Raw genomic sequence first — 55,457 nt, 5'->3', positions numbered from 1 at the left:
GAAGGTAAAGCTATTCAGCTGCACCCGCTGGTCTGTGCTGCGTACAACGCCGACTTCGACGGTGACCAGATGGCCGTTCACGTGCCTCTGACGCTGGAAGCTCAGCTCGAAGCGCGCGCGCTGATGATGTCGACCAACAACATTCTGTCGCCAGCCAACGGTGAGCCAATCATCGTTCCTTCGCAGGACGTTGTACTGGGTCTGTACTACATGACTCGCGAAGCGATCAACGCCAAGGGCGAAGGTCGTGTATTTGCGGATCTGCAGGAAGTCGACCGCGTATTCCGCGCCGGCGAAGCGGCCCTGCACGCCAAGGTCAAGGTTCGTATCCACGAAACGGTCAACGACCGTGATGGTGGCAGCGTCAAGAACACCCGTATCGTCGACACCACTGTCGGCCGTGCGCTGCTGTTCCAGGTGGTTCCGGCCGGCCTGTCATACGACGTCGTCAACCAGCCGATGAAGAAGAAGGCGATCTCCAAGCTGATCAACCAGTGCTATCGCGTGGTTGGCCTGAAAGAGACCGTTATCTTCGCTGACCAGTTGATGTACACCGGTTTTGCCTACTCGACCATTTCGGGTGTTTCCATCGGCGTTAACGACTTCGTTATCCCTGATGAAAAAGCTCGCATCATCGACGCGGCCACCGAAGAAGTTAAAGAGATCGAAAGTCAGTACGCCTCCGGCCTGGTAACCCAGGGCGAGAAGTACAACAAGGTAATCGACCTTTGGTCCAAGGCGAACGACGAAGTCTCGAAAGCGATGATGTCGAACCTGTCCAAAGAGCGCGTTATCGACCGTCACGGCGTCGAAGTTGATCAGGAATCCTTCAACTCGATGTACATGATGGCTGACTCCGGGGCGCGTGGTTCTGCTGCCCAGATTCGTCAGTTGGCCGGTATGCGTGGTCTGATGGCCAAGCCTGACGGCTCCATCATCGAAACGCCGATCACTGCGAACTTCCGTGAAGGTTTGAGCGTACTTCAGTACTTCATCTCTACTCACGGTGCTCGTAAGGGTCTTGCGGATACCGCGTTGAAAACCGCTAACTCCGGTTATCTGACTCGTCGTCTGGTAGACGTCGCGCAGGATCTGGTGGTTACCGAGGTTGATTGCGGTACCGAGCACGGTCTGCTGATGACTCCGCACATTGAAGGCGGTGACGTTGTAGAGCCGCTGGGTGAGCGCGTACTGGGTCGAGTCATTGCCCGTGACGTGTTCAAGCCGGGTACAGAAGAGGTCATCGTGCCTGCTGGCACGCTGGTAGACGAGAAGTGGGTCGAGTTCATCGAGCTGAACAGCATCGACGAAGTCATCGTGCGTTCGCCAATCAGCTGTGAAACCCGCTACGGCATCTGCGCCAAGTGCTACGGTCGCGACCTGGCACGCGGTCACCAGGTCAACATCGGTGAAGCTGTCGGCGTAATCGCTGCACAGTCGATCGGTGAGCCGGGTACCCAGCTGACAATGCGTACGTTCCACATCGGTGGCGCGGCAAGCCGGACCTCGGCAGCCGACAGCGTTCAGGTGAAAAATGGCGGTACTGTCCGTCTGCACAACCTGAAGCACGTCGAGCGTGTTGACGGTCACCTGGTTGCGGTATCCCGCTCCGGTGAGCTGGCAATCGCAGATGACTTCGGTCGCGAGCGTGAGCGTTACAAGCTGCCATACGGTGCAGTGATTTCGGTGAAGGAAGGCGACAAGGTCGACGCTGGCTCTATCGTGGCCAAGTGGGATCCGCACACTCACCCAATCGTCACCGAGATGAAAGGTACTGTTACCTACGTAGGCATGGAAGAAGGCATCACGATCAAGCGTCAGACAGACGAATTGACCGGTATGACCAACATTGAAGTGCTCGACGCCAAAGACCGCCCGGCTGCCGGCAAGGACATCCGTCCTGCTGTGAAGATGGTCGGTCTGGATGGCAAGGATCTGCTGCTGCCAGGTACTGACGTACCGGCTCAGTACTTCCTGCCGGCCAACGCACTTGTTGGTGTTGCTGACGGTGCGCAGATCGCGATCGGTGATGTTATCGCTCGTATTCCGCAGGAAACTTCGAAGACTCGTGACATCACCGGTGGTCTGCCGCGTGTTGCTGACCTGTTCGAAGCGCGTCGTCCGAAAGAGGCGTCGATCCTTGCAGAAGTCAGCGGTACCATCGCATTCGGTAAAGAGACCAAAGGCAAGCGCCGTCTGGTCATTACCCCGAACGACGGTAGCGATCCGTACGAGGAGCTGATTCCGAAGTGGCGTCACCTGAACGTCTTCGAAGGCGAGCAAGTGAACCGCGGCGAAGTTATCTCCGACGGCCCGAGCGATCCACACGACATCCTGCGTCTGCTGGGTGTGAGTGCGCTGGCCAAGTACATCGTCAACGAGATTCAGGACGTATACCGTCTGCAAGGCGTGAAGATCAACGACAAGCACATCGAGACGATTCTGCGTCAGATGCTGCGTAAGGTTGAGATTGCCGAGTCTGGCGATTCCAGTTTCATCAAGGGCGACCAGATGGAATTGACTCACGTACTGGTAGAAAACGAGCGCTTGAGCACGGAAGACAAGTTTGTTTCCAAGTTCACTCGCGTGTTGCTGGGTATCACCAAGGCATCGCTGTCCACCGAGTCGTTCATCTCCGCTGCCTCCTTCCAGGAGACAACCCGCGTACTGACCGAAGCGGCTGTGACCGGCAAGCGCGATTACCTGCGCGGCCTGAAGGAAAACGTGGTTGTGGGTCGTCTGATCCCGGCCGGTACCGGTCTGGCTTATCACAGCGAGCGCAAGCGTCGTCGTGAAATGGACAAACCGACCCGTGTCAGCGCGAGCGAAGTAGAAGCAGCTCTGACGGAAGCGTTGAACTCCAGCGGTAATTGAGACCAGAGCCTCGGCATTTTTCACCTGGCAGACAGCACGTTTTCGTGTTGTTTGCCCGGTGAGGACGTCGGGGCTTTGTCTTGACTGGGGGCGGGATCCTCTTTAGACTCTTGTACCCCTAAATTTGGCGGGGCCTGTGCCCTGTCATTTGCTTTTCTTGTAAGACAATAGCGTCGCAAGACAACAGTGGAGCTAGTAGATGGCAACTATCAACCAGCTGGTACGTCAGCCGCGTAAGCGTATCGTCGAGAAATCCGACGTACCTGCGCTGCAGAACTGCCCGCAACGTCGCGGTGTGTGCACTCGTGTGTATACCACCACGCCGAAAAAACCTAACTCGGCATTGCGTAAAGTCTGCCGTGTGCGCCTGACCAACGGTTTCGAGGTTTCCTCGTACATCGGTGGTGAAGGTCACAACCTGCAAGAACACAGCGTGGTACTGATCCGTGGCGGTCGTGTAAAAGACTTGCCAGGTGTTCGTTATCACACCGTTCGTGGTTCTTTGGATACTTCCGGCGTTAAAGGTCGTAACCAGGGTCGCTCGAAATACGGTACCAAGAAGCCTAAGTAGTTTTTGGCTTCTGTTTGAAATTGCAGATTTCTATTTTTCTGAGTCGATAAGAGTAAGGTCGGGCGCATCCCTTGCAGGATGGTGGTCCCGAGCTAACCTGAAGACCGTTTGAGGGCTTATCCATGCCAAGAAGACGCGTAGCAGCCAAGCGCGAAGTGCTTGACGATCCAAAATACGGCAGCCAGATTCTGGCCAAGTTCATGAACCACGTAATGGAAAGCGGCAAGAAAGCCGTTGCCGAGCGTATCGTTTATGGCGCGCTGGAAAAGGTTAAAGAACGTAAGAACAGCGACCCCCTGGAAATCTTCGAGAAAGCTCTCGACGCCATCGCTCCGCTGGTCGAAGTAAAGTCGCGCCGTGTAGGCGGTGCTACTTACCAGGTTCCTGTCGAAGTTCGTCCGTCCCGTCGTAATGCTCTGGCAATGCGTTGGCTGGTAGACTTCGCGCGCAAGCGCGGTGAGAAGTCAATGGCACTGCGTTTGGCTGGCGAACTGCTGGACGCCGCCGAAGGTAAAGGTGCTGCGGTCAAGAAGCGTGAAGACGTGCACCGTATGGCTGAGGCCAACAAGGCTTTCTCGCACTACCGCTTCTAATTTCAGCGTCACTAATTTTGCGAGGGCTTTATGGCTCGTACTACTCCGATTGGCCGCTACCGTAACATTGGTATCGTCGCTCACGTGGATGCTGGTAAAACCACCACCACCGAGCGCGTCCTTTTTTACACCGGCAAAAGCCACAAAATGGGCGAGGTGCATGACGGCGCCGCGACCACGGACTGGATGGTTCAGGAGCAGGAGCGTGGTATTACCATTACTTCTGCTGCTATTACTGCCTTCTGGCAGGGTTCCGAGAAGCAACACAAAGATCAATACCGTTTCAACGTTATTGACACCCCGGGCCACGTTGACTTCACCATTGAAGTTGAGCGTTCCCTGCGTGTACTCGACGGCGCGGTCGTTGTGTTCTGTGGTACTTCTGGCGTAGAGCCGCAGTCCGAAACCGTATGGCGTCAAGCCAACAAGTACGGTGTTCCGCGTATCGTTTACGTGAACAAGATGGACCGTGCTGGTGCGAACTTTCTGCGCGTAATCGCTCAGATCAAGCAGCGTCTGGGTCACACCCCGGTGCCGATCCAGCTGGCCATTGGTGCCGAAGACAACTTCCAGGGTCAGATCGATCTGATGTCCATGGAAGCTGTTTACTGGAACGATGCCGACAAGGGTATGGTTCCACGTCGTGAGCCTATACCTGCTGAGCTGCAGGAACTGGCTGACGAGTGGCGCAGCAACATGGTCGAGGCTGCGGCCGAAGCCAGCGAAGAGCTGATGAACAAGTACCTTGAGGGTGAAGAACTCACCAACGAGGAAATCAAGGCTGCTCTGCGTCAGCGTACTATCGCTGGTGAGATCGTTCTTGCTGTTTGCGGTTCTTCCTTCAAGAACAAGGGTGTTCCCCTGGTTCTCGACGCCGTGATCGACTACCTGCCGGCTCCAATCGATATTCCAGCTATCAAGGGTTCCGATCCTGATAACGAAGAAATCCTGATGGAGCGTCATGCAGACGACAACGAGCCGTTCTCGGCTCTGGCGTTCAAGATCGCTACCGACCCATTCGTGGGTACCTTGACTTTCGTCCGCGTTTACTCGGGCGTGTTGGCATCCGGCGACGGCGTGATCAACTCGGTCAAGGGCAAGAAAGAGCGTGTGGGTCGTATGGTGCAGATGCACGCAAACGCCCGCGAAGAGATCAAGGAAGTGCGCGCTGGTGACATCGCGGCCTTGATCGGCATGAAGGACGTCACCACTGGTGAGACCTTGTGCAACGCTGACAAGCCAATCATCCTGGTTCGTATGGACTTCCCGGAGCCGGTTATTTCGGTTGCCGTTGAGCCTAAAACCAAGGATGACCAGGAAAAAATGGGTATCGCACTGGGCAAACTTGCTCAGGAAGACCCGTCTTTCCGCGTCAAGACTGATGAAGAGACTGGTCAAACGATCATCTCTGGCATGGGCGAGCTGCACCTGGACATCCTGGTTGACCGGATGCGCCGTGAGTTCAACGTCGAAGCCAACATCGGCAAGCCTCAGGTTTCCTATCGTGAGCGCATCACGAAGAACTGTGAAATCGAAGGCAAGTTCGTTCGTCAATCCGGCGGTCGTGGCCAGTTCGGTCACTGCTGGATCCGTTTTGCACCTGCTGACGAAGGTCAGGAAGGTCTGCAATTCGTAAACGAAGTGGTAGGTGGTGTTGTTCCCAAGGAATACATCCCGGCTATCCAGAAGGGTATCGAAGAGCAGATGAAGAACGGCGTTGTTGCCGGTTATCCGCTGATCGGCCTGAAGGCTACCGTGTTTGATGGTTCCTACCATGACGTCGACTCGAACGAGATGGCGTTTAAGGTGGCTGCTTCCATGGCGACCAAGCAACTGGCCCAGAAGGGCGGTGGTGAGCTGCTTGAGCCGATCATGGCGGTAGAGGTTGTTACGCCTGAAGACTATATGGGTGACGTGATGGGCGACCTTAACCGCCGTCGCGGCATGATTCTGGGTATGGAAGATACGGTTTCCGGCAAAGTAATTCGTGCCGAGGTTCCGTTGGGTGAGATGTTCGGTTATGCGACCGACGTTCGCTCCATGTCTCAGGGTCGCGCAAGCTACTCTATGGAATTCAAAAAATACAATACAGCTCCGTCGCACATCGTCGAAACTGTAACCAAAAAACAAGGCTGATTCAGCGCCTTTAGGCTAGGAGTTATTTGTCGTGGCTAAAGAAAAATTTGATCGTTCCCTCCCGCACGTCAACGTTGGCACCATTGGTCACGTTGACCACGGTAAAACCACGCTGACCGCTGCTCTGACTCGCGTCTGCTCCGAAGTTTTCGGTTCGGCTGCTGTTGAATTCGACAAGATCGACAGCGCACCGGAAGAAAAAGCTCGTGGTATTACCATCAATACCGCGCACGTCGAATACAAATCGTTGATCCGTCACTACGCTCACGTTGACTGCCCAGGTCACGCTGACTACGTGAAGAACATGATCACTGGTGCTGCCCAGATGGACGGCGCGATTCTGGTTTGTTCGGCCGCTGATGGTCCGATGCCACAAACCCGTGAGCACATCCTGCTGTCCCGTCAGGTTGGCGTTCCGTACATCGTGGTCTTCCTGAACAAGGCTGACCTGGTAGACGACGCTGAGCTGCTGGAACTGGTTGAGATGGAAGTGCGCGATCTGCTGAGCACTTACGACTTCCCAGGCGACGACACTCCGATCATCATCGGTTCTGCTCGTATGGCTCTGGAAGGTAAAGACGACAACGAAATGGGCACCACTGCCGTTCGTAAACTGGTTGAAACACTGGACTCGTACATTCCAGAACCAGTTCGTGTTACCGACAAGCCGTTCCTGATGCCAATCGAAGACGTGTTCTCGATCTCCGGTCGCGGTACTGTTGTGACTGGTCGTATTGAGCGCGGTATCGTCAAGGTTCAGGATCCACTGGAAATCGTTGGTCTGCGTGACACTACCGTCACCACCTGCACCGGTGTTGAAATGTTCCGCAAACTGCTCGACGAAGGTCGTGCTGGCGAGAACTGCGGCGTGCTGCTGCGCGGCACCAAGCGTGACGACGTTGAGCGTGGCCAGGTTCTGGTCAAGCCAGGCAGCGTCAAGCCGCACACTCAGTTCGAAGCTGAAATCTACGTTCTGAGCAAGGAAGAAGGCGGTCGTCACACTCCGTTCTTCAAAGGCTACCGTCCACAGTTCTACTTCCGTACTACCGACGTAACTGGTAGCTGCGAACTGCCGGAAGGCGTAGAAATGGTTATGCCAGGTGATAACGTTAAAGTTTCCGTTACCCTGATCAAGCCAATCGCAATGGAAGATGGTCTGCGTTTCGCAATCCGTGAAGGCGGTCGTACCGTCGGCGCTGGCGTCGTAGCCAAAATCATCGCTTAAGCGTTGAGTCCCAAAAAGAGCCCCCGCACTGCGGGGGCTTTTTTATTGGGTTGACACCTTGTTAGGTCGTCTATAGAATTGCGCCTCCTTTTAACGGGCGTATTGCGCTCGGTGGGAACAGCAATCTGGAGTCTGAATCCAATGCAAAACCAGCAAATCCGTATCAGGTTGAAGGCTTTTGACCATCGCCTGATCGACCAATCAACCCAGGAAATCGTGGAAACCGCGAAACGTACTGGTGCACAGGTGCGTGGTCCGATTCCACTGCCGACTCGTAAAGAGCGGTTCACCGTTCTGGTTTCTCCGCACGTCAACAAAGACGCGCGCGACCAGTATGAGATCCGTACTCACAAGCGTGTTCTGGACATTGTCCAGCCAACGGAAAAAACCGTTGATGCGCTTATGAAGCTTGATCTTGCGGCCGGTGTGGAAGTTCAGATCAGCCTCGGCTAAGACTTGGGTCTTAGTCGTGTAACGCTCTGAAATGGGCGGCCATAGCGGGTGAAAGCCCCGTACACTCATGAGGTTTACAACATGACTATTGGTGTAGTCGGTCGTAAATGCGGTATGACCCGTATTTTCACCGAAGAAGGTGTCTCCATTCCGGTCACGGTCATTGAGATCGAGCCGAATCGCGTCACTCAGTTCAAAACCGAAGAAACCGATGGCTATCGTGCAGTGCAAGTCACTGTCGGCGAGCGTCGCGCTTCGCGTGTCACAGCCGCTCAGGCTGGCCACTTCGCTAAGGCGAACGTTGCCGCCGGTCGTACCGTCATGGAATTCCGTCTTGAAGAAGGCGACTACCAGGCTGGCGATCAGATCAACGCTGAAATCTTCGCCGCTGGTCAACTGGTTGATGTAACCGGTCAGTCCAAGGGTAAAGGCTTCCAGGGTACGATCAAGCGTTGGAATTTCCGTGGTCAAGACAATACCCACGGTAACTCCGTCTCCCACCGCGTCCCAGGCTCTATCGGCCAGTGCCAGACTCCTGGTCGTGTATTCAAGGGCAAAAAAATGTCCGGTCATATGGGCGCTGAGCGCGTGACCGTGCAGTCCCTGGAAGTAGTGCGCGTGGACGCTGAACGCAATCTGTTGTTGGTCAAGGGTGCTGTTCCTGGCGCTACTGGCGGCAACCTGGTTGTACGTCCGGCAGCCAAGGCTCGCGGTTAAGGGGAAGCTGACATGCAATTAAATGTAAATGACGCTCAGGCAATCGAAGTTTCCGAACTGACATTTGGCGGCGAATTCAACGAGACGCTGGTTCACCAGGCAGTCGTGGCCTACATGGCTGGCGGTCGTCAGGGTAGCAAGCAGCAAAAGACCCGTTCCGACGTTCGTGGTGGCGGTAAGCGCCCTTGGCGTCAGAAAGGTACTGGCCGTGCTCGTGCCGGTACTATCCGTAGCCCAATCTGGCGTGGCGGCGGTACCACTTTCGCAGCTCGTCCTCAGGATCACACTCAGAAGCTCAACAAGAAGATGTATCGCGCTGCTCTGCGCTCCATCCTTGCTGAACTGGTTCGTACTGATCGTTTGGTCGTGGTTCAGGACTTCGCTGTTGAAGCACCGAAAACCAAAGATTTGCTGAACAAGCTGACTGGCATGGGCCTGACTGACGTCCTGATCGTGTCTGACGCTGTTGACCAGAATCTGTACCTGGCTGCTCGTAACCTGCCGCACGTTGATGTACGTGACGTTCAAGGTTCCGATCCAGTTAGTCTGATCGCATACGACAAAGTGTTGATCACTGTGTCGGCCGTGAAGAAATTCGAGGAGCTGCTGGGATGAACCAGGAACGCGTATTTAAAGTTCTGCTTGGCCCGCACGTTTCCGAGAAGGCTACGGTTCTTGCAGACAAAAAAGGTCAGTTCGTTTTCAAGGTTGCTACTGACGCAACCAAGCTGGAAATCAAGAAGGCCGTCGAAAGCCTGTTCAGCGTGAAAGTAGAGCGTGTTACTACCCTGAATGTTCTGGGTAAGAGCAAGCGCACTGCTCGCGGTCTGGGCAAGCGTAATGACTGGAAGAAGGCAGTTATCTCCCTTCAGCCAGGCCAAGATCTCGATTTCAGCAGCAGTGCTGAGTAAGGAAGGGGTGCATCATGGCAATCGTTAAATGCAAACCGACTTCCCCTGGCCGCCGTTTTGTGGTCAAGGTGGTCAACCAGGAGCTGCATAAAGGCGCTCCTCACGCACCGCTGCTCGAGAAAAAATCGAAGTCTGGTGGTCGTAACAACAATGGTCGTATTACTACCCGTCATATCGGTGGTGGCCATAAACAGCATTATCGTCTGGTCGACTTCCGTCGCAACGACAAGGATGGCATCGCTGCCACCGTCGAGCGTATCGAATACGATCCAAACCGTACTGCTCACATTGCTCTGCTGCTTTACGCAGACGGCGAGCGCCGCTACATCATTGCCCCTAAAGGCGTGAGTGCTGGCGACCAGCTGATTGCAGGTGCTCTGGCACCAATCAAGCCGGGCAACGCTCTTCAACTGCGCAACATTCCAGTTGGTAGCACCGTACACGGCATCGAACTGAAGCCAGGTAAAGGCGCACAGATCGCTCGTTCCGCTGGTGCCTCGGCACAGCTGATCGCTCGTGAAGGTGTGTACGTGACCCTGCGTCTTCGCTCCGGTGAAATGCGTAAAGTACTGTCTGAGTGCCGTGCAACGCTGGGCGAAGTCTCGAACTCCGAGCACAGCCTACGTTCGCTGGGTAAAGCGGGTGCCAAACGCTGGCGTGGCGTTCGCCCAACCGTTCGTGGTGTTGCCATGAACCCGGTTGACCACCCACATGGTGGTGGTGAAGGTCGTACCTCTGGTGGTCGTCATCCGGTATCGCCGTGGGGCTTCCCGACTAAGGGCGCGAAGACTCGTGGTAATAAGCGTACCGACAAAATGATCGTCCGTCGTCGCAAGTAAATAGAGGGATACGACAGTGCCACGTTCTCTGAAAAAAGGTCCTTTTATTGATCTTCACCTACTGAAGAAGATCGAAGTGGCGGCGGAAAAGAACGATCGCAAACCAGTTAAGACCTGGTCGCGTCGTTCGATGATCCTGCCACAAATGGTCGGTTTGACCATTGCAGTGCATAACGGTCGCCAGCATGTTCCAGTTCTCGTGAACGAAGACATGGTCGGCCATAAACTAGGCGAGTTTGCCGGTACCCGCACATATCGTGGGCACGTGGCAGACAAGAAAGCCAAGCGTTAAGGGGTAAGGAACGATGGAAGTAGCCGCTAAGTTGTCGGGCGCTCGAATCTCCGCCCAGAAAGCCCGCTTGGTCGCCGACCAGATCCGCGGGAAGAAGGTGGGCGAAGCGCTCAACCTGTTGGCTTTCAGCAGTAAGAAAGCCGCCGAGATCCTGAAGAAAGTGCTGGAGTCGGCTGTAGCCAACGCCGAGCATAACGAAGGCGCAGACGTTGATGACCTCAAGGTCTCCACCGTTTTCGTCAACGAAGGGCGTTCGCTGAAGCGCATCATGCCACGTGCTAAAGGCCGTGCTGATCGCATCGTCAAGCGGTCTTGCCATATCACTGTCAAGGTTGCTGACAAGTAACGGAGTCGAAGAGATGGGTCAGAAAGTACATCCCATTGGCATTCGCCTGGGAATCGTCAAGGAGCACACCTCCGTCTGGTACGCAGACGGTCGGACTTATGCGGACTATTTGTTCGCTGATCTGAAAGTGCGTGAGTACCTCCAAGACAAATTAAAAAGCGCGTCCGTCAGCCGTATCGATATCCATCGTCCGGCTCAGACAGCACGTATCACCATCCACACCGCTCGTCCAGGTATCGTTATCGGGAAGAAAGGTGAAGATGTTGAGAAACTGCGTCAGGACCTGACCAAGCAAATGGGTGTGCCTGTGCACATCAATATCGAAGAGATCCGTAAGCCGGAGCTCGACGGTATGCTGGTTGCGCAGAGCGTAGCTCAGCAGCTGGAGCGTCGCGTAATGTTCCGTCGCGCTATGAAGCGCGCTGTTCAGAACGCCATGCGCATTGGTGCCAAAGGCATCAAAATCCAAGTGAGCGGTCGTCTCGGCGGTGCTGAAATCGCACGTACTGAATGGTATCGCGAAGGTCGTGTGCCACTGCACACCCTGCGTGCCGACATCGACTATGCCAACTACGAAGCTCACACCACTTACGGTGTGATCGGTGTAAAGGTTTGGATCTTCAAAGGCGAAGTAATTGGTGGTCGCCAAGAAGAACTGAAACCACAAGCACCAGCGCCTCGTAAAAAAGCTGCTAAGTAAGGGGTACGCCAAATGTTGCAACCAAAGCGTACGAAGTTCCGCAAGCAGATGACCGGCCACAACCGTGGTCTGGCACTGCGCGGTAGCAAAGTCAGCTTCGGCGAGTTCGCGCTGAAGTCTGTTGCTCGTGGTCGTCTCACCGCTCGTCAGATCGAGTCAGCGCGTCGTGCTCTGACCCGTCACGTTAAACGTGGCGGCAAGATCTGGATCCGTGTGTTCCCGGACAAGCCTGTAACCAAAAAGCCACTCGAAGTTCGGATGGGTAAAGGTAAGGGTAACGTGGAGTACTGGGTTGCCCAGATTCAGCCAGGCAAAGTCCTGTATGAAATCGAGGGTGTTACTGAAGAGCTGGCGCGTGAGGCTTTCGCCCTGGCTGCTGCAAAGCTGCCGCTCGCCACCTCCTTTGTTAAGCGGACGGTGATGTGATGAAAGCGAATGAACTTCGTGAAAAATCAGCACAGCAGCTGAACGAGCAACTGCTCGGCCTGCTGCGCGACCAGTTCAATCTGCGTATGCAGAAAGCAACTGGCCAGTTGGGGCAGTCTCATCTGCTCTCGCAAGTTAAGCGTGACATCGCTCGCGTGAAAACTGTGCTCAACCAGCAGGCAGGTAAGTAATCATGGCTGAAGCCGAAAAAACTGTCCGTACGCTGACTGGCCGTGTTGTCAGCGACAAGATGGACAAGACCATCACCGTTCTGATCGAGCGTCGCGTAAAGCACCCGATCTACGGTAAATACGTTAAGCGTTCGACTAAGCTGCACGCACACGACGAAACCAATCAATGCCATATCGGCGACAAGGTCACTATTCGTGAAACTCGTCCGGTAGCCAAGACCAAGTCTTGGGCGTTGGTTGATATCCTCGAACGCGCTGTGGAAGTCTAAGGGCTAGGGGTCGGAGAAATTATATGATTCAGACTCAATCCATGCTCGATGTGGCCGATAACAGCGGCGCACGCCGCGTTATGTGCATCAAGGTGCTGGGTGGCTCCCATCGTCGTTACGCTGGTATCGGTGACATCATCAAAGTAACCGTCAAGGAAGCAATTCCTCGCGGCAAGGTGAAGAAAGGCCAGGTGATGACTGCAGTTGTAGTCCGCACTCGCCACGGTGTTCGTCGTGCAGACGGCTCCATCATCCGCTTCGATGGCAACGCTGCTGTTCTGTTGAACAACAAGCAAGAGCCGATCGGTACCCGTATCTTTGGGCCAGTGACCCGTGAACTTCGTACTGAGAAGTTCATGAAGATCGTCTCGCTCGCCCCAGAAGTGCTCTAAGGAGATCCGACATGCAAAAGATTCGTCGTGACGACGAGATCATCGTGATCGCCGGCAAAGACAAAGGTAAGCGCGGTAAGGTGCTCAAGGTTCTCGCTGACGACCGTTTGGTCGTTGGTGGGATCAACCTGGTAAAGCGTCATACCAAGCCAAACCCGATGTCGGGCGTACAGGGCGGTATCGTCGAGAAAGAAGCGCCAATGCACGCTTCTAACGTCGCCATTTTCAACGGCGCAACCAACAAGGCTGACCGCGTTGGTTTCAAAGTTGAAGACGGCAAGAAAATTCGTGTCTTCAAGTCGACCCAAAAAGCGGTTGATGCTTGAACACTGCTAGGTAGAAGACCATGGCACGACTAAAAGAGATTTACCGGAAGGAAATCGCTCCGAAACTTAAGGAAGAACTTAAGCTTTCGAACGTGATGGAAGTTCCGCGCGTTACCAAAATCACCCTGAACATGGGTCTGGGCGAAGCGATCGGCGACAAAAAAGTCATCGAGCACGCTGTTGCTGACCTGGAAAAGATCACCGGTCAAAAAGTCGTTGTGACTTACGCTCGGAAATCCATCGCTGGCTTTAAAGTCCGTGAAGGTTGGCCGATCGGCGTCAAAGTGACTCTGCGCCGCGATCGTATGTACGAATTCCTGGATCGTCTGCTGTCGATCTCCCTGCCTCGGGTTCGCGACTTCCGCGGCCTGAATGCCAAGTCCTTCGATGGTCGTGGTAACTACAGCATGGGCGTAAAAGAGCAGATCATCTTCCCGGAAATCGACTACGACAAGATCGATGCTCTCCGCGGTCTGGACATTACCCTGACCACCACTGCCAAGAACGATGATGAAGGTCGCGCATTGCTGCGTGCTTTCAAATTCCCGTTCCGCAACTGATTGGAGTAGGAAAATGGCCAAGAAGAGCATGAAAAACCGTGAGCTGAAGCGTCAGCTCACCGTTGCCAAGTACGCCAAGAAGCGTGCAGAGCTGAAAGCAATCATCGTTGATCTGAACGCAAGTCCAGAAGCACGTTGGGAAGCTACCGTAGCCCTGCAGAAGCAACCACGTGACGCAAGCGCTGCGCGCATGCGTAACCGTTGCCGCATCACTGGTCGTCCACACGGCGTTTACCGCAAGTTCGGCCTTGGCCGTAACAAGCTGCGTGAAGCAGCTATGCGTGGCGACGTTCCAGGTCTGGTCAAAGCCAGCTGGTAAGGCGACACCTCTCGCGCCTTCCCGCCGGCTACGCAAGTCACCGGTCGGGATGGCGCCTGAATTTGAATCAAGCCCCTTTTGGGGCTTGATTCATTTCCGGCGTAGGACTAGAATTGCCGGCTCGCCTGAGCCCGTGTTTTTACTTGCCCGGAAGTTCTCGGCGATCAAGCTGTAGCCGCAAGGCTAATTATTTTGTTTTAGGAGCGTCTAGCCCATGAGTATGCAGGACCCGTTAGCGGACATGCTAACTCGTATCCGTAATGCCCAGATGGCTGAAAAGCCCGTCGTAAGCATGCCATCTTCCACGTTGAAGGTTGCTGTAGCAAAAGTCCTGAAGGACGAAGGCTACATTGCGGGTTATCAGATCAGCAGCGAAGTTAAATCCTCGCTGTCCATCGAGCTTAAGTACTTCGAAGGCCGTCCGGTCATCGAAGAGGTTAAGCGCGTCAGCCGCCCAGGCTTGCGTCAGTACAAGTCCTCCGATGATCTGCCGAAAGTTCGTGGCGGTCTTGGTGTGTCTATCGTCTCCACCAGTAAAGGTGTGATGACGGATCGTGCTGCGCGCGCTGCCGGTGTCGGTGGCGAAGTGCTTTGCACTGTGTTCTAAGGGGGGATAAGCATGTCACGCGTCGCTAAGAACCCCGTTAAGCTGCCATCCGGCGTCGAAGTCAAACTCGTCGGCCAGCTGCTTTCGGTGAAGGGTGCCAAGGGCACTCTAGAACTGAACATCCATTCGTCCGTTGAGATTGTTGAAGAAGCTGGTGAGCTGCGTTTCGCTGCTCGCAATGGCGATCAACAAACCCGCGCAATGGCAGGCACCACTCGTGCACTGGTAAACAACATGGTCCAAGGCGTAAGCCAAGGCTTCGAGCGCAAGCTCCAGCTGGTCGGTGTTGGTTACAAGGCGCAAGCAAAAGGCACGGTACTCAACCTTGCACTTGGCTTCTCGCACCCAGTGGATTACGAATTGCCGAATGGCATCACCGCTGAGACCCCCAGCCAGACCGATATCCTGATTCGCGGTATCGATAAGCAGTTGGTTGGTCAAGTGGCCGCTGAGATCCGCGACTTCCGCCGTCCTGAGCCTTACAAAGGCAAAGGTGTGCGTTACGCAGACGAAGTCGTCCGCCGTAAAGAAGCCAAGAAGAAGTAGGGCATAGCAAATGACCGTCAAAAAAGTTACCCGACTGCGTCGCGCTCGCAAAGCACGCCTGAAAATGCACGAGCTAGAAGTCGTGCGTCTCTGCGTGCACCGCTCTTCGCAGCACATTTATGCCCAGGTCATCTCGGCCGACGGCAGCAAAGTCCTGGCAAGCGCCTCGACTTTGGACAAAGAACTGCGTGATGGCGCCACTGGCAACATCGACGCGGCCACTAAGGTTGGCAAGCTGGTCGCCGAGCGCGCGAAAGCCGCGGGTGTATCGCAAGTCGCTTTCGACCGTTCTGGCTTCAAGTACCACGGCCGTGTCAAAGCGCTGGCTGATGCTGCTCGTGAAGGCGGGCTGGAGTTCTAAGTTATGTCAAATCACGACCAAAAACGCGACGAAGGCTACATCGAGAAGCTGGTTCAAGTTAACCGCGTGGCCAAAACCGTAAAAGGCGGCCGTATCTTCACTTTCACTGCGTTGACCGTAGTGGGTGATGGTAAAGGGCGCGTTGGCTTCGGCCGTGGCAAGTCACGTGAAGTGCCTGCTGCGATCCAGAAAGCGATGGAAGCTGCTCGCCGCAACATGATTCAGGTTGATCTGAACGGCACTACCCTGCAGTACGCAATGAAGTCTGCTCATGGCGCCTCCAAGGTGTACATGCAGCCTGCTTCTGAAGGTACCGGTATCATCGCTGGCGGCGCAATGCGCGCAGTGCTGGAAGTTGCTGGTGTCCAGAACGTATTGGCCAAGTGCTACGGTTCTACTAATCCGGTAAACGTGGTTCACGCTACGTTCAAGGGTTTGAAGGGCATGCAGTCTCCTGAGTCGATCGCTGCCAAACGTGGCAAGCGTGTTGAGGAGATCATCTGATCATGGCTACCGTTAAAGTAACGCTGATCAAAAGCATGACCGGCCGCATCCCTAATCACAGATTGTGCATTAAGGGTTTGGGTCTGCGTCGCATCGGTCACACTGTAGAAGTCCTGGATACTCCCGAAAATCGCGGGATGATCAACAAGGCTTACTACATGCTGCGAGTCGAGGGTTAATCGATGAAACTCAATGATCTGAGTCCAGCGCCGGGTTCCCGTCGCGAAAAGCATCGTCCGGGCCGTGGTATCGGTAGTGGTTTGGGCAAGACCGGTGGCCGTGGCCACAAAGGTCAAAGCTCCCGCTCCGGTGGCACTATTGCTCCGGGCTTTGAGGGCGGCCAACAGCCGCTGCATCGTCGCCTGCCAAAATTCGGTTTCGTTTCCCTGAAGGCCATGGACCGCGCAGAAGTGCGTCTCTCCGAGCTGGCTAAAGTGGAAGGCGACATCGTAACTGTGCAGTCCCTGAAAGATGCCAACGTGATTAACCAGAACGTTCAGCGTGTGAAAATCATGCTGTCGGGCGAAGTTACTCGCGCTGTCACTATCAAGGGTATCGCCGCCACCAAAGGTGCGCGTGCGGCTATCGAAGCAGCTGGCGGCAAGTTCGAGGAATAAATGGCTAAGCAAGGTGCTCTCTCAGCGCTCGGCAAAGGCGGTATGTCTGAACTCTGGGCTCGTCTGCGTTTTCTGTTCCTGGCGATTATCGTCTACCGAATAGGCGCACACATCCCGGTTCCAGGTATCAACCCGGACCGACTCGCAGAACTGTTTCGACAGAATGAGGGGACCATTCTTAGCTTGTTCAACATGTTTTCCGGCGGCGCGCTGGAACGGATGAGCATCTTTGCACTGGGGATCATGCCGTACATTTCGGCATCGATCATCATGCAGCTGATGACCGCCGTCAGTCCGCAGCTGGAGCAGTTGAAGAAGGAAGGTGAAGCTGGCCGTCGCAAGATAAGCCAGTACACCCGCTATGGCACCGTTGTCCTGGCTCTGGTCCAAGCTATCGGCATGTCCGTTGGTCTGGCGAGTCAGGGCGTCGCGTTTTCTGGGGACCTGGGTTTCCACTTTGTGGCCGTAACTACCTTCGTGGCAGGTGCGATGTTCATGATGTGGCTGGGCGAGCAGATCACCGAACGCGGTGTCGGCAACGGTATCTCGATGTTGATTTTCGCAGGTATCGTCGCCGGTCTTCCGAGAGCAATAGGGCAGTCTTTCGAGTCTGCACGTCAGGGTGATATCAATATCTTCGCTCTGGTTGCAATCGGTTTGCTGGCGGTAGCGATCATCGGTTTTGTGGTGTTCATTGAGCGTGGTCAGCGTCGTATCGCTGTTCACTACGCCAAGCGTCAGCAGGGCCGCAAGGTCTTCGCTGCGCAGACCAGCCACTTGCCGCTGAAAGTGAACATGGCTGGTGTCATACCGGCCATTTTCGCGAGCAGCATTTTGCTGTTCCCGGCTTCGTTGGGGTCCTGGTTCGGTCAGTCTGAAGGTCTGGGCTGGTTGCAGGACATCTCGCAGTCGATCGCTCCTGGTCAGCCGTTGAATATTCTGCTGTTTAGTGCAGGGATTATTTTCTTCTGCTTCTTCTATACGGCGTTGATGTTCAATCCGAAAGACGTAGCGGAAAACCTGAAGAAGTCCGGTGCCTTTATTCCGGGTATTCGTCCAGGCGAGCAGTCGGCACGCTATATTGATGGCGTTTTGACTCGCTTGACCATGTTCGGTGCTCTATATATGACGGCCGTGTGTCTGCTTCCCCAGTTCCTGGTGGTCGCGGCAAACGTACCGTTCTACCTTGGCGGGACCTCGTTGCTGATCGTGGTCGTGGTTGTGATGGACTTTATGTCGCAAGTGCAATCTCACCTCGTTTCGCACCAGTATGAATCCCTGATGAAGAAAGCCAACCTGAAGGGCTACGGTGGCAGCGGCGGTATGCTGCGCTGAAGCACCCCTAAGGTTCGAGGAGTTGGTGATGAAAGTTCGTGCATCGGTGAAAAAGCTGTGCCGTAACTGCAAGATTATCCGCCGCGAAGGTGTGGTTCGAGTAATTTGCAGCGCGGAACCACGTCATAAGCAGCGCCAAGGCTGATTGTGATTTGTGCTTAAGCCCAGCAGCTAGTGCGCTGCTGGGTTGATTATTTGTTACTACAGCGATATTATCTCGCGCCCTATTTCTTGGCTTCCGGGGCGTAGGTAGCTGTCAATTGGAGTCCCACTGAATGGCCCGTATTGCAGGCGTTAACATTCCAGATAACAAGCATACTGTTATCTCGTTGACCTACATCTATGGTGTTGGTCGCACCACCGCACAGAAAATTTGTGCAACCACCGGCGTAAACCCGGCGGTGAAAATCAAAGATCTGAGCGACGAGCAGATTGAACAGCTGCGTGGCGAAGTGGCGAAGTTCACCACTGAAGGTGACCTGCGTCGCGAAATCAACATGAAAATCAAGCGCTTGATGGACCTGGGCTGCTACCGCGGTCTGCGTCATCGTCGTGGTCTTCCAGTGCGCGGTCAGCGTACCAAGACCAACGCGCGTACTCGCAAAGGTCCGCGTAAGCCGATCCGCAAGTAATCGCACCAGCGCAACGACAGGAATTTAGTCATGGCAAAACCTGCTGCTCGTCCTCGTAAAAAAGTTAAAAAGACAGTGGTTGATGGCATCGCCCACATCCACGCGTCGTTTAACAACACAATCGTCACCATTACCGATCGTCAAGGTAACGCTCTTTCGTGGGCTACCTCCGGCGGTTCGGGTTTCCGTGGTTCGCGCAAGTCCACCCCGTTCGCTGCTCAAGTAGCTGCTGAACGTGCTGGCCAAGCTGCGCTGGAGTACGGTCTGAAGAACCTCGACGTCAATGTCAAGGGTCCAGGCCCAGGTCGTGAATCCGCTGTCCGTGCATTGAACGGCTGTGGCTATAAGATCGCCAGCATCACCGACGTGACGCCAATCCCGCACAACGGGTGCCGTCCGCCGAAGAAGCGCCGCGTGTAATCCAGGAGACTGTAAGAAATGGCTCGTTACATTGGTCCAAAATGCAAACTTGCTCGTCGTGAAGGCACCGATCTCTTTCTGAAGAGCGGCGTTCGCGCTATCGAATCCAAGTGCAACATCGAAGCAGCTCCAGGTATCCACGGCCAACGTCGTGGTCGCCAGTCCGATTACGGTACTCAGCTGCGTGAAAAGCAAAAAGTCCGTCGTATCTACGGCGTTCTCGAGCGTCAGTTCAGCGGCTACTACAAAGAAGCCGCCGGCAAGAAAGGTGCAACAGGCGAGAACCTGCTGCAACTGCTCGAATGCCGTCTGGACAACGTTGTATACCGCATGGGCTTCGGCTCGACGCGTGCCGAATCTCGTCAATTGGTTTCGCACAAGTCGGTCAGCGTAAACGGCAAAACCGTTAACGTTCCTTCTTATCAGGTTCGTGCTGGCGACGTTGTTGCTATCCGCGAAAAAGCTAAGAATCAGCTGCGTATTGTCCAGGCTCTCGATCTGTGTGCCCAACGTGGCCGCGTAGAATGGGTAGAAGTAGACACTGAGAAGAAATCGGGCGTTTTCAAGAACGTTCCAGCTCGCAGTGATCTATCCGCCGACATCAACGAAAGCCTGATTGTCGAGCTCTACTCCAAGTAAGGGCTAGAAAATAGGTGCATCCATGCAGATTTCGGTAAATGAGTTCCTGACACCCCGCCACATTGATGTGCAGGTTGTCAGTCCAACCCGCGCCAAAATCACTCTCGAGCCTCTCGAGCGTGGTTTCGGCCATACCCTGGGCAACGCGCTTCGCCGCATTTTGTTGTCCTCCATGCCCGGCTGTGCAGTAGTCGAGGCCGAGATTGACGGTGTACTCCATGAGTACAGCGCCATCGAAGGTGTACAGGAAGACGTCATTGAAATCCTGTTGAACCTTAAAGGTCTGGCTATCAAGCTGCACGGTCGAGACGAAGTTACGCTGACCTTGTCGAAGAAGGGTTCGGGGGTGGTTACCGCTGCCGATATTCAGCTGGATCATGATGTCGAGATCGTTAACCCCGATCACGTAATCGCTAACCTGGCGTCTAACGGCGTCTTGAACATGAAGCTCACCGTAGCTCGTGGTCGTGGTTATGAGCCGGCAGACTCGCGTCAAAGCGATGAAGACGAAAGCCGCAGCATTGGTCGCTTGCAGCTTGACTCTTCGTTCAGCCCGGTTCGCCGTATCGCATACGTGGTGGAAAACGCCCGTGTCGAACAGCGTACTAACCTGGACAAGCTGGTTATTGATCTGGAAACCAACGGTACTCTGGACCCTGAAGAGGCTATCCGTCGCGCTGCAACCATCCTGCAACAGCAGTTGGCTGCGTTCGTGGACCTCAAAGGCGACAGCGAACCAGTGGTAATCGAACAGGAAGACGAGATCGATCCGATCCTGCTTCGTCCGTTTGACGATTTGGAACTGACCGTGCGTTCGGCCAACTGCCTTAAGGCGGAGAACATCTACTACATCGGCGATCTGATTCAGCGCACCGAAGTAGAGCTGTTGAAGACTCCGAACCTGGGCAAGAAATCCTTGACCGAGATCAAGGACGTTCTGGCTTCTCGTGGTCTCTCCCTCGGCATGCGCCTCGACAACTGGCCGCCGGCAAGTCTTAAGAAGGACGACAAGGCTACGGCCTGATCGTCGTAATCACCGAACGCGAGTTTGGTAAGGAATGAACCATGCGTCATCGTAAAAGTGGACGTCACCTGAGCCGTACCAGCTCTCACCGCAAAGCCATGTTTCAAAACATGGCGGTGTCGCTGTTCGAGCACGAGCTGATCAAAACTACCCTGCCGAAAGCCAAGGAACTGCGCCGCGTTGCCGAGCCGCTGATCACCCTGGCCAAGGAAGACAGCGTTGCTAACCGTCGTCTCGCTTTCGACCGTACTCGTTCGAAAGAAATCGTCGGCAAGCTGTTCAACGATCTGGGCAAGCGCTATGCAACCCGTCAGGGCGGCTATCTGCGCATCCTCAAGTGCGGTTTCCGCGCTGGCGACAACGCGCCAATGGCGTACGTCGAGTTGGTTGATCGTCCTATCGGTGGCTCTGTAGAAGCTGCTGAATAAGACATCAGTTTGAACATGAAACCGGGCCTAGTGCCCGGTTTTTTGTTGCACGCGATTCAGGCAGGCTAAACCAGGGTGCTAATCAGCATACGTTGAATTGTCGGGCTGACTCGAAGTGAGAAACAGAACCGCCCTCATTTGGACGGTTTTTCGCTTCTTAACGGCGTAATTTCGCCACTTTTCGTCGGTTTATTGCGTTTTTCTCAGTGACCTCGCGCGGCGCTTGGTTCAAACTATCGGCTTTGAAGCAGGAGTCTGGTGCGATGCAAGGCCACCCCGAAGTAATCGATTATCTCAACACGTTGCTCACGGGCGAACTGGCAGCTCGTGACCAATATTTCGTTCACTCACGCATGTACGAAGACTGGGGCTTTTCGAAGCTCTACGAGCGTATCAATCATGAGATGGAGGAAGAGGCGCAACACGCTGATGCGCTGATGCGTCGTATCCTTATGCTCGAAGGCACGCCGCGCATGCGCCCGGACGACCTCGACGTCGGCACCACAGTGCCTGAGATGCTCGCCAGCGATCTGCGTCTCGAATACAAGGTACGTGCTGCTCTTTGCAAGGGTATCGAGCTCTGTGAGCTGCACAGCGACTACGTGACCCGTGAAATCCTGCGCGTACAGTTGGCTGATACGGAAGAAGACCATACCTACTGGCTCGAACAGCAGATGGGGCTGATCAAGTCCATCGGTCTGCAGAACTACCTGCAATCGCAGTTCTGATTCAGCCGCTCATAAAAAAGCTCCTGCACTTGCGTGACAGGAGCTTTTTTGTATCCGGGTTCGACTGATGCCGAACCCGTTTTCATCACACGCGTCAGGCTTTGTCTCTGGTCAACAGAGGCTTCAGGTAATGACCGGTGTAGGACTGTTCCATCTCGGCGACCTGTTCAGGTGTGCCCGTCGCAATGATCTGCCCACCTCGCGAACCGCCTTCCGGACCCAGATCCACCAGCCAGTCAGCCGTCTTGATCACATCCAGGTTGTGCTCGATCACCACCACGGTATTGCCGTGGTCGCGTAGGCGATGCAAGACGTCCAGCAACTGCTGAATATCCGCGAAGTGCAGACCGGTAGTCGGCTCATCGAGGATGTACAGCGTCTTGCCAGTGTCGCGCTTGGACAGTTCACGCGACAGCTTGACCCGCTGCGCTTCACCGCCTGACAAGGTCGTCGCCGATTGCCCCAGCTTGATATAGGAAAGTCCTACATCCATCAGGGTTTGCAGCTTGCGCGCCAGTGCCGGAACGGCGTCGAAGAACTCACGCGCTTCCTCGATGGTCATTTCCAGTACTTCGTGGATGTTCTTGCCCTTGTACTTGACCTCAAGCGTTTCACGGTTGTAACGCTTGCTCTTGCACACATCGCAGGGTACGTAGATGTCTGGCAAAAAGTGCATCTCGACCTTGATCAGCCCGTCACCCTGGCACGCCTCGCAGCGGCCGCCTTTGACGTTGAACGAGAACCGCCCCGGACCGTAGCCCCGCGAGCGTGATTCCGGAACCCCGGCGAACAGCTCGCGAATCGGCGTGAACAGCCCTGTATAGGTCGCCGGATTGGAGCGCGGCGTACGACCGATAGGGCTCTGGTCGATGTCCACCACCTTATCCAGGTGCTGCAGGCCATTGATGCTGTCGTGCGTAGCCGCTTCCAGCGTCGTGGCGCCGTTCAGCGCCGTAGCGCTCAGCGGGAACAGCGTGTTGTTGATCAGCGTCGACTTGCCCGATCCGGACACACCCGTCACGCAGGTCAGCAGACCGATCGGGATTTCCAGGTTGACGTTTTGCAGGTTGTTGCCACGCGCGCCCTTGAGGGTCAGTGAGAGCTTTTTGTTACGCGGGGTGCGCTTGGCAGGAACGGCAATCTTCACGCGCCCCGACAGGTATTTGCCGGTCAGCGAGTCGGGATGCGCCATCACCTCGTCCGGCGTACCTTCGGCAACGATATGACCACCATGCACGCCGGCACCCGGGCCAATGTCGACCACGTAGTCGGCCAGACGAATCGCATCTTCATCGTGCTCGACCACAATCACCGTATTGCCAATGTCGCGCAGGTGCTTGAGTGTGCCCAGCAAACGATCGTTGTCGCGCTGGTGCAGACCGATGGACGGCTCATCGAGGATGTACATCACCCCGACCAGGCCCGCACCGATCTGGCTGGCCAGACGAATACGCTGTGCTTCGCCGCCGGACAGGGTGTCCGCGCTACGGTCCAGGGTCAGGTAGTCCAGGCCCACGTTGACCAGAAACTGCAGACGCTCGCGAATTTCCTTGAGGATCTTGTCGGCGATCTCGCCACGTCGTCCGGTCAGCTTGAGTGTTTCGAAGTAATGCGTCGCGTCGCCAATCGGCAGATTGGTGACTGCAGGCAGAGTCTTTTCACCTACCCACACATGGCGCGCTTCACGACGCAGACGAGTGCCTCGGCAGTCAGGGCAGGGCTGCGTGCCCAGGAACTTGGCGAGCTCTTCGCGGACTGTGGCCGATTCGGTTTCCCGATAGCGACGCTCCAGATTCGGCACGATGCCTTCGAACGGGTGCGCGCGCTTGACGATATCGCCGCGGTCATTCAGGTAGCGGAAGTCGACACTCTGCGAGCCACTGCCGTTGAGCAGGATCTTCTGCATGTCGGCCGGGATCTGCTTGAACGGCATTTCCAGGCTGAAGCCATAGTGCTTGGAGAGCGAGCCGAGCATCTGGAAGTAATAGACGTTACGCCTGTCCCAGCCTCGTATCGCGCCTTCGGCAAGCGTCAGTTCGGCATTCACCAGTCGCTTGATATCGAAGAACTGCTTCACGCCCAGGCCGTCACAGGTCGGGCAGGCGCCAGCCGGGTTGTTGAAGGAGAACAGCTTGGGCTCCAGTTCGCTGATCGCATGGCCACAGATCGGGCAGGCGAAGCGGGCGGAGAAAATCACTTCCTCGCCCGGTTCGTCGTCCATCGGCGCAACCAGGGCGATACCGTCGGCCAGCTTCAGGGCGGTCTCAAAGGACTCGGCCAGACGCTGCTGCAGGTCGGCGCGGACCTTGAAACGGTCCACGACCACATCGATCGAGTGCTTCTTCTGCTTGTCCAGCTTCGGCAGCTCATCCAGTTCGCACAGCTTGCCGTTGACTCGCGCCCGGACAAAGCCCTGCGCGCGCAGCTCTTCAAAAACCGAAAGATGCTCACCCTTGCGCTCGCGGATAACCGGCGCAAGCAGCATCAATTTGCTGCCCTCCGGCTGGGTCAGCACCAGGTCGACCATCTGGCTGACCGTCTGGGCTTCCAGCGGGATGTCGTGGTCCGGGCAGCGAGGCTGGCCGACACGCGCATACAAAAGACGCAGGTAATCGTAAATTTCGGTGATCGTACCCACGGTCGAGCGCGGGTTATGTGAAGTAGACTTCTGCTCGATGGAAATCGCCGGCGACAGACCTTCGATCGTGTCGACGTCCGGTTTTTCCATCATCGACAGAAACTGGCGGGCATAGGCCGACAGCGATTCGACATAGCGGCGTTGCCCTTCGGCGTACAGCGTATCGAAAGCCAGCGAAGACTTGCCTGAGCCGGAGAGCCCGGTGATAACGATCAGTTTGTCGCGGGGAAGTGTCAGGTCAATATTTTTCAGGTTGTGGGTTCGTGCCCCACGTATCAGGATCTTGTCCACTGCGGCCTCGCTTGGCGGGCATAAACGACGGAGTATACGGCTCCGAGCCATCACGCGGCAAAGCGTCGCGTATGTGCTGTACAACGATGGGACTGGTAGAATCGCCGCCGGTTCACACGAGGTTATTCCATGCACGATACCCACAGCGAGCGTATGAGTAGCGGCGAGACCCGCGCAGCAGGCGGTCTGGCCCTGGTGTTCGCGTTCCGCATGCTTGGCATGTTCATGGTCTTGCCGGTTCTGGCAACCTACGGCATGGACCTGGCAGGCGCGAGCCCTGCACTGATCGGTCTGGCGATTGGCGCCTACGGCCTGACCCAGGCGGTGTTGCAGATACCGTTCGGGATCATTTCCGACCGTATCGGCCGGCGACCGGTCATTTATTTCGGCCTGATCATCTTTGCGATCGGCAGCGTGGTGGCGGCGAACGCGGATTCGATCTGGGGAATCATTGCCGGACGTATCCTGCAGGGGGCTGGCGCTATTTCCGCGGCGGTCATGGCGCTGCTCTCCGACCTGACCCGCGAACAGCACCGCACCAAGGCCATGGCCATGATCGGCATGACCATCGGTCTGTCGTTCGCCATCGCCATGGTCGTTGGCCCGGTGATCACTGGTATGTTCGGTCTTTCCGGGCTGTTCCTGGCCACCGGCGGCATGGCCTTGCTGGGCGTTCTCATCGTCGCCTACGTGGTGCCCAAGGCCAGCGGGGCGTTAATGCACCGTGAATCCGGCGTCGCCAAGCAGGCGCTGGGGGCGACATTGCGTCATCCGGACCTGCTGCGCCTGGATTTGGGTATCTTCGTGTTGCATGCGATGCTCATGTCCAGCTTCGTGGCTTTGCCGCTGGCGCTGGTCGAAAAAGCCGGTTTGCCCAAGGAACAACACTGGTGGGTCTACCTGACCGCGTTGCTGGTTTCCTTCTTCGCGATGATCCCGTTCATCATCTATGGCGAGAAGAAACGTCAAATGAAGCGCGTTCTGCTGGGCGCCGTCACAGTTTTGATGCTGGCTGAGCTATTCTTCTGGGCATACGGGGACACGTTGCGGGCACTGGTCATCGGGACAGTGGTATTCTTCACCGCGTTCAACCTGCTGGAAGCGTCGTTGCCGTCGCTGATCAGCAAGGTTTCACCGGCCGGCGGAAAAGGCACGGCAATGGGAGTTTATTCCACCAGCCAGTTTCTTGGATCGGCCGCAGGTGGGATACTGGGCGGCTGGTTGTTCCAGCACGGTGGGCTCGATGTGGTGTTCCTGGGTGGTGCAGCCATGGCCGCCGTCTGGCTCGCCTTCGCAGTGACCATGCGAGAACCGCCTTACGTGACCAGCCTACGTCTGCCGTTGTCGCCGCAGGCGCAGCGTGAAGCAGGCCTGGCAGAGCGTTTGATGTCCGTAGCAGGCGTGACAGATGCAGTGGTGGTTGCGGAAGAGGCAGCCATCTACATAAAACTCGACACAAAATTATTGGATCGTGCCTCTCTCGAAAAGCTGGTCAATCCAGCGTCAGAAGCGTGCGAAGCCTAGGAGAACGTTATGGCCCGTGGGGTTAACAAAGTCATATTGGTCGGTACATGCGGCCAGGATCCCGAAGTTCGCTACTTGCCTAACGGTAACGCCGTGACCAACCTGAGTCTGGCAACCAGCGAACAGTGGACTGACAAGCAGTCCGGTCAGAAAGTCGAAAAGACCGAATGGCACCGTGTATCGATGTTCGGCAAAGTCGCCGAAATCGCTGGCGAATACCTGCGCAAGGGTTCGCAGGTGTACATCGAAGGCAAGCTGCAGACCCGCGAGTGGGAAAAAGACGGCATCAAGCGCTACACGACTGAAATCGTCGTCGACATGCAGGGCACCATGCAACTGCTGGGCGGCCGTCCACAGGGCGACGCTCAACAAGGTCAGGGCGGCGGAAACTACAACCAGTCCGCACCTCGTCCACAGCAGTCGCGTCCACAACAGTCAGCGCCCCAGCAATCTGCACCTCAGCAGAACTACAACCAGCAGCCGCCACAACAGCGCGACTCGCGCCCAGCGCCGCAACAACAAGCGCCGCAGCCGGCTGCTGATTTCGATAGCTTTGATGATGATATTCCGTTCTAGGATATAGCTGGTACCTGCTGTTCAGGTCCAGAACCGGAGCCCCCGTTTATCGGGGGCTTCGTCGTTTTCAGGCGTCAGAAAGCGCTGAACCACGCTGGCTGTACTGCTGCCGTGAAAGCCGCTGGGCCTCTAAAGCCGCGTATCCTTCTGCATTTGCGCGTTTTCGAAACAATGCTCAACCACCCAACTCGCAGGCTTCACCTCACCCCGCTGCCCGAAAACCAATGCTCGTTGTGCCAACGGCCCGTTGCTGGCCGTGGCGCCGGCAACATGCGGGCTGTCCCAAACGCCCCACGTAATAACGGTAGACACCGAGCGCGTGGCAAGCACCACGTCGAGATACCGCTTATAAGTCGCTGCAACTGATCCATCACGATCTGCGATGGACCCAGTCAAGTGGCTGTCGTCGACGTCAAGTTCCGTGATGTGGATCGACAATCCCATATCACGCACTGCCAGAATAAAGCGAGACAGGCCCGGACCAAATGTGTCGCCTGCACGCAGGTGGGACTGAATGCCAAGGCCGTGTATCGGAATGCCCCGCTGCTTGAGCCCGCGCAGCAGGGCGAGCACGGCAGTGCGTCGGCTTTCGCCGTAATGGGTATCCTTTTCCAGGCCGTAATCGTTGTAGCAGAGCAGGGCGTCCGGGTCGGCCTTGTACGCAGCCTTGAAGGCTATGTCCAGATAGCGAGGCCCGAGCATCTGATACCAGAATGAATTGCGCAGCCCGTCAGGCTGGCCGTCCTCCAGCTGGATGGCTTCGTTGACGACGTCCCATGCGCTGATTAGGCCACGATAATGGCTGGCGACGGTACTGATGTGCGCCGTCAGCACTGCTTCGGCGTTCATCGGGGTGACGGTGTGGTGAACCCAGTCGGGTAAAGAGCGATGCCAGCAGAAGGTGTGCCCGCGCATACGCTGGTCATGCGCTTTGGCAAACGCCGCGATTGCGTCGGCGGGCGCGAAGTTGTAACGCTCTGGTTCGGGGTGGACGGTCTGCCACTTCAAGGCATTTTCTGGCACAACGATGCTGGCCTGTAGGGCGACCAGTTGCCGATAGGCCGCGTCGTCATTCAGCTTTGTCGGATCAACTGCAAAGCCGAACCGTATGCCTTTCTCGGCTGCAGGCTGGCGCAATGCGGTAAAGGTTTCTGCCGCCAGCAGCCTGCTGTTGACGAAGGGCAGGCACGCCAGCAGGCGGACAAACGCAGTCAGAAAACTGCGTCGACTAGCCCGGCGCATCACGCACCAAAAATCCCCATCAACTCCTCACGGCCTACCATCACCGTCATCGAGCCTTGCTTCTGCTCGCCTTCAATCGTGCACAACAACCCCGCCTCCCGGCAGATCACTGCGCCCGCTGCGATGTCCCACAGGCTGGTGAATTTCTCCATGTAGCCGTCTGTCTGCCCCAAAGCGGCGAACGCCAGGCCGATGGTGGCGCACCGATAACCAGCAAGGCCCCAGCCCTGTCGGCGCAGGCTCAGGTGCAGTTTGCCCATCTCTTCGGCATCCCAGCGGGTGTTTTCACCGACGCCAGCGATGCGCAGGTGCTCGGGTGGTTGAGGGCGGACAAAGGGGACGCCGTTGCGCAGCAAGCCATCGCCCGTGCGGGCTGCCAGGGTGTAGCCCAGTGCCGGGTAGGCGACGACGCCGATTTCGGGCTCGCCTGCCGACATGTACGCCACCGCGATTCCCCACAATGGGGTGCCCCGCAGGTAGTTGCCGGTGCCGTCGATGGGGTCGATGACCCAGCCGTCGGTGATGAATTCGCCGCCCATTTCTTCGCCCAGGATTGTATCGTCGGGGAAGTGTTTGCTCAGTTCTGCACGCAGCAGTTGTTCCACTTCAAAGTCGGCGCGGGAGACGAGGTCTTGCGCGCTTTTGGTGGTGATGTCGAGGGTGTGGCGGTCGTTAAAATACGCCATGGCCAGGCCAGTGGCCTTTTCTACGGCTTGCATCGCGACGCTGAGTCGGTTGTTCATTGCAGACAGCCTCCGTTCGGCAGGTTCAACAAGTCCGGGTAATCACTGAGAATCGACTGTGCGCCATGTTCCAGCAGGTAGTGCGCACGCTTCGGGCTGTTGATGGTAGCCACGGCGAATTCGACGCCGCTGCTTTTCAGGCGAACAAGGTGATGGTCATCGAGCATATCGTCAAGTACGTGGAGTATCCGGCAGTCATATTCGGCCAACAGCGCGACCGGGTCGGCAGGCGCCACCACGGAGGCGATAGCCAGTGGTACGTCGTTCCACAAGCGGCGGGCGGCCGTTAGCGAGCGCACCGAAAAGCTGGAGACGAATAACCGATCGTTGTCGGCGGGCCACAGATTTTTGAGGATCGGCATCACCACTTCCGCCGTCTCGACATCGTCGCCAATGGTCGGCTTGAGTTCGACCTGCAAACCCAGGTTCAGGCGCAACGCACAGGCCACGATCTCTTCAAAAGTCGGGACCTGAAGGCCGGCGAATTCAGGCGCGAACCAACTGCCCGCGTCCAGCATGCGGATAGCTTTCAGCTCATGCAGCACGACGGCGCCGCGCCCGTTGGTAGTGCGGTCCAGCAAGTCGTCATGAATCACGACCGGCTGGCCATCACGGGTCAGCTTCACGTCGATTTCGACCCACTCGGCGCCGCATGCGGCAGCTTTTTCCAGGGCCAGCAGAGTGTTTTCCGGCACGTAAGCCTTGGCACCGCGATGGGCAATCAGGGACGAGCGGACGAGGGGAGCAGGTTTGAGCATGGCGGGTCACTTGGTGGTGTGGGAGAAAGTCACGAGCTGGCGTTGGCCGGTCTCGATATCGAACAGCAAGGGCGTGGAGTTGATCGCGAGTCGAACCTGAGTGCCGGGTATCTGATGTTGCCGTCCGGCCAGGCTGACAACGCAGCGCGTTCCAGCCAGTTGGCAATACAGCAGCGTGTGGCTGCCCAGATTTTCCGAAGACTCCACTGTGGCAGTCACGCCCTCCTGGTCGAGCATGAAGGTCTCGGGGCGCAGGCCCATCAGCCATTTGCCGGTCCGGTTGCTGGCAATGCCGAGCTTGATGGGCAAACGCTGCCCATCGGCGAGCAGCAAAATCCTGTCGTCGAGGCAATGCACCGGCAGCAGGTTCATCGGCGGCGTGCCGATGAAGCTGGCGACGAAGGTGCTGGCGGGTTGATCGTAGATCTCGGCCGGCGTGCCGATCTGCTCGACACGGCCTTTGTCGAGAATCACCACGCGCTCGGCGAGGGTCATGGCTTCGGTCTGATCATGGGTGACATACAGGATCGTCGCGCCGGTCTGCCGGTGCAGGCTGCGAATCAACAGACGCATTTCATGACGCAGCGCGCTGTCCAGATTGCACAGCGGCTCATCGAACAGCAGCACCGGCGGTTTGCGGATCAACGCCCGACCGATGGCGACGCGCTGGCGCTGGCCGCCGGAAAGCTCTCCGGGCTTGCGTTGCAGCAGGTCCTCCAGGCCCAGTGACGCGGCGCACTCGCGGATGCGTTGCTCACGCTCCTTGCGTGCAACCCGCGCCAGCTTGAGCGCGTAGCCGATATTGTCGGCCACGCTCATGTGCGGGTAGAGCGCATAGTTCTGAAACACCATGGCGCAGCCGCGTTCCTTGGGCGGCAGGCGCGTAACGTCGCGGCCGCCCATTAGAATCTGCCCTTGGCTTGCCTCTTCCAGCCCGGCCACCATGCGCAGCAACGTGGACTTGCCACACCCGGACGGACCGAGGATGACGTTGAGTTCGCCCGCCTTGAAAACCAGATCGAGCCCGTGAAGGATGGGTTCTGCGCCATAGGTTTTGTGCAGGCCCTTGAGGACAATATCCGGCGCGCAGGTAATAGGGGTGAGCGCGTTCATTTACCGACTCCAATCAGGCCTTTGACAAACCATCGCTGCATGAGCGCAATGACGAGGATGGGCGGCAGCATGCTGACCACAGCAGCGGCCATCAGCAGGTTCCACTCGGGGACCTGGGTTGCATCGGTTGGCAGAAAACTGGCCACGCCCAGCACCAGCGTGCGCATGTCCTCGCGATTGGTTGCGACCAGCGGCCACAGGTAGTCCTTCCAGGCGCCGATGAACACCAGCGTGCCGAGCGCTGCAAAGTTGGTCTTCGACAGTGGTAGCAGGATGTCGATGAAGAACCGCCAGGGCCCGGCACCGTCCATGCGTGCGGCCTCGACCAGTTCAGCGGGCAGCGTCTGGTAGAACTGCCGGAACAGGAAGGTGCCGGTGGCCGAAGCAATCAGCGGCAGGGCGAGGCCGGGGTAACTGTCCAGCAAATTGATGGTCGGCAGCGGCAGCCATTGAATGCCCAGCCAGTGCAACAGGCTGCGTACGGGGGCGAGCAGATCGCTGGCCACCGAATACGTGGGGATGATCCTTACTTCCAGCGGCAGCAGCAGCGCCCCCAGCACAGCGAAGAAAATCACCGAACTGTAGCGGCTGCGAAAGTACACCACGGCAAAGGCCGTCAGCGCCGAGAGCGTCAGCTTGCCGATCACCACCAGCGTGGCGACCAGCAGGCTGTTGCCCAGCAGGCGCAGCAGATCGAGACGCCGGGTGACCTGCTGCAGATTCTCAAGCAGTTGGTCGCCGGGTATCACTGCAAGGCCGTGTGCGAACAGTTGTGGATTGCTGACGGTCGCCGAGCAGACCGCCATGTACAGCGGGCCCAGCGCGAACACCAGCCCCAGGATCAGCAACAGGTAAGCGCCTGCGTTGAACAGCCGGTTATGCTCGATCATGCTTTCACCCCGCGGCGCTGGAAGCGCGACAGGAGTTTGAATTGAGCGACGCTCAGCGCCACCACCGCCAGCAGCATGAGCACTGACAGGGTCGATGAGCCGGCCAGATCCAGGCCCATGAAACCGTCGGTGTAAATCTTGTAGGCCAGCACATTGGTGGTGTCGCCAGGTCCGCCTTGGGTGAGGGTGTCGACCAGTCCGAAACTGTTCGACAGGCTTTCCAGCAGGTCGATGACAAACACGAACAGCAGATAGGGCGCGATCAGGGGCAGTTGTATGTCGAGCATGCGCCGCAAGGGACCGGCTCCATCCAGTGCAGCAGCGGCGAGGTAGTCGTCGGGCACCGATTTCAGGCTGGCGACCAGCATCACGAAGTTGAACGGCACCAGGCACCAGGCATACGCCACGATCAGCAACAGCATGCTCTGTATCGGGCTGGAGTAGGGCGCCCAGGTGCCGGGTGCAATCGCGTTGAGCCAGGCGAAGATGCCCATCACCGGATTGGCCAGCACATGAAAGACGATACCGATGGTTGCGCCCGATACCGCGTAGGGCCAGATCAGCAGGTTGCGAAACACGGCGTTGCCGCGCAGTTTCAGTTCCAGGCACAGTGCGAGCACCAGCGCGATGACGATCGAAAGCACGACGCTCGATAAGCTGAACACCAGCGTCGAGCCCAGCGACGCCAGCACGCCGGGGTCTTTCAGTACACGCCAATAGTTGCTCAGGCCAACGAAGATTTCATTACCGCCGAAGGGCGGCACCAGATGAAACGACCACCAGATGGCCTGGACCGCAGGCCAATAGAAGAACAGGCCGAGCGCCAGCAGTTGCGGCAGGGCGAACAGCAGCGCCAGACGTGGCTGAGGGAAATGTGCACGCGGTTTCATGGCGTTGCCTCGTTTGACTCATTGCTGGCCTGGGCCTGGTGCATCTGCTGAAACAGACCCAACAGCTCGTTGGCGCGCAGCGTCGTCTGGCGCAGGGCCAGATCGATGCTCTGGCGACCCGCGAGCGCATTCTCCATTTCCTGTGACCAGATCAGACGCATCAGCGTGATAAAACCGCAGCGCAAAGGCGCGGAGGGCTGACCGTCGATATCGTTGAGCACTGTCAGTCCGACCGTGATCGCCGATGGCTCGCTGGCAGCAGATTGCAAACGTGCAGCGCCAGCCTGAGTGACGGGCAGATAGCCTGTCCGTGCGCTGAACATCAACTGGTTGTCCGGTTGCAGCACGAACGCCAGGAATTCCGAGACCAGCCGATAATCCCTCACGGAATGCCCGCGCATCACCCACAGCGAGGAACCTCCGGGGACGTTGGCGCTTCGCTGGGTACCCGCGTAAATTGGCAGTGCCGTGACCTGGATATCGGATCTGAGCGTGCTGTGCACAACATTCCACGCCCCGGTGGAGTCGATCAGCATGGCGCAGTCGTCGGAGGCAAACGCCAGTGCCTGCTGGCCGCTGCGGGTTGAGTCCTCATGGACCACCAGACCTTCACGAGTCCATTGCGCGAGGTCTTTCATAAGGCGTAGATGGGCGCCTTTGTCGAACTGGTAGCGGTCACTGCCTGCGGAGCGAATCGCAACGTCAGTGCCTTGCGCTGCGCTGGCCTGCTCCAGCCAGATCCAGGGTGCAAACGCGCTGACGACCGGGCATTTCTGGCCGCTTTTCTTCAGGGCTCGCAAGGCATCCGCAAACGCTTCCCACGTGGCGGGTGGCGCACTGATCCCGGCAGCAGCCAACGCATTTCTGTGCGTGTAGAGCACGGCTGTGGACGCCGCAAAAGGCTGCGCCGCGAGCGTGCCGTGATCGTCGGCGTAGTAGCGCCGCAAGGCTGGCAGAAAGGTGTCGTCGGGATAGGCCCTGTGATGATCGGCCATGATCGCCTCGACAGGTCGGGTGGCACCGCCCAAGAGCATGTCAGGCGTGGCGACGTCGTAAATCTCCACCAGTGCCGGGCCTATGCCCGCCCGGTAAGCAGCAACGGTTTTCTGCAGCGTCTGCTCATAGCTGCCCTGGGAAACACAGTGCAGGCGATCACTTTCATCACGTTGTGCATTGAAGCTTCTGCACAGATCCGCGATGGCGCTCCCGGCCGCGCCACTGTGGCTGTACCAGAACTCGGCCGGTGCAGCGAAGGCGTGTGTCGCGAGCGGCAGCAGGGCCAGCGCGGAAAGCATCTTACGGATGGAAGGCATGAGGACACTCACAAGAACTCAATGCCATTTAATACAGGTTGTGTGTAGTATTTGTGACCTACGTGACTTTTATTAAATTTTCATGATGGAAGCGTGCAATGGATGGTGGGCGATACACTGCTTCACACGCCGACTGTTTTAATCCTCCTACGATTTGAAGATTCCATGCCTCTCGACCTCGACACGCCACTTCATTCGCATCAACCGTTGAGCCTCAATGAACGCAAGTTGCTGGACATCCTTCGTCGTCGAGGCGCGATCACCCGTGCCACGGTTTCAACCGAGATGGACCTGGCTCAGCAGTCGGTGCACCGGCTCATCGAAGAACTGATCAGCCGTGGCCTGCTGCGCAGTGGCGAGCGCGTCAAAAACGGTCGCGGCCAACCCAGCCCGCGCATCGAACTGGTCAACGAAGCGGTGTATGCCATTGGTGTATCGATCAACACCGACTCGGCAGTAGTCTGCGTCGCCGATCTGGGCTGCAATGTGCTGGAACAAGTCACCCTGCGCACGCCGCCGTTAAGCCGCAACAGCACCCTGGATTCGCTGGAAAAGACCATCGAGCGCATGCTTCAGCGCAACGGTATCGAAGCGCAACGCGTCGTCGGCATGGGCTTCGCGATTGCCGGCTTTTTTCTTGAAAACCGCCAGATCAATGCGCCTGAACCGCTGCGCGACTGGTCATTGATGGACCTGCAACCGGTGCTGGAAGAACGTTTCGGCATGCCGGTCTGGCTGGAAAACAACGCCACCACCGCGGCCATCGGCGAAAGCCTGGTGGGCGTGGGTGCCTGGGCCAGCAACTTCATCTACCTGTCGTTCAACTTCGGTTTCGGCGCCGGCGTCGTCATCAACGGCAAACCGTATTTCGGCAGCCACGGCAACGCAGGCGAGATCACCCTCTACAACGACGAAGAATCGATAAACCGCCCGGCTTTGCGTTACTTGCTCGAAGACCTGCATCAGAGCGGCATGCAGGTCGACTCGATCGAAGACCTGCGCCTGCGCTTCGACCCCGGCTGGCCCGGTGTGAATACCTGGCTGACACGCGTCAAGCCCACACTGGATCGCCTGATCAACGCACTGGCCGGGTTGTTCGATCCGCAGGCCGTGGTGTTTGGCGGGCAATTGCCGCCTGAATTGGGAAAACGCCTGATCGCCGCGACGACCTTCTGGGGCACCCATCGCTACAACTCTCCACCGCCTCGGCCGCAGTTATTGCTGAGCGAGACGAATGGGGATGCGGCGGCGCTGGGGGCGGCGCTGGTGCCGTTAAAGGAGCGGTTTTTTGTTTGATTCGTTGGGCGTTGGGTGGACAGGCACTGGCGGTTTTGGGGGGAATGTTGACTGTTGTTGGGCCAAAGCTGTTGTTTCAAGGGTTGTCGTAGTGCTGTATCTCAGTCGCAGACCGGTCGATACGTTTTTCCATGTCGGCAACAAACCCGTTCAATGGCATCAACTCCTCTCCCGCATACCCCGGGTACTGCGCCTGATACGGCGGTTCACTGGACAAATTGCGTAACTGGTCCAGGCTCTGCGCCACATAGGCAACGCTGACAAACTGCGCGCCTGTGCGGTCGTTCACCCAGCGTTCAAACACAATAGTGCCGCCTGGTGCTGCGTCATTCTCGGGGTATTCGGCAATTTTCCAGTCAAAGCCCAGCAGCGTTCGCAACTGCGCGATGTTGCTGTCGTGGCCTACGTACGCCAACCATTTGCTACCCGGCGGGCTGCCCACGGATGTTGGTTGCAGAGCCAGGAGGATTTGTCCGAGCAATTGCGAAGCACCCCGCTGGGCGATGTAAGGTACGTGATTGCTCAGCGCGTATTTGCCCGAACGCAAGGCCATCAAGCGCGATACGTCTGCGGCAGTGCGCCCTTCGCCAAACGCCACCTGGTCCAGTGGCAAGCCTTCGGCGTATTGCATGCGGAAGGTTTCGCTCATGGCCGCGCCCACACTCAACGGACCGCTGAGCTTGGTGACGCCTTCCTTCTCTTTCAGCGTCCAGGGTTGCTTGCTCAAGGCACAGGTCTTTTTCCCGCAGGTCGTCGGCACGCCCACCAATTGCTGCATGGCCAGCAGCGGCGCGGCAAAGCGCTCGCGAGCTGCGTCAACGCTGCCACCCATGGCTGCCAGCATTGCCGCCCGGGTGCGCGCCGGGTCCAGCGGTGCCAGGCCATTTTCGCCGCCGTGGAACAGCCGGTCTTCACTCTCACGCACATGGTGTATCGCTACGTTGCAGCCCGGGAACATCCCCTTTACCAACGCCGCACTGGTGGCCTGGGTGCGCGCTACCGGGCTGGACCACACGTAGGCATCCCCCGCCTGCGGGCACTGTCCCGCCTTGAACAGGCCGAGCGAATCCAGCATGCGGCGTTGCCATTGGCCCAGCAGCACGGTGGCGGCGCGGCCATGGTCGGTCAACTGACCGTCGCGGACACCAAACGCTGGCCAGGTCTTGGCCGACCAGCGTTGCAACTCGGCGGTATTGGTAGCCGGACGGATACCGTGGCGCATCACCAGTACCACCTTGTCCAGGCGCAGGCCGGTGGTGTCCAGAGGCGCGGCCACTGATGGAAGCACCAAGCACACGCCCAGCGCCAACCCCGCATACTTCAACAAAGTCGATTTCATCATCACGGGCCTAGAAGTCATAACGGGTATTGAGGCTTAAAGTACGTGGCGAACCCGGTTGCAGGTAGTTTTCCTGGTAGTAGGTCCAGTACTTTTTGTTGGCCAGGTTGGTGACGTTGGCACCCAGAGTCAGCGCATGGCCATCGCCCAGACGCAGACGATAGCCGCCCCCGGCATCGAACAGGCTGTAGGCCGGGAGGGTATGCACGTTGCCTGAATCCACCGCCATTTCGCCGATACGCTGGGCACCGGTGTGCAGGAACATCCTGGGCACCATGGGCACACGATACGTAACCTGAGTTGCGGCCTGATAGTGCGCCGCACCGGCTGCGCGGTTTCCGTCCACACCGTCCCCCGCATCGTGGTAGGCCGAGTCCAGTGACATGACGCTACCTTCCACTGTCAGGTCCGGCGTGGCATCGACGCTGGCGTTCAGCTCCAGGCCCTGATAGCGGATGGTGCCGCTTTGCACGTAGACATTGGCGTCGTTGGTGTACTCGGCGCCACGGTCGATGCGAAACGCTGCGGCGGTGGCGCTCCAGTTACGCTGCTGGGCTTTCACGCCCACCTCGTATTGCTTGCTGAGCAGCGGGCTCAGGGTCTGGTCGGAGTTGACTGCGCTGCTGGGTGCGGTACCGCCGCTTTCCAGAGATTCGACGTAACTGGCATACAGCGTCACGTCCTTGGTCGGCTTGTACATCAAGGCAACGGTTGGGGTTGCCGGCCGGGCCTTGTATGGCGTCACAGCGGAGGTGGCGGAGCCGCGGGTTTGCTCACGATAATTTTCGTTGCGCAGGCCCGCCAGCAACGACCAGTTTTCGCCCAGGCCAATGGTATCGCTGGCGAACACTGCGCTTTCCTTGACGTTGTCGTCGCCGTAGGTACCGCCGCTGTAGTCGATGTTGTAGACCGAGAAGATCGTCGGGTTGTACAGGTTGCCCTTGCCCACGGTGGTCTTCGGGGTGACCACGGATTTGTCCGAGTTCAGTTGGGAGTAGCTGGCGCCCAGTACCACGTCGTGAGTGAACCATCCCGTGGTGAATTTGCCTTCCAGGGTGCCCATGGTGTCGTTGTAGTCGTAGGCGTGGTACTCGGACGTAACCTTGTCGGTGTACGCGCCGGCGTCGCTGGAAATCTGGTATTGGTCTTTCACATAACGGCGTGTCGAATCGGAGTAGCGGTAGGCCAGCTTACCGGTCCAGTCGGGAGAAAACTTGTAGGTAGCGCTCACGGTCGACAGGCTGTAGTCGACATCGGTGTAGGAGCCATTGCTGTACAGGCGCTTGCTACCGTCAATAGGGCTGGGCAAGGCGTTCTTGGTGTTGACGATGATGTCGGTGCCACCGCTGGTATTGCGCTTCTGGTACAGAGTGTCCAAGTCAACGCTCAAGTCATCACTGAGCTGCGCGTTCAGGGCCACGCCGACTGCCGTACGGTTGACCTTGGCGTCACCCGAAGCGGCATCGCCTTCCTCGTGCACCACGTTGACCCGGTAGCCGAAACGCGGGTCATCCAGACGCCCTCCGGCATCCAGATGTTCCTTATAGACGTTATCGGACTGGTAGCCGGCATCAACGCTGAGGGTGGTCTTGTCGGTAGGCCGCTTGGTCACGTAGTTGACGATGCCGCCCGGGCTGCCGAAGCCATACATGAAGCCCGACAGGCCTTTAAGCACATCGACCCGCTCGAACATCTCAAGAGGCATTTCCACACCGCGGTTGATGTTGGCCATGCCGTCGACTTTGTAGCCGTTCAGGTCATCCAGGGGCAGGCCGCGAACGGCCAGTGTGGCGGGGTGGGTGCCATAGCTCGAACTGATGGAGGTGACGGAGGCGTCGTACTTGACGGCCTCAGACAGGATGCCCGCCTGACGGGCCTGGATTTCGTCGCTGCCTACGCTCTTGAACGAAAACGGTGTGTCGATCACCGCATGGCTGCCCAAGGCGCCGCTGTTGGTCTGCTGGTGCAGCGCCGGCTTGCGCTTGGTGGCCTTTACAGTGACTTGAGGCAGCGTGGCCAATGTACTGTCGTCGATGGCCGGTGGTACATCGGCAGCAAATGATGGCAAGGCCAGGGAAAACGCTGCGAAACCGAGACCTGCACGCACATACAACGAGGATTTGCGAAACATGACAGCACCTTCGAAAACGGCCGTTCACGGCCTGGTTGATTTCTGTCGCGCGCACTTCGCCGTGGCCGGCTGTAACAGCCGACCGAGGAAGGGGGGTGAAGGCGGCGCGGTTGTTAAGGCGTAACGGCCTTGGTCACGAAGCCGATCTTTTCCAGGCCACCGGACTGCGCCGCGGTCATTACCTGCACCACCTTTTCATACGGGGTGTTGCGTTCGGCACGCAGGTGCAACTCCGGTACCGGCTGACGCGCGGCGGCCTCAGCGATCAGTGCCGGCAAGTCACTGTCGCTGATGTCGCGGTCGTCCCAATGCAGGTGGCCTTCGTTGTCCAGCGCCAGATCCACGGAGGGCGGCGGTTTGTTGTCCTGCTGCGCGGCGGCCTTGGGCAGGTCAATCTTCACCGAGTGCTGGATGGCCGGCACGGTGATGATGAAGATCACCAACAGCACCAGCATCACATCCACCAGTGGCGTGGTGTTGATCTCGGGGTTAAAGCCGTCCTCTTCCTGTTCATCCCCGCCCAGCAATCCACTGGCCATCAGACGATCTCCGCCTGGGCGTTGAACGTGCTGCGCGCAGGCTGCCCGCCGCGCGGGGTCGCACGGGCGCCGATCACCAGCAGGTCGTGCAGTTCGAAGGCAAACTTGCCCAGTTCAGCGAGGGTCTGCTTGTTACTGCGCACCAGCAGGTTGTAGCCCAGGGTGGCCGGAATGGCCACGGCCAGTCCCAGAGCGGTCATGATCAGCGTTTCGCCGACGGGGCCTGCAACCTTGTCGATGCTCGCGTCGCCGGTCAGGCCGATCTTCATCAAGGCGTGATAGATGCCCCACACGGTGCCGAGCAAACCGACAAAGGGGGCGCTGGAACCCACTGTGGCCAAAATCGCCATGCCGCCTTGCAACTGTCCGCCCACGGTCAGCGTGGCTTGGCGCAAGGCGCGGTTCAGCCATTCGCTGAAGGCCGGCGGGTGCATGTCGCCATCCAGCGCATCACGGTGCTGGCGTGCGGCGCTGACGCTGGCCTGAGTGAGTTCGGCGTAGGCACTGTGATGACCCAATTGTTGCACGCCATCCTTGAGCGTCGGTGCGCTCCAGAACGCCTCCAGCAACTTAGGTGAACGCAGGCGATGCAGTGCCAGGCGCACCAGCTTGTCGACCATCACGTACCAGGACGCAATCGACATCACCAACAGCGTCAAGGCCACGCCACGGGTGACAAAGTCGGCCTGTTGCCACAAAACATTCAAACCCAGTGTTCCGGTGTCCATGTGTATTTCCTTTCTTTGAGGTGAGCGCTGCCCTGACCGGGAGGCCCGTCGATAAAAGATGGTGGGTTACGCCTGCGTGATTGCTAACTGTCGAGCTGGAATCGCAGCGGCACGATCACATATACCGACACCGCATGCCCTTCCTCCAAATGAGGCTTGAACAGTGCGCCGCGCACAGCCGTCCTGCCCGCCTCGTCGAGGTTGCCAAAGCCCGAGGAGCGTACGATGTCCACCGCGCCGGGCTTGCCGTGCTCGTCCACCAGCACCCGCAGGATCACGGTGCCCTCGTGGCCCTCTTCACGTGCACTGTCGGGATATTCGGGTTGTGGTTCATGCACGTATTCGACGCCCCGGGTGAGGGTCTTGGGCTGAGGCGGTGGTACGGGAATTTGCGTGACTACCGGTGCGGCGGCCGCGGTGCTGATGGTCGCGGGGGCAGACGTTGCGGCGGCCACGACGGGGTGTTGCATCACCTGCGGTTTGGCCACGGGCTTGGGCCGGGCCACCGGCTTAACGGCCACAGGCGCTGGTGCCGGTGCGACAGGGGCAACGGTAGGCGGTGGCGTGGGCGCGGCACTTGCAGCTGGCGCCGGAGTCGGTTCATTGATGACCGAGGCGTAAATAGTACGAATCACCTGTGGTGCAAGCGCAGGGGGCGATGACCTGGTCACCATGCTCAATACCAAAACATGCACCGCCACGACCAGCGTTACCGCGCATCCCCGGCGCAGCAATCGCGAGGCGCTGCCGGCAGGCAATGGCTGAAGGTGCAGCAGGGGTGTCAGCGTTGCATCCACGATTGATTTCCTCCAGGCCGGTAGGCCGGGTACATCGGGCGCATTCCCTGCGAAAGTTGGGTCCGAGGCCGGTAGAGGAACCTCGTAACAGGTGTCGGAGGAATATAGGAGTGACGAGTGACAGATGCGTGACAGAGAAAAATTATCAAGTAAGCAGTTTGTGACAATTGCATGGGCGCCAACAGGCGTGGCCTTACAAGCGGTCTTTACGGGATTCAGAGGCGGTTATCCGGCGAACCATAAGGCCTACGGCTAAAGGACTTTGATGCCGTCAGCCCCCTGTCGCAAGAGTTGCATCAGTTGGCCAGCAACGATGGCTTCAACGGCACCTTCAGTCGCGTCCACCTCAAAAGCAGCGCAGCAAGCCGATGCGCCGCCATCGCCGATGCGATAGACAGCTATGACGCTGCCCGGCCCGCAGCCTGTGTGCCCAGCTAGAGAATGCCCACCGTCAATCGAACCTTGCATCAAGCCGAGGCCATAGCCCGGCGTGATCCATGGGCGCCCTGGAATCGGGCCGCCTAGTGTTCGTGCTGTCTGCATTTCCTGAAGCAAGCCTGCGCAGAGGAGCTCTGCACTGAGAAGTCGGTCCAGAAATAGCGCTGCTTGCGAAATCGGCCCGATCAACAAGCCGTGGTAAACCCAGGCGGGGTCATAATTCGAGGTACTTCCCAGATGGGTCGCTTGTAAGTCTGCTCGCGTTTTAGCAAAGCGAACGTTCGAGATGCCCAGAGGGGCAAGCGCACGTTGAATCACTGCATCATCAAGCGTCATATCGGTCAGCCGTTCAATTAGCCTGCCGATGAATAAGTAACCGACGTTCGAGTAACGCCATCCGGTTCCGGGGCTGTATCGAAGTCGAGTACCGTCAAGACATCGCATCATTTCATCTGCCGGCCAGGCGGGCTCACCTTTAGCAACGGCGGTGTGATACTGCGCAAGCTCTCCGTAGTCAGCCAGTCCTGCTTCATGCCGCAGTAGCTGGCGCAAAGTGAAAGGCTGATCAGGAATGGGGTCGTCCAACCCGATCAGTCCATCCTGTACCAACGAGAGGGCTGTCGCAGCCAGGACCGTTTTCGTAAAGCTCCACCAGGGGGCCATCAGCTCCAATCGGTCTGGCGTTTGTGGCTGACCATTTGACACGAGTGAAATGAGCATTGGCTTCCCTGGAATGTTGAGCGGATCTACAGCCCGACAAGATATCTCAATTGCTCTGCTGCGCCGGGATCAAGTCAGCCGTTTGTGCTGTGCTGAAAGACTGTTTTTGACATAAAGCGGTCTGTGGCGGCGGCAGGCAGGTGTGGGGGCTGGCCATTAACATTTATTCATGCGGTCGGTGCTTAAGATTCAAGCGCCTCGGCCGATTATATTAGATGGCTGAGCTTAAGTTGGCGCTCGTCACCGTTGGCTAAGAAGTTATTATACCTGTGGAGTAAACAAGTGAAGTTACGCCTGAGCTGCAAAGCTATCATGATCGCCCTGTCTTTGGTCGTGTCGAATGTGGCGGCTTCTGAAGAGCTTAAGGTGTACAATTTTTCGCCTGTCAATCAGTACAATATTAATCTTTCGGCCAGTTTTTGGAATCCAATTATTAAGTATGTGTCTGAAAAAAGCGGCGTGAATCTCACGCTGAAGTTAGGGCGAACTTCCTCTGATACAACCAGTTATGTGCTCGCGCAAGAAGTTGATTTCGCGTTCACCAACCATCTTTTTAGCCCCGAGCGCGACAAAATGGGCTGGAAGGTGTTTGGTCGCCGTGACGCGCCTGCCCTCGAAGGACAAATCGTGGTGCCTGCCGACTCGCCGATTCATAGCCTTTCGGAACTAGAAGGCAAGGAAGTGGTTTATCCAGGGCCCGAAGCGTTCATTGCTTATAAAGTGACAAGTTCGGAATTGGTCAAGAAAAAGATCAATACGTCTACTGTGTTCGCAGGAAACATGGACGGTGCTTTCAGCCAACTCCTTAGCGGCAAGGCCCAAGCGATGGGGGCCAACTCACAGCTTGTAAGCGGCTACACGGAGAGAGAAGGGAAGTCGTTCCGCGTCCTGTGGAGTTCGGCCTCGTTCAACGATTTGGCCCTCATGGCATCCCCTCGGGTTTCCAAAAAAGAACGTGATGCGGTCGCCAACGCATTTTTTAATATGCAAAACGATCCCGACGGTAGCAGGGTTCTTCGTGAGGCGACCGAGCTGGTGCATGCACCGACACCGATTACCTTCATTCCTGCGACGGAAGCGGATTACGCGTCCTATCGTGATTTTTATAATAGTTTGCCAGCAAACCTCAAGTAAATAATTTCAACGTTAGCTGGAGAGGCTGTTAATGAATTTCTTTAAAAGCCTGCTGCCCAAATCACTGACATCGCGAATACTGGCGATGTTATGCATTCTGATACTGACTTTTTTGACGACGGGCCTGGGCCTGTTTTATAAAAACCAGCTGCTTCAGCATATTGAAGAGATACAAGACACCGCTAATATGCTGATCGAGGTAGCCGCGCAAGCGGTCGAGGAGAGTGTCGTCATCGGCGATTACGACACCATCAAAAGAACCCTCGAAAAAACCCTGGCTCGCTCGCCGTTCAAGTCGGCCATGTTTATTGACCTGTCGGGTGGCGTCATTCGCCTTGAGGCCGCCAGTGCGCCGCTTGGAAGAGCGCCTGCATGGATAGAGTCTGAAGTCGCTGCGCGATTATTCGACGTCAATCGTCCGATCACTGTTGGCGGGAAAGATTATGGTGTGATGCGTCTGTCTTTCAATGCCGAGAGAATTGCTGCCGCACTCTACAGTCTTGTGATTCAGGCGACACTCTTCGCTGGGTTCTTTTTGCTGATCAGTTTGACGTTGATGGGATTCATGATCAAGCGTTCGCTTGCCCACTTGGGCAAGCTTTACTCTTATGAGGCAGAAATCGCTTCAGGCGCAGTGGCAGCAGAAGCCATGTTAGTCGCTGATGCTCCCATGGAAATACAGGAGGCGATAAAAGCGGTAAACCGTACTGCTGCGAGTATGCGCAATCACTTTGGGCTGCGTATCGAATCGTTGATGAATACCTTGGTGCAGCATAAAAATGCCCTGGATGAGGTGTCGATCGTTTGCGAAGTGTCGGCCTCCGGACGTATCACCTACGTTAACGAACGATTCGTCACAAGCTCACAGCACTCGCGAGCCGAGCTTTTAGAGTTGACGATCGATGAAGTCTGGACCGGCATGTCTTCGGCCAATGAGCCGTGGCAATGGGCACCTGAAAATGAGGTGTGGAACGGTGAGGTCAGGCTTGCTGGTCGTACCGGCAAGGTTGCATGGCATCGACGCACTGTCATACCTATTCTCGATGACCTGGGCGGCGTTGAAAAATATATCTGCATCGATATCGATATCACAGATCGAAAAGAGTTTGAGGTAGCGATTCTGGATAACGCCAGAAGGCAGAACCTTATCGCCTTGTTTGGCCAGCAGGCATTGACAGAGGAAAACGTCAGTGCTCTGGGTGAGCTGGCGGCACTGACTGCGGCGCAAGGATTGAACCTGAGCAAGGCCGCTTTACGGGTCGTTGATCGAGTGAACCATGAGGTCATCGTCACCGCGGAGGTTGGCTTCGCCGGCGTTGAAATCCGCAGTGGTTATCATAATGATTTTTTGAACAGTACTGCTTCTTCTGCCGGGTTTGTCATTAATTCTGATTCGCCTGATAGCCGTTACACGCTGCTTCCTTGTGAGACAGTAGCGGCGTGCAGTATTAGAAGTGGCCTGGAGGTTGATATCTCTTGCAGAGAAGTCTTCAAGGGCGTTCTTGGGGTGTATGCCAGCAGGGATTACCGCTTTACGCGTGAAGATGTCAGCTACCTTCAAACACTTGCCAACCTCTTGGCAGCCGCGCTTGAACGGTATGATGCAAAGAACAAGCTGACCTACCTGGCCGAAAATGATTCGCTCACCCGTCTGCCTAATCGCTGGTTTCTCAGCAATTATCTGCGCGAGATAATCAGTCGGACCACGTCAGCGCCAGATGCAGTAAGCGTCATATTCATAGATTTGGACCGGTTCAAAGCCGTGAATGACACCATGGGGCATTCAGTAGGCGATCAATTGCTTATCCAGGCGGGTCGACGCTTGAGAGACTGCATTGATGAGAACAGTGTGGTTGCGCGGCTGGGAGGCGATGAGTTTTCGATCGTCGTCACCCACAAGGTCTATTCCGAGAGCCTCATCAAATCGCTGGCGACCCAGGTTGTTGATGCGTTGGGTAAACCGTTCAACCTGGGCGGCCAGGATATATTCGTTTCAGCGAGTGTGGGCATCGCTAATTATCCGTTTGACGGGCGTGACACGGGCGTTATCTTGAAGAATGCGGACACCGCCATGTACCATGCGAAGAAAAGCGGCCGTAATAATTTCAAGTTTTACGACGCCCGGATGAACGAAAGTTTAACCCGGCGCTTGCAAACTGAAACGCTACTGCGGGGTGCACTTGAGCGCGATGAGTTTATTCTGCACTTTCAGCCCAAGGTCAGCCTCGTCGATGGCAGGATAAGTGGTCTGGAGGCTTTATTGCGCTGGAATCACCCGGAGCAAGGTATGATTTCTCCGGCCGATTTTATCCCTATTCTGGAGGACACGGGCCTGATCATTCCTGTCGGCGTGTGGGTTATCCGCAAAGTCTGTGAAACCCTAAAGAGCTGGGAAAAGAATAATATAAGGCTGGTGCCGATCGCCATCAATCTGTCCGTCAGGCAGCTTCAGGTGAAAGGCCTGGCCGAGACCGTCAAGCATATCGTTGAAGCATACGGTATCAACCCCGCTCTTTTAGAGTTCGAACTGACCGAGTCGATGCTGATGATCGATCCCGAGTCGGCAGTTGAAATACTCCGAGATATAAAGTCGTATGGTATAAGCCTTTCGGTCGATGATTTCGGAACGGGCTATTCCAGTTTGGCTTACTTGAAGCGATTCCCTCTTGATGCCCTCAAAATCGACAGGGCGTTTATCAAAGATATCACCAGCAATCATGAGGACGCCGCGATCACCCGGGCGGTAATCGTATTGGCGCACGAATTGGGTCTTAACGTCATCGCAGAAGGCGTCGAAACAGTCGATCAGTTAGAGCTGCTCGTGACGTATGGCTGCGATCAAATGCAGGGTTATCTTTTTAGTAAGCCTGTCATCAGTGAAGAGTGCGCTGCGATGATTAAATCGTCACGCAGTCTGGATATAAGCTTTTCTGAAAGTGGTGTGGCATAACATCGTATTGATCGTGTCTGCGAGAGCGGTCATGGCAGGCCGCTGTACGCAGCGGCTGCTTTTGGCCGAAAGCACGTATTGGCAGGTAGCTGCGTTTGATCAACGATACGCATCAGACGAAACATTTCCGACCCACTGCTACCTGAGTCGAAACGAAGCAGTCTTCACAAAAAATCACCCACTCGTTCATGGTATGCACAGCCAGCTATAATTTTTTCCTCGAAAAGCGTGTAAATTATAATTTTCTCGTGACTCGTATAGGAAATTCTCCATGCAGCAACCCATTGAGCGAGCCGGGTATAGCTGGCTGATCAATGCACTGGATCTTCGCTGCGTGGCGCTTGATCATGAGTGTGTCATTGGCTCGCGGCCTGCGCTCTCACTGCCCACTGGTGGCGTGAAGATAGAGGTCTTCACCAAGGGCTATGCCAGAGAGCATCGCCCCGTTGACCAGATGCTTTTTGCGCTCTCATACGAAGGGGTGAATATAGGCGTTCTGGAGCGCGCCTTTCAGAATCCGGCTGTTCGTAATGACCTGACTGCTGCAATCGTCGAGAAACCAGCCAGCGGCTATCTGCGCCGACTCTGGTACATCTGTGAGCACATTGCAGGCCACCAGTTGCCTTTGCCCGACGCGGCTCAAAACATACCCTATGAGCACCTGCTCCCACCGGATAAATATTTCACCGGCCCAGAGCAAATGTCGCGCAGACACCGGGTGCGGATGAATCTGTTGGGGACACCGAAGCTTTCGGCTCTTGTTACACGCCAGAGTTGGGCAGACGACAATCTTCTGAATGCACAAATAGTCGAGCGTATGCATGACCAGATGGTCGACTTCTCAGTCAGCGAGATTGCTAGAGCGGCGCAGTACCTGCTGACGACCGAGACCCGCAGTTCATACGAGATTGAGCACGAACGCCCGGCGCCTGATCGAATCCTGCGCTTTGTGCGAGTGCTGGAACAGGCAGGCCAGCGCTCGCTTGATGAGGAGTTCCTGTTCGACGTCCATCGAATAGCCCTCGCTACGGGGCGTCCTGACCCTTCCATTGGTGCTTACAGGTATATGCAGAACTGGCTTGGCCGCGGGGATCTGATCCACCTCATCCCGCCAGCGCCGGAGAACGTTCCTGAGATGATGGAGGAGTGGTTCCTGATGCGTGAGCGCGTTATGCGCAGTAACGCGCCAGCGCTGGTTAAATTGAATGCGATTGCGCACAGCTTTATCTATATCCACCCTTTCATGGACGGCAACGGCCGTTTGTCCCGCTTCATCATGCAGGACATCCTGGCTAATGAAGGTGTCAAGCTGCAGGGCATTATCATGCCAATATCTGCTGGCCTTCTGGTCAATCTCGAGACTTATATCGGCGCGCTTGATGCCCTGTCACGGCGGATACTCGGTGCTACGCAGTACCACAGGACGGACCTGGCCAGCGACCCTGAACTGGATGAAGCGCACGATCATCTGTTCGCTCATCTGGATTTCACTGATCTGCAGGGAGAGGTCAACAAGAGTGCTGCGCGGGTTCTGGACGGGCTCATGCGCGACGAAGTTAACCATCTCGTTCGCCGTGACAGATTCAAAGAGCAAATGAATCGCGAACTTGATCTGTCCAACCGAGACCTTGAGCTTCTAATCGCGGTGATCTACGAGAACAGCGGACATGTCTCCAAGCGCAAGCGGACCGGGTTGTTCCAGCACCTGACGGATGAAGACATTGCACTGGCGGAGAGTATCTACGCCGATCTGCATGCGCCTCAAGCGACAGAGTCTAAGTAACGCTTTCACCTTCTAGGTCAGACTGGTCCGCGGCGAGCTTCGACGCTTCGGCCAGCGCTGCGTTAAAATTAGCCTCTGCCGTTGCGGGATCCGCGAGCGTTGCTTCCGATAGCACCGCGTCGATGGCCGGGATGCCCACCATCCGTGCCCAGGTTCTGAGGTACGCGACCTGATGGTCGTAGGCTTCGGTGGGGAAGTCTTCCCCAAGCGCTACCCCACGTGAGGCGAACACCACCACTTTCTTACCTTTGAGCAGACCACGCATGCCTTGGGCATCGAATTCAAACAGCACACCGCGCTGCGATACGGCGTCAATCAAGTGCTTAAGGCGGTAGGGAATACCGAAATTCCACATTGGCACACTGAAGAGGATGACGTCGGCTCGGTGGAAACGCTCGCCCAATGCATGGATCTGCTTCCACACTGCCTGTTGCTCAGCGCTCATTTGCACACCTTGAAGGTCTGCGTACTTGGCGTTCAAGGCAGGACCGTCGAAGGGCAAAAGATCGGTCGTCCACACGTCCAGAGCGTCCACAGTGGATTCCGGATGAAGTGAGGTAAAAGTCTCAAGGTAGCGCGAGGCCAGTTTCAGGGAAACGGAGCGCTCGGCGCGGGGAGAGCTGGCGATATGAAGAATATGCATGGAATCATTCCTGTTGGGTGCACCCGCAGAAGCTATCCAATTTAGTCTATGAGTTGACGCCGATGTTCCTTCTGGCTTATCGGCTTGAGAGCTAAGTCTACATCCTCAGCGCTATAGCCTCTGCCACAAGGCACTCCAGCGCAAACTGCTCGGTATAGGTCATCTGAATCGGCGTGGTCTCGCCCTTGACGGTCCGCTCCCCATCGAGGATGTAGCGAATGCGTTTGTCGGTCACCCCGATGCGCTTGGCGATCCACGAAGGGGTTTGGCCGATGCGCGAGATCAGTTTGTCGGCATATTCGGTGGAGGGGTTATACAGTTCTGCGTTGGGTGTCATGGGGTGTCCAGATAGAGGTCAGGCGCTATAGATGCGGGGGAGTATGCAGCACCGTGCGCTGTTCGTCGCCGAGGGGCTGGCAACCGACATATATTATGCAGCGACTGCAGATTGCCTTCGCGAGCCAGCGCGCTCCCGCAGGATCCTGTCTCCAAGAGCAAACCGCGCAGCGTCATTCAATGCAAGTGGCGGGTGGGGCGATCCTTCGCCCATCCTCAGTCAGCAACGATCAGAGTTTCACGCCGAGTGTTACGAACGCGCTGCGCGGTGTGCCCACTTGAAGAATCTGCAAGTTGCCCGCCGGGTCGGTGGCTGCGCTGGCGTCGGTGTTGAGGGTGGAGATGTAGCGTTTGTCGAACAGGTTGACCATGTTCAGCGACAGCGTGGTGTCCTTGAGGGCGCCGAGTTTGCCGAAGTCATAGCCGAGGTTGGCGTTTGCCAGCCAGTAGCCGCTGACACTGGAGTCATTGGTGTAGGTGTAATAGCGCTTGCTGATGTAGCTGCCTTGCAAGCCGGCGTTCCAGTGTTCCCAATTCCAGTCCAGGTTGCTCGAATACATCAGTTTCGGTGTATCGACGACGGTCTTGCCTTTTACATGAACGGTGTTGCCGCCGCTGGCGTAGTCATCGTCGTAAGTGCTGTGGTTATAGGACATGGAGTTGGACCAGCGCCAGTTCTCATTGGGCGTCAGGCCGAACGACAGCTCCAGGCCTCGACTGGTGACCGAGCCGACGTTGGCGACGCCGTTCTGGCAGATGACGATGCCGGTGCAGTTGGTGATGGCGACCAGGCGGTTATCGAATTTGGTGTTGTAGATCGCCGCCGAGGCCGAATACAGCTTGGTGCTGCGGCGCACACCCAGCTCCACGGTTTTCGAGGTTTCCGGCTTCAGGTCCTTGAAGCCGTTCTGCGCATCGACGGCGCTCTGCGTCGTGAAGAACGGGCTGTAACCGCCACTCGGGAACGCTGCCATGTTTTCCGAGTAAGAGGTGAAGACTTCGTCGTCCTCGTCGAGTTTGTAGGTTGCGCCTACTTGCGGCAGAAACCTGTCCCGCGCTTGCAGCGAACCACTGGCGTAACCGCCGCCTTTGCCCTCGGCTGTCGAGGTTGTCACGGTATTTTTCGCGCCGAACTCAAGTTTTAGGCGGTCATCGAGCAAAGTGTAGGTGTCGCGCAGGTAGAACTGCCGGGTCAGGTCGTTGTAACTCTGATCCAGCACGGTGGCCGCCAAGGGCAGGCCATCGGTTTTGACGATGTGGTTCTGCGGCGTCGCATTGGTGGTATCGAACAGGTAACGCGAGATGTCGTTCTTGTTGGACTGAATCCAGAACCCGCCCTGAATTTCATGCTGGCCGAGGTAGTAGGTCAGTGAACTCTGGAAACCGGTTCGATCAATGCCGTATTTTGTGCTGCGAATCGAATTGCTCGGCACTGTCGTCGAGCCGCTGGTGTAGACGAACGGGTAATACGAATTGCCCCGGCCCGAGTCATGGTGGTGATAGGCGGTCGCGTCCAGAACCAGATCATCGGTCAGCGAGAAGTTGCCGTTGAGGATGTCCAGTTCGTCGTCGCGCAGGCTGCTGGCGTTGTAGGTCGCATCGTTCGCGCTGGTGACCCCGCCGCTATAAATGCCGTTGGCCGCATTGACCGCGCGGGTCCAGTCCGGCGTGTAGTAGCTCCAGTTGTAGCCCAGACGCTGGATGATGCTTTTGGACATGTTCGGCAGGTTGGCTTCGTCATGAGACGAGGTGCTGTGGAAGAAGCTCACCCGATTGTCGCCGAAGTTGTAGTTGACCTTGGCGTTCACCGCGTCGGACTTTTGCGGGTTGTTGTGGCCTTTCCAGGCGTCGGCGTCGTACTTTTCGCCCGACACGTACGCTGACAGGCCGTTGTATTCGCCGGTATCGACCCGCATGAAAGTGCGTGAGGTGTCGTAGCTGCCCAGGGTTTGCGACAGACGCGCGCCGAACTCTTTATCGGGGTTGGAGCTGGTGAACTGGATGGTGCCGCCCAGATCACTGTTGGATGCCGTGCCCAGTGAGCCGATGCCGGGTGCCACTTCGCTGGAGGCGATGTTTTCCGCGATGATCGCGCGGGTGATGCTCAGCCCGTTGAAGTTGCCGAAGCTCATGTTGCCGAGGGTGACGCCGTCCAGCGTGTAGCCCAGGTGGTGCATATCGAAGCCGCGCAGGCTGATGCGCTGGCTGCCTTCCTCGCGACCCAGCGGGTCACCGGACTGGAAGTTGACCCCCGGCAGGCGTTGCAGAACCTTCATCGGGCTGGTGCCTGCCGAGTAAGCCTTCACATCCTTTTGCGTCACGCGCTGCACCTGGCGAGTCTCGCCCTGACCAATCACCGACACCGTGCCCAGCGTCATGGCGGCGCTGTTGTCGCTGGCGGGCGCCGTTGCCGAGGTGGGCACATCGTCATCGGCCTGAATGAACGGGCTGATCAGGCACAATGAGTTCAATGAAATCAGCAGCGCGAGGCGCGTTACCGGGAATCGAGGGGCACGCGATATCGATCGATTGTTCATGGAAAGGTTTTCCTGGGGCGTCAGGGTGCCGCGCTTGCGGCGGGTCATGTGGTTAACGACAGGTTTTTGTTTCAGGGGCTTTCGGTAATCACCGACAGGCGACTGATGCCGGCTTTCTGCACATCGGCCAGTACTTGCGCTACGCGGCCGTAACCCGTCGCCTGATCGGCGCGCAGGCTGACGGCGACGTCCGGGTCTTTGCTGTGCAGGGTTTGTAGAGCCTCCGGGAGATGCTCCAGCGCTACAGCCTGGCTGTCGATGAATACGCTGCCGCTGGCGTCGACACTCACCACCACCGGGTCGGACTGATCCAGTGAGGTGGTGGCGACGGTCTGCGGCAGGTCCAGCGGTATGGCGTTATTGAGCAGCGGTGCGGTGACGATGAAGGTCACCAGCAGTACCAGCATCACATCCACCAACGGCGTGATGTTGATGTCGCTGATTGCATCGTCATCATTGGACGTGGAGAAGGACATGTCAGCTCACTCCTTTCAGGCTCGGGGCCGTCTTGTCGCGGTGGTCGGGTTGCAGCCGGAAGGCGTTGCGTTGCGAGAGGTTGAGGAAATCCACGGCGAACTCTTCAAGGTCCGCGATCACCAGCTTCAGACGCCGCCCGAAAAAGTTGTAAGCCAGCACCGCAGGCACCGCGACGGCGATGCCAACGCCGGTCGCTACCAGCGCTTCGCCAATCGGCCCGGCGACCACCGCAATGCTCGCCGACTTGGCCTGGCTGATCGCGCTGAGTGCATGAATGATCCCGAACACCGTCCCGAACAGGCCGATGAAGGGCGCGGTGCTGCCGATCGATGCCAGCAGGATCATGCCGCTCTCCAGGCGACGACGTTCCTTGTGGATCTGTTGACGCAGGCTGCGCTCGAGCAAGTCCTGGCGGTTCCAGCTGTGGCCCAGGTCCGGCGAGTCGTGGGGCGCGGCGAGTGCCTGCGCGCCGGCATCGGTCAGGCGTGCCAGGCTGCCTTCACTGTTCGGCAGGTGCAGCGCATTTTTAAGGTCACGGGCGGCCCAGAATTGCGTGGCGTAGCGTCGGTTCTGCCGGGTCAGTCGCCAGTGCTGGAAGGTCTTTCCGAGCAACAGCGCCCAGGTCACCAGCGAGAAAATCACCAGCAGGGCCATTGAGGATTGGGTAATGAGTACGGAGTAAGCAGTGTTCATGACGTGAGCCTCAGGGTGCGAGTTTGAAAGCCATGGGGACGTTGACCCAGCCTTCTACCGGGGTGTCGCCGCGTTTGGCGGGAATAAAGGTCCATTGCCGGACGGCGGCCTGCGCGGCTTCATCCAGCGCCGGAACGCCGCTGCTTTGCAGCACTTGCACCTGGTCGGTACGTCCGTTGGGCAGCACATGCACGCGCAGCATCGTCGTGCCTTCCTGATGGCGGCGCGCGGCGGCAGGCGGATAGACCGGCGGCGGATTGTTCAGGTAACCGGCCCGGCCTATCGGTGCGGTGGTGGTCTGTGGTGCCGCTGGTGCAGGTCTTGGCGCTGGCGCTGCAGCAGCCGGTGTGGGCGCCGCGACGGAAGGTGCCGGCGCAACAGGTTTGGCGACAGGTTTGCTCGTTGCGGTTCTGGGCTGGGCCTTGGGCTTGGGCTTGGGCAACTCGGCAGGTTTGGGCTCGAGTGGCGCGGGCTTGGGAGCTGGCGCAGGCGGCTCCGGTGCTGGCTGAGGCGTTGGCTCGGGCGGCGTCGGTTGTGCAACCGGCGGCGCCACGGGCGGCGGCATCCACTGCACGGTGATCGGCATCGGCGGGGTCGGCTCGGGCGCTTGCGGGTGATCGGCCATCAGCCACGCGGCCAGCGCGGCATGCAACCCGATCGCCAGTGCAATCGCCAATGCGGCGTGCGGCCATGTGCGTGGTGCGTTGTCGCCGTTCTGCTGGACCACAAGCGACGATGGGGCAACGTTGCAGTTACCCACAGGCTGATGTGGCCAGTGGCGTAGCTGACGCGGCGGTAATCGGCGGGACAGTATCAGCGTTGACATGAGTTCAGCTCACCCGTGAAAGAATACGAACCTTGGCGCGTTGGCGAAAGGCTCGTTTCAACTGGAGCTGATATTAATACTCGTTGTGTGTATTAATTATGACCGCCGCCGCGTGATCGTGATTTTCTGTGTTAAAAGTGAACCCGGCTTGCCGCGCAACTGTTCGTAAATTTCATTAGGCGAGGCATCGGCTGCAATGCTATCTGTCCATACGTGCCACGTTCGTCATTACACGAAAACGTATCGCCGCGCAGGCTGGGCAACAGGGCGTCACCCTCTTGATCCGCGGTTCACACCTTGGACAGAAACGGGAGAACTCGATGAAATTGCTACGTTACGGTGAGAAGGGTCTGGAAAAGCCAGGCTTGCTTGATGCTGCCAACCAGATCCGTGACCTGTCTGCACACGTCAAGGATATCGCTGGCGATGTGTTGAGCCCTGCAGGGCTTGCAAGCCTGGCTGCGCTGGATCCCGAGAGCCTGCCTCTGGTTCCGGGCCAACCACGCATCGGGGCGTGTGTCGGGCAGGTCGGCAAGTTCATCTGCATAGGCTTGAACTACGCTGACCACGCCGCGGAGTCGCAGATGGAAGTACCGAAGGAACCGATCATCTTCAACAAGTGGACCAGTGCTATTTGCGGCCCCAACGATGATGTCCAGATCCCCCGTGGGTCGCTCAAGACTGACTGGGAGGTCGAGTTGGGCGTGATCATCGGCAAGGGCGGACGTTATATCGATGAAGCCGATGCCATGGAGCATGTCGCCGGGTATTGCGTGATCAACGATGTGTCCGAGCGCGAATGGCAGCTAGAGCGCGGCGGGACCTGGGACAAGGGTAAAGGCTTCGATACCTTCGGCCCGTTAGGTCCATGGCTGGTGACCCGCGACGAAGTTGCCGATCCTCACTCGCTCGACCTGTGGCTGGAAGTGGACGGCCACCGCTATCAGAATGGCAATACGCGCACGATGATTTTCAGCGTGCCGCAACTGATCGCCTACCTGAGCCGTTGCATGAGCCTGCAACCAGGCGATGTCATCTCGACAGGGACGCCACCGGGTGTGGGGCAGGGCGTGAAGCCGCAACCTGTTTTCCTGCGTGCAGGGCAACGCATACGCCTGGGGATCGCAGGGCTGGGCGAGCAGAATCAGTTGACCGTTCCGGCCGACTGACCCGCTGCCAGCAGGGGGCCGGCAATCGGCTCCCTGTCACACAAGCCATCAGCCCTGCAAAAACGCCAGCAGGTCTTTGTTGAGCGTCTCTGCATGGGTCACTGCAAACCCGTGCGGCGCGCCTGGGTAAACCTTCAGTTCGGCCCCCTTGATCATCGCGGCAGCCCGTTTGCCCGAGGCTTCAAACGGCACTACCTGATCGTCGTCACCATGAATCACCAGGGTCGGCACATCGATTTTTGCCATGTCCGGGCGGAAGTCGGTTGCGGAGAACGCTGTCACGCAATCCAGCGTGCCCTTGAGTGAGGCGAGCAGGGCGATGTTCAGCGTCTGCGTCTGTACGCCTTCGGAAACTTTCTGGCCGTGGTTGATGCCGTAGAACGTGCTGGCGAAGTCGCTGATGAACTGAGCGCGGTCCTTGAGCAGGCCTGCCGTGATGCCATCGAATACGGACTGGTCGACGCCTTCCGGGTTGTCAGCGGTCTTGAGGAAGAACGGCGTAACCGAGCCCAGCAACGCCAGTTTGGCCACTCGCTCGCTGCCATAGTTGGCGATGTAGCGCGTAACGTCGCCACCGCCCATGGAGAAGCCCACCAGTGTCACGTCGCGCAGATCGAGGTGTTCGATCAGTTCGGCGATGTCGTCAGCGAAGGTGTCATAGTCATAGCCGGTCCACGGCTGGCCGGAACGACCGAAACCGCGGCGGTCGAAGGCGATGGTGCGATAGCCCCGGCTGCTCAGGTATTCCATCTGGTATTCCCACATGTCCGCATCCAGCGGCCAGCCGTGGCTCAACAGGACCGGTTTGCCCGTGCCCCAATCCTTGTAATAGATCTCGGTGCCATCTTTGGTGTTGAACGTGCTCATGCAGATTCCTCTTGATGTCAGGTTCTCGATGTCAGGTTGATCGGGCGAACGCCGTGCTGCGCAGGCGGGCGAACGCCTTCGGCAGCTCCCGATAA

The 55,457-nt window shown here is 57.4% G+C and carries 62 protein-coding genes (1 of these 62 cut by a window edge); 41 read left to right on the top strand and 21 right to left on the bottom strand.

The genetic code is table 11. The annotated features are described in order from the left end of the window. The 34 genes from rpoC to bfr all read left to right on the top strand — a co-directional run. Positions 1-2,874: the 3' portion of a DNA-directed RNA polymerase subunit beta' gene (gene rpoC / locus V476_RS07920; RefSeq protein WP_003391781.1), read on the top strand. Its footprint begins 1,326 nt before the window's first position; the window shows 2,874 of its 4,200 coding nt (coding positions 1,327-4,200); its start codon lies off the left edge, out of view; it ends in the stop codon at positions 2,872-2,874. A 199-nt stretch (positions 2,875-3,073) separates the two neighbouring features. Further along, positions 3,074-3,445, top strand: coding sequence for a 30S ribosomal protein S12 (gene rpsL, locus V476_RS07915; RefSeq protein ID WP_002555494.1), 372 nt, complete (start codon positions 3,074-3,076; stop codon positions 3,443-3,445). Between the two features lie 122 nt (positions 3,446-3,567). After that, positions 3,568-4,038 carry a 30S ribosomal protein S7 gene (gene rpsG / locus V476_RS07910; RefSeq protein WP_002555493.1) on the top strand — a complete coding sequence of 157 codons (471 nt, stop codon included), beginning with the start codon at positions 3,568-3,570 and terminating at the stop codon, positions 4,036-4,038. Between the two features lie 30 nt (positions 4,039-4,068). Continuing rightward, complete coding sequence (gene fusA, locus V476_RS07905) at positions 4,069-6,174, top strand: elongation factor G (RefSeq protein WP_003317109.1); 2,106 nt, start codon at positions 4,069-4,071, stop codon at positions 6,172-6,174. Positions 6,175-6,205: 31 nt separating this feature from the next. Next, positions 6,206-7,399: an elongation factor Tu gene (gene tuf / locus V476_RS07900; protein WP_003344210.1), complete on the top strand. Its 1,194-nt coding sequence runs from the start codon at positions 6,206-6,208 to the stop codon at positions 7,397-7,399. Between the two features lie 141 nt (positions 7,400-7,540). Beyond that, the gene (gene rpsJ, locus V476_RS07895; RefSeq protein WP_002555491.1) at positions 7,541-7,852 is read left to right on the top strand and encodes a 30S ribosomal protein S10; all 312 of its coding nucleotides are present in this window, start codon (positions 7,541-7,543) and stop codon (positions 7,850-7,852) included. A gap of 81 nt (positions 7,853-7,933) precedes the next feature. Beyond that, complete coding sequence (rplC, locus tag V476_RS07890; protein WP_002555490.1) at positions 7,934-8,569, top strand: 50S ribosomal protein L3; 636 nt, start codon at positions 7,934-7,936, stop codon at positions 8,567-8,569. A 12-nt stretch (positions 8,570-8,581) separates the two neighbouring features. Continuing rightward, positions 8,582-9,184 carry a 50S ribosomal protein L4 gene (gene rplD / locus V476_RS07885; protein WP_002555489.1) on the top strand — a complete coding sequence of 201 codons (603 nt, stop codon included), beginning with the start codon at positions 8,582-8,584 and terminating at the stop codon, positions 9,182-9,184. After that, a complete protein-coding gene (gene rplW, locus V476_RS07880) occupies positions 9,181-9,480 on the top strand; it encodes a 50S ribosomal protein L23 (RefSeq protein WP_002555488.1) in 300 nt (99 codons plus the stop codon). The genes rplD and rplW overlap by 4 nt, the downstream gene beginning before the upstream one ends. Before the next feature lie 14 nt (positions 9,481-9,494). Beyond that, positions 9,495-10,319 (top strand): 50S ribosomal protein L2, encoded by an 825-nt coding sequence (rplB, locus tag V476_RS07875; protein WP_003317104.1) that lies wholly within the window; start codon positions 9,495-9,497, stop codon positions 10,317-10,319. Positions 10,320-10,335: 16 nt separating this feature from the next. Continuing rightward, a complete protein-coding gene (rpsS, locus tag V476_RS07870; RefSeq protein WP_002555486.1) occupies positions 10,336-10,611 on the top strand; it encodes a 30S ribosomal protein S19 in 276 nt (91 codons plus the stop codon). Positions 10,612-10,624: 13 nt separating this feature from the next. Further along, a complete protein-coding gene (rplV, locus tag V476_RS07865; RefSeq protein WP_002555485.1) occupies positions 10,625-10,957 on the top strand; it encodes a 50S ribosomal protein L22 in 333 nt (110 codons plus the stop codon). Positions 10,958-10,970: 13 nt separating this feature from the next. Continuing rightward, complete coding sequence (rpsC, locus tag V476_RS07860; protein WP_003176422.1) at positions 10,971-11,657, top strand: 30S ribosomal protein S3; 687 nt, start codon at positions 10,971-10,973, stop codon at positions 11,655-11,657. A 12-nt stretch (positions 11,658-11,669) separates the two neighbouring features. Then, entirely contained in the window at positions 11,670-12,083 is a 414-nt protein-coding gene (gene rplP, locus V476_RS07855) for a 50S ribosomal protein L16 (RefSeq protein WP_002555482.1), read from the top strand. Next, entirely contained in the window at positions 12,083-12,274 is a 192-nt protein-coding gene (gene rpmC, locus V476_RS07850) for a 50S ribosomal protein L29 (RefSeq protein ID WP_002555481.1), read from the top strand. The genes rplP and rpmC overlap by 1 nt, the downstream gene beginning before the upstream one ends. Before the next feature lie 2 nt (positions 12,275-12,276). Then, positions 12,277-12,543 (top strand): 30S ribosomal protein S17, encoded by a 267-nt coding sequence (gene rpsQ / locus V476_RS07845; protein ID WP_002555480.1) that lies wholly within the window; start codon positions 12,277-12,279, stop codon positions 12,541-12,543. 23 nt (positions 12,544-12,566) lie between these two features. After that, positions 12,567-12,935: a 50S ribosomal protein L14 gene (gene rplN / locus V476_RS07840; protein ID WP_002555479.1), complete on the top strand. Its 369-nt coding sequence runs from the start codon at positions 12,567-12,569 to the stop codon at positions 12,933-12,935. Between the two features lie 11 nt (positions 12,936-12,946). Then, a complete protein-coding gene (gene rplX, locus V476_RS07835) occupies positions 12,947-13,261 on the top strand; it encodes a 50S ribosomal protein L24 (RefSeq protein ID WP_003317102.1) in 315 nt (104 codons plus the stop codon). A 20-nt stretch (positions 13,262-13,281) separates the two neighbouring features. Next, the gene (gene rplE, locus V476_RS07830; RefSeq protein ID WP_002555477.1) at positions 13,282-13,821 is read left to right on the top strand and encodes a 50S ribosomal protein L5; all 540 of its coding nucleotides are present in this window, start codon (positions 13,282-13,284) and stop codon (positions 13,819-13,821) included. Between the two features lie 13 nt (positions 13,822-13,834). Further along, complete coding sequence (rpsN, locus tag V476_RS07825) at positions 13,835-14,140, top strand: 30S ribosomal protein S14 (protein WP_002555476.1); 306 nt, start codon at positions 13,835-13,837, stop codon at positions 14,138-14,140. Between the two features lie 214 nt (positions 14,141-14,354). Then, positions 14,355-14,747, top strand: a complete 393-nt coding sequence (gene rpsH, locus V476_RS07820; RefSeq protein WP_002555475.1) for a 30S ribosomal protein S8 — start codon at positions 14,355-14,357, stop codon at positions 14,745-14,747. A 12-nt stretch (positions 14,748-14,759) separates the two neighbouring features. Beyond that, a complete protein-coding gene (gene rplF / locus V476_RS07815; RefSeq protein ID WP_002555474.1) occupies positions 14,760-15,293 on the top strand; it encodes a 50S ribosomal protein L6 in 534 nt (177 codons plus the stop codon). 10 nt (positions 15,294-15,303) lie between these two features. Next, on the top strand, positions 15,304-15,654 hold the full coding sequence (rplR, locus tag V476_RS07810; RefSeq protein WP_002555473.1) for a 50S ribosomal protein L18: 351 nt from the start codon (positions 15,304-15,306) through the stop codon (positions 15,652-15,654). A gap of 3 nt (positions 15,655-15,657) precedes the next feature. Further along, complete coding sequence (gene rpsE, locus V476_RS07805) at positions 15,658-16,158, top strand: 30S ribosomal protein S5 (protein ID WP_003317099.1); 501 nt, start codon at positions 15,658-15,660, stop codon at positions 16,156-16,158. 2 nt (positions 16,159-16,160) lie between these two features. Continuing rightward, the gene (gene rpmD / locus V476_RS07800) at positions 16,161-16,337 is read left to right on the top strand and encodes a 50S ribosomal protein L30 (RefSeq protein ID WP_002555471.1); all 177 of its coding nucleotides are present in this window, start codon (positions 16,161-16,163) and stop codon (positions 16,335-16,337) included. A 3-nt stretch (positions 16,338-16,340) separates the two neighbouring features. Further along, a complete protein-coding gene (rplO, locus tag V476_RS07795; RefSeq protein WP_002555470.1) occupies positions 16,341-16,775 on the top strand; it encodes a 50S ribosomal protein L15 in 435 nt (144 codons plus the stop codon). Beyond that, positions 16,776-18,110, top strand: a complete 1,335-nt coding sequence (gene secY / locus V476_RS07790) for a preprotein translocase subunit SecY (protein WP_002555469.1) — start codon at positions 16,776-16,778, stop codon at positions 18,108-18,110. 28 nt (positions 18,111-18,138) lie between these two features. Then, positions 18,139-18,255: a 50S ribosomal protein L36 gene (rpmJ, locus tag V476_RS26825; RefSeq protein WP_002555468.1), complete on the top strand. Its 117-nt coding sequence runs from the start codon at positions 18,139-18,141 to the stop codon at positions 18,253-18,255. 130 nt (positions 18,256-18,385) lie between these two features. Beyond that, a complete protein-coding gene (rpsM, locus tag V476_RS07785; RefSeq protein ID WP_002555467.1) occupies positions 18,386-18,742 on the top strand; it encodes a 30S ribosomal protein S13 in 357 nt (118 codons plus the stop codon). Between the two features lie 30 nt (positions 18,743-18,772). Beyond that, complete coding sequence (rpsK, locus tag V476_RS07780; RefSeq protein ID WP_002555466.1) at positions 18,773-19,162, top strand: 30S ribosomal protein S11; 390 nt, start codon at positions 18,773-18,775, stop codon at positions 19,160-19,162. An 18-nt stretch (positions 19,163-19,180) separates the two neighbouring features. Then, positions 19,181-19,801, top strand: a complete 621-nt coding sequence (gene rpsD, locus V476_RS07775) for a 30S ribosomal protein S4 (protein WP_002555465.1) — start codon at positions 19,181-19,183, stop codon at positions 19,799-19,801. A gap of 22 nt (positions 19,802-19,823) precedes the next feature. Continuing rightward, positions 19,824-20,825, top strand: coding sequence for a DNA-directed RNA polymerase subunit alpha (locus V476_RS07770; RefSeq protein ID WP_024961318.1), 1,002 nt, complete (start codon positions 19,824-19,826; stop codon positions 20,823-20,825). A gap of 41 nt (positions 20,826-20,866) precedes the next feature. Further along, entirely contained in the window at positions 20,867-21,253 is a 387-nt protein-coding gene (gene rplQ / locus V476_RS07765) for a 50S ribosomal protein L17 (RefSeq protein ID WP_003317096.1), read from the top strand. A 263-nt stretch (positions 21,254-21,516) separates the two neighbouring features. Beyond that, entirely contained in the window at positions 21,517-21,981 is a 465-nt protein-coding gene (gene bfr, locus V476_RS07760; RefSeq protein ID WP_003317095.1) for a bacterioferritin, read from the top strand. 94 nt (positions 21,982-22,075) lie between these two features. On the opposite strand, the gene uvrA is transcribed toward bfr, so the two are convergent. Continuing rightward, a complete protein-coding gene (gene uvrA / locus V476_RS07755) occupies positions 22,076-24,910 on the bottom strand; it encodes an excinuclease ABC subunit UvrA (RefSeq protein ID WP_016569110.1) in 2,835 nt (944 codons plus the stop codon). Positions 24,911-25,039: 129 nt separating this feature from the next. On the opposite strand from uvrA, the gene V476_RS07750 reads away from it, so the two are divergent. Together V476_RS07750 and V476_RS07745 are read left to right on the top strand one after the other, a co-directional pair. Continuing rightward, positions 25,040-26,434, top strand: coding sequence for an MFS transporter (locus V476_RS07750; RefSeq protein ID WP_010438218.1), 1,395 nt, complete (start codon positions 25,040-25,042; stop codon positions 26,432-26,434). A gap of 9 nt (positions 26,435-26,443) precedes the next feature. Then, complete coding sequence (locus tag V476_RS07745; protein WP_003317093.1) at positions 26,444-27,010, top strand: single-stranded DNA-binding protein; 567 nt, start codon at positions 26,444-26,446, stop codon at positions 27,008-27,010. Positions 27,011-27,139: 129 nt separating this feature from the next. On the opposite strand, the gene V476_RS07740 is transcribed toward V476_RS07745, so the two are convergent. The 7 genes from V476_RS07740 to V476_RS07710 are packed head-to-tail and all read right to left on the bottom strand — an operon-like array spanning position 27,140 to position 33,959. Further along, positions 27,140-28,252: an endo-1,4-beta-xylanase gene (locus tag V476_RS07740; RefSeq protein ID WP_024961317.1), complete on the bottom strand. Its 1,113-nt coding sequence runs from the start codon at positions 28,250-28,252 to the stop codon at positions 27,140-27,142. Further along, positions 28,252-28,995, bottom strand: a complete 744-nt coding sequence (locus V476_RS07735; protein WP_003317091.1) for an inositol monophosphatase family protein — start codon at positions 28,993-28,995, stop codon at positions 28,252-28,254. Before V476_RS07735 ends, V476_RS07740 begins: the two co-directional genes overlap by 1 nt. Then, positions 28,992-29,753: a glycerophosphoryl diester phosphodiesterase gene (locus V476_RS07730; protein ID WP_003317090.1), complete on the bottom strand. Its 762-nt coding sequence runs from the start codon at positions 29,751-29,753 to the stop codon at positions 28,992-28,994. Before V476_RS07730 ends, V476_RS07735 begins: the two co-directional genes overlap by 4 nt. A gap of 6 nt (positions 29,754-29,759) precedes the next feature. Further along, the gene (locus V476_RS07725; RefSeq protein ID WP_004394159.1) at positions 29,760-30,866 is read right to left on the bottom strand and encodes an ABC transporter ATP-binding protein; all 1,107 of its coding nucleotides are present in this window, start codon (positions 30,864-30,866) and stop codon (positions 29,760-29,762) included. Further along, positions 30,863-31,756, bottom strand: coding sequence for an ABC transporter permease subunit (locus tag V476_RS07720; protein WP_003419594.1), 894 nt, complete (start codon positions 31,754-31,756; stop codon positions 30,863-30,865). Before V476_RS07720 ends, V476_RS07725 begins: the two co-directional genes overlap by 4 nt. Next, on the bottom strand, positions 31,753-32,646 hold the full coding sequence (locus tag V476_RS07715) for a carbohydrate ABC transporter permease (RefSeq protein ID WP_003391815.1): 894 nt from the start codon (positions 32,644-32,646) through the stop codon (positions 31,753-31,755). Before V476_RS07715 ends, V476_RS07720 begins: the two co-directional genes overlap by 4 nt. Next, the gene (locus V476_RS07710) at positions 32,643-33,959 is read right to left on the bottom strand and encodes an extracellular solute-binding protein (RefSeq protein ID WP_024961316.1); all 1,317 of its coding nucleotides are present in this window, start codon (positions 33,957-33,959) and stop codon (positions 32,643-32,645) included. Before V476_RS07710 ends, V476_RS07715 begins: the two co-directional genes overlap by 4 nt. Positions 33,960-34,124: 165 nt before the next feature. Here V476_RS07710 and V476_RS07705 point away from each other — a divergent pair, with 165 nt between their 5' ends. After that, positions 34,125-35,255: an ROK family transcriptional regulator gene (locus V476_RS07705; protein ID WP_024961315.1), complete on the top strand. Its 1,131-nt coding sequence runs from the start codon at positions 34,125-34,127 to the stop codon at positions 35,253-35,255. 76 nt (positions 35,256-35,331) lie between these two features. On the opposite strand, the gene V476_RS07700 is transcribed toward V476_RS07705, so the two are convergent. The 6 genes from V476_RS07700 to V476_RS07675 all read right to left on the bottom strand — a co-directional run bounded on the left by V476_RS07700 (position 35,332) and on the right by V476_RS07675 (position 41,947). Continuing rightward, entirely contained in the window at positions 35,332-36,597 is a 1,266-nt protein-coding gene (locus tag V476_RS07700) for a histidine-type phosphatase (protein WP_024961314.1), read from the bottom strand. A gap of 7 nt (positions 36,598-36,604) precedes the next feature. Further along, complete coding sequence (locus V476_RS07695) at positions 36,605-38,725, bottom strand: TonB-dependent receptor (RefSeq protein ID WP_024961313.1); 2,121 nt, start codon at positions 38,723-38,725, stop codon at positions 36,605-36,607. 113 nt (positions 38,726-38,838) lie between these two features. After that, a complete protein-coding gene (locus tag V476_RS07690; RefSeq protein ID WP_003426642.1) occupies positions 38,839-39,264 on the bottom strand; it encodes an ExbD/TolR family protein in 426 nt (141 codons plus the stop codon). Then, positions 39,264-39,992, bottom strand: coding sequence for a MotA/TolQ/ExbB proton channel family protein (locus V476_RS07685; RefSeq protein WP_024961312.1), 729 nt, complete (start codon positions 39,990-39,992; stop codon positions 39,264-39,266). The genes V476_RS07690 and V476_RS07685 overlap by 1 nt, the downstream gene beginning before the upstream one ends. Positions 39,993-40,075: 83 nt before the next feature. Then, positions 40,076-40,627 carry an energy transducer TonB gene (locus tag V476_RS07680; RefSeq protein ID WP_235810935.1) on the bottom strand — a complete coding sequence of 184 codons (552 nt, stop codon included), beginning with the start codon at positions 40,625-40,627 and terminating at the stop codon, positions 40,076-40,078. Positions 40,628-41,041: 414 nt separating this feature from the next. Next, on the bottom strand, positions 41,042-41,947 hold the full coding sequence (locus tag V476_RS07675) for a serine hydrolase domain-containing protein (protein WP_024961310.1): 906 nt from the start codon (positions 41,945-41,947) through the stop codon (positions 41,042-41,044). Between the two features lie 312 nt (positions 41,948-42,259). On the opposite strand from V476_RS07675, the gene V476_RS07670 reads away from it, so the two are divergent. The 3 genes from V476_RS07670 (at position 42,260) to V476_RS07660 (ending at position 47,814) form a co-directional block, all read left to right on the top strand. Then, positions 42,260-43,081 carry a phosphate/phosphite/phosphonate ABC transporter substrate-binding protein gene (locus tag V476_RS07670; protein ID WP_032629734.1) on the top strand — a complete coding sequence of 274 codons (822 nt, stop codon included), beginning with the start codon at positions 42,260-42,262 and terminating at the stop codon, positions 43,079-43,081. A 31-nt stretch (positions 43,082-43,112) separates the two neighbouring features. After that, positions 43,113-46,031 carry a putative bifunctional diguanylate cyclase/phosphodiesterase gene (locus V476_RS07665; protein ID WP_024961308.1) on the top strand — a complete coding sequence of 973 codons (2,919 nt, stop codon included), beginning with the start codon at positions 43,113-43,115 and terminating at the stop codon, positions 46,029-46,031. A gap of 271 nt (positions 46,032-46,302) precedes the next feature. Next, a complete protein-coding gene (locus V476_RS07660; protein WP_024961307.1) occupies positions 46,303-47,814 on the top strand; it encodes a Fic family protein in 1,512 nt (503 codons plus the stop codon). On the opposite strand, the gene V476_RS07655 is transcribed toward V476_RS07660, so the two are convergent. From V476_RS07655 to V476_RS07630, 6 genes are all read right to left on the bottom strand, one after another. Further along, the gene (locus V476_RS07655; protein ID WP_024961306.1) at positions 47,807-48,457 is read right to left on the bottom strand and encodes an FMN-dependent NADH-azoreductase; all 651 of its coding nucleotides are present in this window, start codon (positions 48,455-48,457) and stop codon (positions 47,807-47,809) included. The two genes, V476_RS07660 and V476_RS07655, sit on opposite strands and share 8 nt — an antisense overlap. 97 nt (positions 48,458-48,554) lie before the next feature. Then, the gene (locus V476_RS07650) at positions 48,555-48,794 is read right to left on the bottom strand and encodes a hypothetical protein (protein ID WP_003317071.1); all 240 of its coding nucleotides are present in this window, start codon (positions 48,792-48,794) and stop codon (positions 48,555-48,557) included. Between the two features lie 229 nt (positions 48,795-49,023). Next, a complete protein-coding gene (locus V476_RS07645) occupies positions 49,024-51,330 on the bottom strand; it encodes a TonB-dependent receptor (RefSeq protein WP_003426650.1) in 2,307 nt (768 codons plus the stop codon). 71 nt (positions 51,331-51,401) lie between these two features. Continuing rightward, a complete protein-coding gene (locus tag V476_RS07640; protein ID WP_024961305.1) occupies positions 51,402-51,806 on the bottom strand; it encodes an ExbD/TolR family protein in 405 nt (134 codons plus the stop codon). Between the two features lies 1 nt (position 51,807). Further along, positions 51,808-52,500 carry a MotA/TolQ/ExbB proton channel family protein gene (locus tag V476_RS07635; protein WP_003317067.1) on the bottom strand — a complete coding sequence of 231 codons (693 nt, stop codon included), beginning with the start codon at positions 52,498-52,500 and terminating at the stop codon, positions 51,808-51,810. A gap of 10 nt (positions 52,501-52,510) precedes the next feature. Continuing rightward, positions 52,511-53,326 (bottom strand): energy transducer TonB, encoded by an 816-nt coding sequence (locus V476_RS07630; RefSeq protein WP_024961304.1) that lies wholly within the window; start codon positions 53,324-53,326, stop codon positions 52,511-52,513. 320 nt (positions 53,327-53,646) lie between these two features. Here V476_RS07630 and V476_RS07625 point away from each other — a divergent pair, with 320 nt between their 5' ends. Beyond that, complete coding sequence (locus tag V476_RS07625; protein WP_004412103.1) at positions 53,647-54,495, top strand: ureidoglycolate lyase; 849 nt, start codon at positions 53,647-53,649, stop codon at positions 54,493-54,495. 48 nt (positions 54,496-54,543) lie between these two features. Here the strand turns inward: V476_RS07625 and V476_RS07620 are convergent, their stop codons facing one another. After that, entirely contained in the window at positions 54,544-55,362 is an 819-nt protein-coding gene (locus tag V476_RS07620; protein ID WP_024961303.1) for an alpha/beta fold hydrolase, read from the bottom strand. Positions 55,363-55,457: the final 95 nt, after the last annotated feature.

Source organism: Pseudomonas syringae KCTC 12500, assembly GCF_000507185.2.
Taxonomy (GTDB): domain Bacteria; phylum Pseudomonadota; class Gammaproteobacteria; order Pseudomonadales; family Pseudomonadaceae; genus Aquipseudomonas; species Aquipseudomonas syringae.
Note: the sequence above shows the minus strand (reverse complement) of the source record. Positions and strands in the feature narration are given on the sequence as shown.

Coding starts and splice junctions, on each gene's coding strand:
- rpsL (WP_002555494.1), top strand. CDS start 3,074: ATGGCAACTATCAACCAGCTGGTACGTCAGCCGCGTAAGCGTATCGTC.
- rpsG (WP_002555493.1), top strand. CDS start 3,568: ATGCCAAGAAGACGCGTAGCAGCCAAGCGCGAAGTGCTTGACGATCCA.
- fusA (WP_003317109.1), top strand. CDS start 4,069: ATGGCTCGTACTACTCCGATTGGCCGCTACCGTAACATTGGTATCGTC.
- rpsJ (WP_002555491.1), top strand. CDS start 7,541: ATGCAAAACCAGCAAATCCGTATCAGGTTGAAGGCTTTTGACCATCGC.
- rplC (WP_002555490.1), top strand. CDS start 7,934: ATGACTATTGGTGTAGTCGGTCGTAAATGCGGTATGACCCGTATTTTC.
- rplD (WP_002555489.1), top strand. CDS start 8,582: ATGCAATTAAATGTAAATGACGCTCAGGCAATCGAAGTTTCCGAACTG.
- rplW (WP_002555488.1), top strand. CDS start 9,181: ATGAACCAGGAACGCGTATTTAAAGTTCTGCTTGGCCCGCACGTTTCC.
- rplB (WP_003317104.1), top strand. CDS start 9,495: ATGGCAATCGTTAAATGCAAACCGACTTCCCCTGGCCGCCGTTTTGTG.
- rplV (WP_002555485.1), top strand. CDS start 10,625: ATGGAAGTAGCCGCTAAGTTGTCGGGCGCTCGAATCTCCGCCCAGAAA.
- rpsC (WP_003176422.1), top strand. CDS start 10,971: ATGGGTCAGAAAGTACATCCCATTGGCATTCGCCTGGGAATCGTCAAG.
- rplP (WP_002555482.1), top strand. CDS start 11,670: ATGTTGCAACCAAAGCGTACGAAGTTCCGCAAGCAGATGACCGGCCAC.
- rpmC (WP_002555481.1), top strand. CDS start 12,083: ATGAAAGCGAATGAACTTCGTGAAAAATCAGCACAGCAGCTGAACGAG.
- rpsQ (WP_002555480.1), top strand. CDS start 12,277: ATGGCTGAAGCCGAAAAAACTGTCCGTACGCTGACTGGCCGTGTTGTC.
- rplN (WP_002555479.1), top strand. CDS start 12,567: ATGATTCAGACTCAATCCATGCTCGATGTGGCCGATAACAGCGGCGCA.
- rplX (WP_003317102.1), top strand. CDS start 12,947: ATGCAAAAGATTCGTCGTGACGACGAGATCATCGTGATCGCCGGCAAA.
- rplE (WP_002555477.1), top strand. CDS start 13,282: ATGGCACGACTAAAAGAGATTTACCGGAAGGAAATCGCTCCGAAACTT.
- rpsN (WP_002555476.1), top strand. CDS start 13,835: ATGGCCAAGAAGAGCATGAAAAACCGTGAGCTGAAGCGTCAGCTCACC.
- rpsH (WP_002555475.1), top strand. CDS start 14,355: ATGAGTATGCAGGACCCGTTAGCGGACATGCTAACTCGTATCCGTAAT.
- rplF (WP_002555474.1), top strand. CDS start 14,760: ATGTCACGCGTCGCTAAGAACCCCGTTAAGCTGCCATCCGGCGTCGAA.
- rplR (WP_002555473.1), top strand. CDS start 15,304: ATGACCGTCAAAAAAGTTACCCGACTGCGTCGCGCTCGCAAAGCACGC.
- rpsE (WP_003317099.1), top strand. CDS start 15,658: ATGTCAAATCACGACCAAAAACGCGACGAAGGCTACATCGAGAAGCTG.
- rpmD (WP_002555471.1), top strand. CDS start 16,161: ATGGCTACCGTTAAAGTAACGCTGATCAAAAGCATGACCGGCCGCATC.
- rplO (WP_002555470.1), top strand. CDS start 16,341: ATGAAACTCAATGATCTGAGTCCAGCGCCGGGTTCCCGTCGCGAAAAG.
- secY (WP_002555469.1), top strand. CDS start 16,776: ATGGCTAAGCAAGGTGCTCTCTCAGCGCTCGGCAAAGGCGGTATGTCT.
- rpmJ (WP_002555468.1), top strand. CDS start 18,139: ATGAAAGTTCGTGCATCGGTGAAAAAGCTGTGCCGTAACTGCAAGATT.
- rpsM (WP_002555467.1), top strand. CDS start 18,386: ATGGCCCGTATTGCAGGCGTTAACATTCCAGATAACAAGCATACTGTT.
- rpsK (WP_002555466.1), top strand. CDS start 18,773: ATGGCAAAACCTGCTGCTCGTCCTCGTAAAAAAGTTAAAAAGACAGTG.
- rpsD (WP_002555465.1), top strand. CDS start 19,181: ATGGCTCGTTACATTGGTCCAAAATGCAAACTTGCTCGTCGTGAAGGC.
- V476_RS07770 (WP_024961318.1), top strand. CDS start 19,824: ATGCAGATTTCGGTAAATGAGTTCCTGACACCCCGCCACATTGATGTG.
- rplQ (WP_003317096.1), top strand. CDS start 20,867: ATGCGTCATCGTAAAAGTGGACGTCACCTGAGCCGTACCAGCTCTCAC.
- bfr (WP_003317095.1), top strand. CDS start 21,517: ATGCAAGGCCACCCCGAAGTAATCGATTATCTCAACACGTTGCTCACG.
- V476_RS07750 (WP_010438218.1), top strand. CDS start 25,040: ATGCACGATACCCACAGCGAGCGTATGAGTAGCGGCGAGACCCGCGCA.
- V476_RS07745 (WP_003317093.1), top strand. CDS start 26,444: ATGGCCCGTGGGGTTAACAAAGTCATATTGGTCGGTACATGCGGCCAG.
- V476_RS07740 (WP_024961317.1), bottom strand. CDS start 28,252: ATGCGCCGGGCTAGTCGACGCAGTTTTCTGACTGCGTTTGTCCGCCTG.
- V476_RS07735 (WP_003317091.1), bottom strand. CDS start 28,995: ATGAACAACCGACTCAGCGTCGCGATGCAAGCCGTAGAAAAGGCCACT.
- V476_RS07730 (WP_003317090.1), bottom strand. CDS start 29,753: ATGCTCAAACCTGCTCCCCTCGTCCGCTCGTCCCTGATTGCCCATCGC.
- V476_RS07725 (WP_004394159.1), bottom strand. CDS start 30,866: ATGAACGCGCTCACCCCTATTACCTGCGCGCCGGATATTGTCCTCAAG.
- V476_RS07720 (WP_003419594.1), bottom strand. CDS start 31,756: ATGATCGAGCATAACCGGCTGTTCAACGCAGGCGCTTACCTGTTGCTG.
- V476_RS07715 (WP_003391815.1), bottom strand. CDS start 32,646: ATGAAACCGCGTGCACATTTCCCTCAGCCACGTCTGGCGCTGCTGTTC.
- V476_RS07710 (WP_024961316.1), bottom strand. CDS start 33,959: ATGCCTTCCATCCGTAAGATGCTTTCCGCGCTGGCCCTGCTGCCGCTC.
- V476_RS07705 (WP_024961315.1), top strand. CDS start 34,125: ATGCCTCTCGACCTCGACACGCCACTTCATTCGCATCAACCGTTGAGC.
- V476_RS07700 (WP_024961314.1), bottom strand. CDS start 36,597: ATGATGAAATCGACTTTGTTGAAGTATGCGGGGTTGGCGCTGGGCGTG.
- V476_RS07695 (WP_024961313.1), bottom strand. CDS start 38,725: ATGTTTCGCAAATCCTCGTTGTATGTGCGTGCAGGTCTCGGTTTCGCA.
- V476_RS07690 (WP_003426642.1), bottom strand. CDS start 39,264: ATGGCCAGTGGATTGCTGGGCGGGGATGAACAGGAAGAGGACGGCTTT.
- V476_RS07685 (WP_024961312.1), bottom strand. CDS start 39,992: ATGGACACCGGAACACTGGGTTTGAATGTTTTGTGGCAACAGGCCGAC.
- V476_RS07675 (WP_024961310.1), bottom strand. CDS start 41,947: ATGCTCATTTCACTCGTGTCAAATGGTCAGCCACAAACGCCAGACCGA.
- V476_RS07670 (WP_032629734.1), top strand. CDS start 42,260: ATGATCGCCCTGTCTTTGGTCGTGTCGAATGTGGCGGCTTCTGAAGAG.
- V476_RS07665 (WP_024961308.1), top strand. CDS start 43,113: ATGAATTTCTTTAAAAGCCTGCTGCCCAAATCACTGACATCGCGAATA.
- V476_RS07660 (WP_024961307.1), top strand. CDS start 46,303: ATGCAGCAACCCATTGAGCGAGCCGGGTATAGCTGGCTGATCAATGCA.
- V476_RS07655 (WP_024961306.1), bottom strand. CDS start 48,457: ATGCATATTCTTCATATCGCCAGCTCTCCCCGCGCCGAGCGCTCCGTT.
- V476_RS07650 (WP_003317071.1), bottom strand. CDS start 48,794: ATGACACCCAACGCAGAACTGTATAACCCCTCCACCGAATATGCCGAC.
- V476_RS07645 (WP_003426650.1), bottom strand. CDS start 51,330: ATGAACAATCGATCGATATCGCGTGCCCCTCGATTCCCGGTAACGCGC.
- V476_RS07640 (WP_024961305.1), bottom strand. CDS start 51,806: ATGTCCTTCTCCACGTCCAATGATGACGATGCAATCAGCGACATCAAC.
- V476_RS07635 (WP_003317067.1), bottom strand. CDS start 52,500: ATGAACACTGCTTACTCCGTACTCATTACCCAATCCTCAATGGCCCTG.
- V476_RS07630 (WP_024961304.1), bottom strand. CDS start 53,326: ATGTCAACGCTGATACTGTCCCGCCGATTACCGCCGCGTCAGCTACGC.
- V476_RS07625 (WP_004412103.1), top strand. CDS start 53,647: ATGAAATTGCTACGTTACGGTGAGAAGGGTCTGGAAAAGCCAGGCTTG.
- V476_RS07620 (WP_024961303.1), bottom strand. CDS start 55,362: ATGAGCACGTTCAACACCAAAGATGGCACCGAGATCTATTACAAGGAT.